This is a genomic window from Isoptericola sp. NPDC056134 (assembly GCF_042264825.1).
GTDB lineage: Bacteria > Actinomycetota > Actinomycetes > Actinomycetales > Cellulomonadaceae > Isoptericola > Isoptericola nanjingensis.
In genome coordinates this window covers 74,671-124,862 of the sequence record NZ_JBHJVM010000014.1, presented here as the reverse complement: position 1 = coordinate 124,862, position 50,192 = coordinate 74,671, and the positions used below count along the sequence as shown (strand labels likewise).

General features: G+C 74.5%; 47 protein-coding genes. 14 read left to right on the top strand and 33 right to left on the bottom strand.

The window, feature by feature from the left end; all coding sequences use genetic code 11:
- Positions 1-448: 448 nt before the first annotated feature.
- The 12 genes from tyrS to ACFCZN_RS14640 form a co-directional block, all read right to left on the bottom strand.
- Positions 449-1,708 carry a tyrosine--tRNA ligase gene (gene tyrS / locus ACFCZN_RS14695; protein WP_430557221.1) on the bottom strand — a complete coding sequence of 420 codons (1,260 nt, stop codon included), beginning with the start codon at positions 1,706-1,708 and terminating at the stop codon, positions 449-451.
- Positions 1,709-1,771: 63 nt separating this feature from the next.
- The gene (locus tag ACFCZN_RS14690) at positions 1,772-2,506 is read right to left on the bottom strand and encodes a DNA-3-methyladenine glycosylase (protein ID WP_430557220.1); all 735 of its coding nucleotides are present in this window, start codon (positions 2,504-2,506) and stop codon (positions 1,772-1,774) included.
- The gene (locus tag ACFCZN_RS14685; protein WP_429762128.1) at positions 2,503-3,108 is read right to left on the bottom strand and encodes a uridine kinase family protein; all 606 of its coding nucleotides are present in this window, start codon (positions 3,106-3,108) and stop codon (positions 2,503-2,505) included. The genes ACFCZN_RS14690 and ACFCZN_RS14685 overlap by 4 nt, the downstream gene beginning before the upstream one ends.
- A gap of 139 nt (positions 3,109-3,247) precedes the next feature.
- Positions 3,248-4,705 (bottom strand): argininosuccinate lyase, encoded by a 1,458-nt coding sequence (gene argH / locus ACFCZN_RS14680; protein WP_429762129.1) that lies wholly within the window; start codon positions 4,703-4,705, stop codon positions 3,248-3,250.
- Between the two features lies 1 nt (position 4,706).
- Positions 4,707-5,936: an argininosuccinate synthase gene (locus ACFCZN_RS14675; protein WP_429762130.1), complete on the bottom strand. Its 1,230-nt coding sequence runs from the start codon at positions 5,934-5,936 to the stop codon at positions 4,707-4,709.
- Between the two features lie 82 nt (positions 5,937-6,018).
- Positions 6,019-6,561 carry an arginine repressor gene (locus ACFCZN_RS14670; protein WP_429762131.1) on the bottom strand — a complete coding sequence of 181 codons (543 nt, stop codon included), beginning with the start codon at positions 6,559-6,561 and terminating at the stop codon, positions 6,019-6,021.
- Complete coding sequence (gene argF, locus ACFCZN_RS14665) at positions 6,558-7,490, bottom strand: ornithine carbamoyltransferase (RefSeq protein WP_429762132.1); 933 nt, start codon at positions 7,488-7,490, stop codon at positions 6,558-6,560. Before argF ends, ACFCZN_RS14670 begins: the two co-directional genes overlap by 4 nt.
- Positions 7,490-8,779, bottom strand: coding sequence for an acetylornithine transaminase (locus ACFCZN_RS14660; protein WP_430557219.1), 1,290 nt, complete (start codon positions 8,777-8,779; stop codon positions 7,490-7,492). Before ACFCZN_RS14660 ends, argF begins: the two co-directional genes overlap by 1 nt.
- Positions 8,776-9,717, bottom strand: a complete 942-nt coding sequence (gene argB, locus ACFCZN_RS14655; RefSeq protein ID WP_430557218.1) for an acetylglutamate kinase — start codon at positions 9,715-9,717, stop codon at positions 8,776-8,778. Before argB ends, ACFCZN_RS14660 begins: the two co-directional genes overlap by 4 nt.
- Positions 9,714-10,895 carry a bifunctional glutamate N-acetyltransferase/amino-acid acetyltransferase ArgJ gene (gene argJ / locus ACFCZN_RS14650; protein WP_430557217.1) on the bottom strand — a complete coding sequence of 394 codons (1,182 nt, stop codon included), beginning with the start codon at positions 10,893-10,895 and terminating at the stop codon, positions 9,714-9,716. The genes argB and argJ overlap by 4 nt, the downstream gene beginning before the upstream one ends.
- Positions 10,892-11,980 carry an N-acetyl-gamma-glutamyl-phosphate reductase gene (gene argC / locus ACFCZN_RS14645; RefSeq protein ID WP_430557216.1) on the bottom strand — a complete coding sequence of 363 codons (1,089 nt, stop codon included), beginning with the start codon at positions 11,978-11,980 and terminating at the stop codon, positions 10,892-10,894. Before argC ends, argJ begins: the two co-directional genes overlap by 4 nt.
- 65 nt (positions 11,981-12,045) lie before the next feature.
- Positions 12,046-12,564 (bottom strand): GNAT family N-acetyltransferase, encoded by a 519-nt coding sequence (locus tag ACFCZN_RS14640; RefSeq protein ID WP_430557215.1) that lies wholly within the window; start codon positions 12,562-12,564, stop codon positions 12,046-12,048.
- 103 nt (positions 12,565-12,667) lie between these two features.
- Between ACFCZN_RS14640 and ACFCZN_RS14635 the strand changes: the two genes are divergently transcribed.
- Both ACFCZN_RS14635 and ACFCZN_RS14630 read left to right on the top strand, forming a co-directional pair.
- On the top strand, positions 12,668-13,285 hold the full coding sequence (locus tag ACFCZN_RS14635) for a DUF1684 domain-containing protein (protein ID WP_430557214.1): 618 nt from the start codon (positions 12,668-12,670) through the stop codon (positions 13,283-13,285).
- Between the two features lie 10 nt (positions 13,286-13,295).
- Positions 13,296-14,279, top strand: coding sequence for a quinone oxidoreductase family protein (locus tag ACFCZN_RS14630; protein ID WP_429762139.1), 984 nt, complete (start codon positions 13,296-13,298; stop codon positions 14,277-14,279).
- A 39-nt stretch (positions 14,280-14,318) separates the two neighbouring features.
- On the opposite strand, the gene ACFCZN_RS14625 is transcribed toward ACFCZN_RS14630, so the two are convergent.
- Positions 14,319-14,765, bottom strand: coding sequence for a VOC family protein (locus ACFCZN_RS14625; RefSeq protein WP_430557213.1), 447 nt, complete (start codon positions 14,763-14,765; stop codon positions 14,319-14,321).
- A 76-nt stretch (positions 14,766-14,841) separates the two neighbouring features.
- On the opposite strand from ACFCZN_RS14625, the gene ACFCZN_RS14620 reads away from it, so the two are divergent.
- Positions 14,842-15,633 (top strand): methyltransferase domain-containing protein, encoded by a 792-nt coding sequence (locus tag ACFCZN_RS14620; protein ID WP_430557212.1) that lies wholly within the window; start codon positions 14,842-14,844, stop codon positions 15,631-15,633.
- Positions 15,634-15,667: 34 nt separating this feature from the next.
- The gene (locus ACFCZN_RS14615) at positions 15,668-16,453 is read left to right on the top strand and encodes an LLM class F420-dependent oxidoreductase (RefSeq protein ID WP_429762141.1); all 786 of its coding nucleotides are present in this window, start codon (positions 15,668-15,670) and stop codon (positions 16,451-16,453) included.
- Positions 16,454-16,486: 33 nt separating this feature from the next.
- On the opposite strand, the gene ACFCZN_RS14610 is transcribed toward ACFCZN_RS14615, so the two are convergent.
- The 8 genes from ACFCZN_RS14610 to infC all read right to left on the bottom strand — a co-directional run bounded on the left by ACFCZN_RS14610 (position 16,487) and on the right by infC (position 24,722).
- Positions 16,487-17,359, bottom strand: coding sequence for an SDR family NAD(P)-dependent oxidoreductase (locus tag ACFCZN_RS14610; protein ID WP_430557211.1), 873 nt, complete (start codon positions 17,357-17,359; stop codon positions 16,487-16,489).
- A complete protein-coding gene (gene pheT, locus ACFCZN_RS14605) occupies positions 17,352-19,964 on the bottom strand; it encodes a phenylalanine--tRNA ligase subunit beta (protein WP_430557210.1) in 2,613 nt (870 codons plus the stop codon). Before pheT ends, ACFCZN_RS14610 begins: the two co-directional genes overlap by 8 nt.
- Positions 19,964-21,052, bottom strand: coding sequence for a phenylalanine--tRNA ligase subunit alpha (pheS, locus tag ACFCZN_RS14600; protein ID WP_429762144.1), 1,089 nt, complete (start codon positions 21,050-21,052; stop codon positions 19,964-19,966). Before pheS ends, pheT begins: the two co-directional genes overlap by 1 nt.
- Before the next feature lie 174 nt (positions 21,053-21,226).
- Positions 21,227-21,898 (bottom strand): 2'-5' RNA ligase family protein, encoded by a 672-nt coding sequence (locus ACFCZN_RS14595; RefSeq protein WP_430557209.1) that lies wholly within the window; start codon positions 21,896-21,898, stop codon positions 21,227-21,229.
- A 51-nt stretch (positions 21,899-21,949) separates the two neighbouring features.
- Entirely contained in the window at positions 21,950-22,807 is an 858-nt protein-coding gene (locus tag ACFCZN_RS14590; RefSeq protein WP_430557208.1) for a TrmH family RNA methyltransferase, read from the bottom strand.
- Between the two features lie 56 nt (positions 22,808-22,863).
- A complete protein-coding gene (rplT, locus tag ACFCZN_RS14585) occupies positions 22,864-23,247 on the bottom strand; it encodes a 50S ribosomal protein L20 (RefSeq protein WP_079576292.1) in 384 nt (127 codons plus the stop codon).
- A 90-nt stretch (positions 23,248-23,337) separates the two neighbouring features.
- On the bottom strand, positions 23,338-23,532 hold the full coding sequence (rpmI, locus tag ACFCZN_RS14580; RefSeq protein WP_079576291.1) for a 50S ribosomal protein L35: 195 nt from the start codon (positions 23,530-23,532) through the stop codon (positions 23,338-23,340).
- A gap of 104 nt (positions 23,533-23,636) precedes the next feature.
- On the bottom strand, positions 23,637-24,722 hold the full coding sequence (gene infC / locus ACFCZN_RS14575; RefSeq protein WP_430557207.1) for a translation initiation factor IF-3: 1,086 nt from the start codon (positions 24,720-24,722) through the stop codon (positions 23,637-23,639).
- A 305-nt stretch (positions 24,723-25,027) separates the two neighbouring features.
- Between infC and ACFCZN_RS14570 the strand changes: the two genes are divergently transcribed.
- From ACFCZN_RS14570 to ACFCZN_RS14550, 5 genes are all read left to right on the top strand, one after another.
- Entirely contained in the window at positions 25,028-25,495 is a 468-nt protein-coding gene (locus tag ACFCZN_RS14570; RefSeq protein ID WP_430557206.1) for a Fur family transcriptional regulator, read from the top strand.
- Positions 25,496-25,527: 32 nt separating this feature from the next.
- The gene (locus tag ACFCZN_RS14565; RefSeq protein ID WP_430557205.1) at positions 25,528-27,045 is read left to right on the top strand and encodes a catalase; all 1,518 of its coding nucleotides are present in this window, start codon (positions 25,528-25,530) and stop codon (positions 27,043-27,045) included.
- A gap of 123 nt (positions 27,046-27,168) precedes the next feature.
- On the top strand, positions 27,169-27,555 hold the full coding sequence (locus tag ACFCZN_RS14560; protein WP_429762149.1) for a DUF1844 domain-containing protein: 387 nt from the start codon (positions 27,169-27,171) through the stop codon (positions 27,553-27,555).
- A gap of 1 nt (position 27,556) precedes the next feature.
- Positions 27,557-28,138, top strand: a complete 582-nt coding sequence (locus tag ACFCZN_RS14555; RefSeq protein WP_429762150.1) for a hypothetical protein — start codon at positions 27,557-27,559, stop codon at positions 28,136-28,138.
- On the top strand, positions 28,135-28,944 hold the full coding sequence (locus ACFCZN_RS14550) for a S1C family serine protease (protein ID WP_430557204.1): 810 nt from the start codon (positions 28,135-28,137) through the stop codon (positions 28,942-28,944). The genes ACFCZN_RS14555 and ACFCZN_RS14550 overlap by 4 nt, the downstream gene beginning before the upstream one ends.
- Positions 28,945-28,954: 10 nt before the next feature.
- Here the strand turns inward: ACFCZN_RS14550 and ACFCZN_RS14545 are convergent, their stop codons facing one another.
- The 6 genes from ACFCZN_RS14545 to ACFCZN_RS14520 all read right to left on the bottom strand — a co-directional run bounded on the left by ACFCZN_RS14545 (position 28,955) and on the right by ACFCZN_RS14520 (position 33,742).
- A complete protein-coding gene (locus ACFCZN_RS14545; protein WP_430557203.1) occupies positions 28,955-29,746 on the bottom strand; it encodes an SseB family protein in 792 nt (263 codons plus the stop codon).
- A complete protein-coding gene (priA, locus tag ACFCZN_RS14540) occupies positions 29,743-30,474 on the bottom strand; it encodes a bifunctional 1-(5-phosphoribosyl)-5-((5-phosphoribosylamino)methylideneamino)imidazole-4-carboxamide isomerase/phosphoribosylanthranilate isomerase PriA (RefSeq protein ID WP_429762153.1) in 732 nt (243 codons plus the stop codon). The genes ACFCZN_RS14545 and priA overlap by 4 nt, the downstream gene beginning before the upstream one ends.
- Positions 30,475-30,550: 76 nt before the next feature.
- Entirely contained in the window at positions 30,551-31,354 is an 804-nt protein-coding gene (hisH, locus tag ACFCZN_RS14535; RefSeq protein ID WP_429762154.1) for an imidazole glycerol phosphate synthase subunit HisH, read from the bottom strand.
- Between the two features lie 9 nt (positions 31,355-31,363).
- Positions 31,364-31,909, bottom strand: a complete 546-nt coding sequence (locus tag ACFCZN_RS14530; protein ID WP_429762155.1) for a hypothetical protein — start codon at positions 31,907-31,909, stop codon at positions 31,364-31,366.
- A gap of 4 nt (positions 31,910-31,913) precedes the next feature.
- Positions 31,914-32,516 carry an imidazoleglycerol-phosphate dehydratase HisB gene (gene hisB, locus ACFCZN_RS14525; protein WP_430547395.1) on the bottom strand — a complete coding sequence of 201 codons (603 nt, stop codon included), beginning with the start codon at positions 32,514-32,516 and terminating at the stop codon, positions 31,914-31,916.
- Positions 32,516-33,742, bottom strand: coding sequence for a histidinol-phosphate transaminase (locus ACFCZN_RS14520; protein ID WP_430557202.1), 1,227 nt, complete (start codon positions 33,740-33,742; stop codon positions 32,516-32,518). The genes hisB and ACFCZN_RS14520 overlap by 1 nt, the downstream gene beginning before the upstream one ends.
- 281 nt (positions 33,743-34,023) lie before the next feature.
- Here ACFCZN_RS14520 and adhP point away from each other — a divergent pair, with 281 nt between their 5' ends.
- Complete coding sequence (gene adhP / locus ACFCZN_RS14515; RefSeq protein WP_429762158.1) at positions 34,024-35,055, top strand: alcohol dehydrogenase AdhP; 1,032 nt, start codon at positions 34,024-34,026, stop codon at positions 35,053-35,055.
- A 75-nt stretch (positions 35,056-35,130) separates the two neighbouring features.
- Here the strand turns inward: adhP and ACFCZN_RS14510 are convergent, their stop codons facing one another.
- Entirely contained in the window at positions 35,131-35,652 is a 522-nt protein-coding gene (locus tag ACFCZN_RS14510; RefSeq protein ID WP_430557201.1) for a Rieske (2Fe-2S) protein, read from the bottom strand.
- A gap of 79 nt (positions 35,653-35,731) precedes the next feature.
- Between ACFCZN_RS14510 and ACFCZN_RS14505 the strand changes: the two genes are divergently transcribed.
- Both ACFCZN_RS14505 and ACFCZN_RS14500 read left to right on the top strand, forming a co-directional pair.
- The gene (locus ACFCZN_RS14505; RefSeq protein WP_429762160.1) at positions 35,732-36,154 is read left to right on the top strand and encodes a hypothetical protein; all 423 of its coding nucleotides are present in this window, start codon (positions 35,732-35,734) and stop codon (positions 36,152-36,154) included.
- Between the two features lie 244 nt (positions 36,155-36,398).
- The gene (locus ACFCZN_RS14500; protein WP_430557222.1) at positions 36,399-38,633 is read left to right on the top strand and encodes a RecQ family ATP-dependent DNA helicase; all 2,235 of its coding nucleotides are present in this window, start codon (positions 36,399-36,401) and stop codon (positions 38,631-38,633) included.
- Positions 38,634-38,666: 33 nt separating this feature from the next.
- On the opposite strand, the gene ACFCZN_RS14495 is transcribed toward ACFCZN_RS14500, so the two are convergent.
- Together ACFCZN_RS14495 and hisD are read right to left on the bottom strand one after the other, a co-directional pair.
- On the bottom strand, positions 38,667-41,996 hold the full coding sequence (locus tag ACFCZN_RS14495; protein WP_430557200.1) for an SNF2-related protein: 3,330 nt from the start codon (positions 41,994-41,996) through the stop codon (positions 38,667-38,669).
- Between the two features lie 194 nt (positions 41,997-42,190).
- Positions 42,191-43,516 carry a histidinol dehydrogenase gene (hisD, locus tag ACFCZN_RS14490; RefSeq protein ID WP_429762162.1) on the bottom strand — a complete coding sequence of 442 codons (1,326 nt, stop codon included), beginning with the start codon at positions 43,514-43,516 and terminating at the stop codon, positions 42,191-42,193.
- A gap of 58 nt (positions 43,517-43,574) precedes the next feature.
- Here hisD and ACFCZN_RS14485 point away from each other — a divergent pair, with 58 nt between their 5' ends.
- Complete coding sequence (locus ACFCZN_RS14485; RefSeq protein WP_429762163.1) at positions 43,575-43,811, top strand: RNA-binding S4 domain-containing protein; 237 nt, start codon at positions 43,575-43,577, stop codon at positions 43,809-43,811.
- Between the two features lie 71 nt (positions 43,812-43,882).
- Here the strand turns inward: ACFCZN_RS14485 and ACFCZN_RS14480 are convergent, their stop codons facing one another.
- From ACFCZN_RS14480 to dnaE, 3 genes are all read right to left on the bottom strand, one after another.
- The gene (locus tag ACFCZN_RS14480) at positions 43,883-44,287 is read right to left on the bottom strand and encodes a pyridoxamine 5'-phosphate oxidase family protein (protein WP_429762164.1); all 405 of its coding nucleotides are present in this window, start codon (positions 44,285-44,287) and stop codon (positions 43,883-43,885) included.
- A 520-nt stretch (positions 44,288-44,807) separates the two neighbouring features.
- Positions 44,808-45,329, bottom strand: a complete 522-nt coding sequence (locus ACFCZN_RS14475; protein ID WP_430557199.1) for an NUDIX domain-containing protein — start codon at positions 45,327-45,329, stop codon at positions 44,808-44,810.
- Positions 45,326-48,913 carry a DNA polymerase III subunit alpha gene (gene dnaE, locus ACFCZN_RS14470; protein WP_429762166.1) on the bottom strand — a complete coding sequence of 1,196 codons (3,588 nt, stop codon included), beginning with the start codon at positions 48,911-48,913 and terminating at the stop codon, positions 45,326-45,328. The genes ACFCZN_RS14475 and dnaE overlap by 4 nt, the downstream gene beginning before the upstream one ends.
- A gap of 92 nt (positions 48,914-49,005) precedes the next feature.
- Between dnaE and ACFCZN_RS14465 the strand changes: the two genes are divergently transcribed.
- Positions 49,006-49,983, top strand: a complete 978-nt coding sequence (locus tag ACFCZN_RS14465; RefSeq protein WP_429762167.1) for a LacI family DNA-binding transcriptional regulator — start codon at positions 49,006-49,008, stop codon at positions 49,981-49,983.
- The last annotated feature ends 209 nt before the right edge of the window (positions 49,984-50,192 follow it).

The window sequence follows — 50,192 nt, the reverse complement described above, 5'->3', positions numbered from 1 at the left end:
CAAACACACTGTTGAGTTCTCAAACAACCGACGCACACCGCAGAACCAGAACCACTCTCAGTTCCGACCCCGCCGGGGCAACCCCTCAAACTTACTCGGTTCGCTCTTCCCCGTCAACTCCCGGCCGTTGGCCTGAGGTGCTGGGTTCGAACGTCCCGGTCCCGAACGAGGGCGCACTGGTCGACCTCGTGAAGAAGGATTCGGGTGTCCGCCCCGGGCCGGCCACCGGTACCCAGCCGCTCGGCTGTCTCCTCGGTGTCCGTTCTCCCTGTCGGGCGAACGACCAGAACATTACACACAGTCTGGCGCAGGTGCCAAATCGCCCCCTGACCTGCGGTGATACCCCGCGGCCCCCGCTCCGGCGCCGCCCGACGAACGTCGAGGGCCCCGGAGGAGCTCGCGCTCCCCCGGGGCCCTCGACGTCACGCGTCCGACGGCACGGCCGCCGTCACTCCGCGACGGCCACCGCGAGGGTCCGCTTGCCCCGACGCAGGACGGCGTACCGTCCGTGCAGCAGGTCCTCGGTCCGCAGCGCGGCGTCCTCCGACTCGACCTTCGCGTTGTTCACGTACGCGCCGCCCTCAGAGATCGCGCGTCGGGCGGCGGCCTTCGATGCGACCAGGCCCGAGCCCACGAACGCGTCGACGACCAGGTCGCCCGCCCTCGCCGTCGTGCGCGGGAGCTCCGCGACGGCGGCACCGAGGGTCCCCTCGTCCAGGCCCCGCAACTCGCCCCGGCCGAACAGGGCCTGGCTCGCCGAGATGACGGCGTCCGTCGCCGCCTGGCCGTGCACGAGGGTGGTGAGTTCGCCGGCCAGCGCCCGCTGCGCCTCGCGGGCGAACGGCCGCTCGGCCACCTCCTGCTCGAGCGCCTCGATCTCCTCCCTGGTGCGGAAGGTGAAGACCTTGAGGTACTTCACGACGTCCGCGTCCGCCGTGTTCACCCAGAACTGGTAGAAGGCGTACGGGCTCGTGAGCTCCGGGTCGAGCCAGACGGCGCCGCCCTCGGACTTGCCCATCTTGGTGCCGTCGGCCTTCGTGATGAGGGGCGACGTCAGGGCGTGCACGGCCGCGCCGTCCGACTTGCGGATGAGCTCGACGCCGGACAGCAGGTTGCCCCACTGGTCGTTGCCGCCGAGCTGCAGCGTGCACCCGTGGCGCTCGTACAGCTCCCGGAAGTCCATGCCCTGCAGCACCTGGTAGCTGAACTCCGTGTAGCTGATGCCCTCGTCCGAGCGCAGGCGCCGGGCGACGATGTCCTTGCCGAGCATCGTGCCCACACGGAAGTGCTTGCCGACGTCACGCAGGAAGTCGATCGCGGACATCGCCCCGGTCCAGTCGAGGTTGTTGACCATGCGCGCTGCCGCCGGTCCCTCGAAGTCCAGGAACGGCTCGATCTGACCCCGGATGCGCTCGACCCAGCCCGCGACGACATCGCGCGACTGCATCGACCGCTCCGTGGTCGGGCGCGGGTCGCCGATGAGCCCCGTCGCGCCACCGACCAGCGCGAGGGGACGGTGCCCCGCAAGCTGGAGCCGGCGCATGTTCAGCAGCTGGACCATGTGCCCGACGTGCAGGCTCTGCGCCGTCGGGTCGAAGCCCGCGTAATAGGTGACGGGTCCCTCGGCCAGCGCAGAACGCAGCGCGGCCTCGTCGGTGGACTGCGCCACCAGGCCTCGCCAGTGCAGCTCGTCGAGAACGTCGGTCACCGTGTGCTCCTCGGGGAAAGGGATCACGGCCCGGGCGGGCCGCCCTCCTAGTGTGCCCGACGCCTACCGCCGTCGGCGCCGTGATTCCGCCGCCCGGTACGCCGACACGGTGGGCTCGCCCGCCAGCCATGCCCGCCAGGGGAACAGGTCGGCGCGTCCGCCCTCGCCGCTCACGCCGACGCGAGGACCCGTGGCGACCTCGCGACCGGCACCGTCCGCGCGATCCCGGAGCTGCGGCACCCGCAGCACCAGATCGCCGCCCGGATCCGTGACGTCCGCGCCGTCGTCGTCCCGGTCGATCGCGAGCGCGACGGTCAGGCGGGCCGGGCCGCGCGCCAGGTCGACGTCGCCCCGCGTGACGCCCGCGGCCGCGCGCCGCTCGCGCGCGAGGTCCGCCCCCTCGACCACCTCGCCCGCCCGGAGCAGGACGGCCGACGCCTCGCCCGGCGGGCTGCACACGACGTTCATGCAGTGGTGCAGCCCCAGGTGCCGGTAGACGTAGACACGGCCGGGCTCGCCGAACATCGTCCGGTTCCGTGCCGTCTCGCCTCGGTACGCGTGCGACCCCGGGTCGGCCGTGCCCGCGTACGCCTCGACCTCCGTGAGCCGCACCGTCACCGCACCGTCCGGCGTGCGGCGGGTGAGCAGCGCCCCGAGCAGGTCGTGCGCGACGACGTGCACCTCCCGCGCGAACCAGGCGCGGCCCGGGACGACCAGGCCCGCGCCCGCCGCCGCGTCCGCCAGCGGCTCCCGGTCCGCTGAGGGGACACCGGCCTGCGCCCGCCTCGCCGACGTCATCGCACCGCCTCGAGGAGCCGGCCGACGCCGTCGAGCCGGACGTCGGCACGCTCGCGCGTGCGCTCGACCGCGTAGTGCGTGCGCTCGTCGGCCATCCAGCGCAGCCAGTGCTCGCGGGCGTCCGACCCGTCGCGCGCGAGGCCGCGGGAGAGGCGCACCGCGTCGTCGGCCTCCACCCACACCCGCAGCGCGGCCCGGCCGTCGACCTGACGGGCGCCGGCGCCGCAGCCCTCGACGACGAGGACCGGGGCGGGCTCGACGTCGTGCGCCTCGGCGTACTCGCCCCGCCCCCAGTCGTAGCGGAGATACCTGCCCGGACGGCCCGCCTCGAGAGCCTCGAGGACCCACTCCGCCAGGCGCCGCGCGCCGCCGTCGGGGCCGGCCTCCCAGCCCTCGTAGAGGTCGTCCAGGTGCACGACCTGGCACGCGAACCGCAGGGCGAGCTGCGTCGCGAGCGTCGTCTTGCCCGAGCCCGCCGGCCCGTCGACGCACACGAGCCGCGTGCGCCGCCACGGCTCCGGCGCCCCCGGGCCGGGGAGCCGCGGCTCCGCCGCGTGCACGCGCGCCACCAGCGCGTCGAGCACCTCCTCGCTCGTCGTCACGCCCGCTCCTTCCTCCGGCCCGCCGACCGTACCCGCTGACGCGTCTCGTCCGTCCGCCGTCGTGCCCGCCCGGACGACGACGGCCGCACGTCCCGAGGGAGCGTGCGGCCGACGAGCCCGGGCCGGGGAACGGATCGGCTCAGCTGTCCGCCCAGATGCGGAACTCGGCCGACCGCTCCTTGGCGGCCTCGACCTGCTCGACGACGCGCGCGGGCGCGGTGCCGCCGACGCCGTCGCGCGAGGCCACGGAGCCCTCGACGCTCAGCACCTCGCGCACGCCCGGCGTCAGGTGCTCGGAGATCGCGGCGAGGTCCGCGTCGGACAGGTCCCACAGCTCGATCCCGCGCTCCTCGCAGACCCGGACGCACGCGCCCGCGACCTCGTGCGCGACGCGGAACGGCACGCCCTGGCGCACCAGCCACTCGGCGATGTCCGTGGCGAGCGAGAAGCCCTGCGGGGCGAGCTCGGCCATCCGTGCCGTGTCGAACGTGAGGGTGCGGACCATCCCCGCGAACGCGGGCAGCAGCACCGTGAGGGTGGAGACCTGGTCGAAGACCGGCTCCTTGTCCTCCTGCAGGTCGCGGTTGTACGCCAGCGGCAGGCCCTTGAGGGTGGTGAGCAGTCCGGTGAGGTCGCCCACGAGCCGGCCCGCCTTGCCGCGGGCGAGCTCCGCGATGTCCGGGTTCTTCTTCTGCGGCATGATGCTCGACCCGGTCGACCACGAGTCGTCCAGCCGCACGAAGCCGAACTCCTTCGTGTTCCAGAGGATGATCTCCTCGCTCAGCCGGGACAGGTCGATGCCCACCATCGCCGACACGAACGCGAACTCCGCGACGACGTCGCGCGCGGCGGTGCCGTCGATCGAGTTCTCCACCGGCCCGTCGAAGCCCAGCTCCGTCGCGACCGCCGCCGGGTCGAGGCCCAGCGACGAGCCCGCGAGCGCCCCCGAACCGTAGGGCGAGCGCGCCGCGCGCACGTCCCAGTCGACCAGCCGGTCGACGTCGCGCAGCAGCGGCCACGCGTGCGCCAGGAGCTGGTGCGCCAGCAGCACCGGCTGCGCGTGCTGGAGGTGCGTGCGGCCCGGCATGACGGCCTCGCCGGCCGCCTCCGCCTGCACGATGAGCGCGTCCACGACGTCGAGCACCTGGCGCACGACGACGCGCGACTGGTCGCGCAGGTACAGCCGCACCAGGGTGGCGATCTGGTCGTTGCGCGACCGGCCCGCGCGAAGCTTGCCGCCGAGCTCCGTGCCCGCGCGCTCGATGAGGCCGCGCTCGAGGGCCGTGTGCACGTCCTCGTCGCCGAGCACGGGGAGGAAGGCCCCCGACTCGACGTCGGCGAGCAGCACGTCGAGCGCCTCGAGCATGCCGGCCAGTTCGTCGTCCGTGAGCAGGCCCGCGGCGTGCAGCACCCGCGCGTGCGCCCGGGACCCCCGGATGTCGTACGGGGCGAGCACCCAGTCGAAGTGCGTCGACTGGGACAGCGCCTGCAGCTCCGGAGACGGGCCGCCGGAGAACCGGCCGCCCCACAGGGAGACGTTGTCACCCTGCGTCGTCAGCGCGCCGTCCCGGGCGCCCGGCGTGACCTCGGAGCCCACGTCAGAACTCCCCGACGCCGAAGTCCACGCCGTTGCCGAACTTCTCGTCGCGGGCCGCGGCCTGCTTGGCGGCGAGGCCGTAGATCTCGATGAAGCCCTTGGCGTGCGACTGGTCGAACGCGTCGCCCTCGTCGTAGGTGGCGAGGTTGAAGTCGTACAGGCTGGACTCCGACCTGCGCCCCGTCACGGTGGCGCGGCCGCCGTGCAGGACCATGCGGATGTCGCCGGACACGTACTTCTGCGTCTCGTCGACGAACGTGTCGAGGTTCTTCTTCAGCGGGGAGAACCACATGCCGTCGTAGACCAGCTCGGTCCAGCGCTGCTCGACCTGGCGCTTGAAGCGGGCCTGCTCGCGCTCGAGCGTGACGTTCTCGAGCTCCTGGTGCGCGGCGATGAGCGCGATCGCGCCGGGCGCCTCGTAGATCTCGCGGGACTTGATGCCCACGAGGCGGTCCTCGACGATATCGATGCGGCCCACGCCCTGGGCGCCGGCGCGGCGGTTCATCTCCTGGATGGCCTGCAGCGGGGTGACCGCCACGCCGTCCAGCGCCACCGGCACGCCCTGGTCGAAGGTGACGACGACCTCGTCGGCGACCGGCGGGAACGTCGGGTCGTCGGTGTAGGAGTAGACGTCCTTGGTGGGCTCGTTCCAGATGTCCTCGAGGAAGCCCGTCTCCACCGCGCGACCCCACACGTTCTGGTCGATCGAGAACGGGTTCTTCTTGGTGGTCGCGATCGGCAGGTCGTGGCGCTCCGCGTAGTCGATGGCCTTCTCGCGCGTGAGCGCGAGGTCGCGCACCGGGGCGATGGACTTCAGGTCCGGGGCCAGAGACGTCGTCGCGACCTCGAAGCGGACCTGGTCGTTGCCCTTGCCGGTGCAGCCGTGCGCGACCGTCGTCGCGCCGAACTGGCGCGCGGCGCGCACGAGGTGCTTGACGATCACCGGGCGGGAGATCGCCGAGACCAGCGGGTAGCGGTCGAGGTACATGCCGTTGGCCTTGAGCGCGGGCATGCAGTACTCCGCCGCGAACTCGTCGCGCGCGTCGGCGACGTACGCCTCGACGGCGCCGCAGTCGAGCGCGCGCTTGCGGATGACGTTCATGTCCTCGCCGCCCTGGCCGACGTCGACGGCCACGGCGACGACCTCGGCCCCGGTGGCCTCGGCGATCCAGCCGATGGCCACGGAGGTGTCCAGGCCGCCCGAGTAGGCGAGCACGACGCGATCAGTCATCACAGTTCTCTTTCTTGCGAGGGGTTCGGGTCAAGTCTGGCAGTGCGGGTCCGCGGAGGCCACGGCCCGCCGGGAGGACGGGTCAGGGACCGGTCAGCTCGAGGAAGCGGCGGGCCAGCTCGTCGCCGCCGAGCGGGTCGCGCGCGATCACGAGGATCGTGTCGTCGCCCGCGATGGAGCCGAGGACGCCCGGGAAGACCGAGTGGTCGATCGCGGACGCGAGGTAGTTGGCCGCGCCGGGGGGCGTGCGCAGCACCACGAGGTTGGCGGACGCCTCCGCCGACACGAGCAGGTCGTTGCAGAGCCGGGCGAGGCGCGCGGCGACGTACTCGACGTCGTGATCCCCCACGCCCGCGGCCTGCACGCTGCGGTCGCCACCCTCGCCGGGCACGGCGTAGACGAGCGCCCCCGCCGCGTTGCGCACCTTCTCCGCGCGCAGCTCGATGAGGTCGCGCGACAGGGTGCCCTGCGTGACGCTGACGCCCGCGTCGGCGAGCTCGCGGGCCAGCTCGGCCTGCGAGTGGATCGCCGTGCGCCGCACGATCTCGACGATCCGCGCGTGGCGCGCGGCCTTCGTCGTCGGCCCTGCGGCCTGGCCCGCCGACGCGCCCTCGACGGCGCTCACCGGTGCTCCAGGAGCCAGGTGAGCAGGGCCTTCTGGGCGTGCAGGCGGTTCTCCGCCTCGTCCCAGACGACGGACGCGGGGCCGTCGATCACGGACGCCGTGACCTCCTTGCCGCGGTAGGCGGGCAGGCAGTGCAGGAAGATCGCGTCGTCGGCCGCGCCGGACAGGAGCGCGTCGTCCACGCGGTAGGCGTCCAGGGCGGCGAGCCGCTCGGCGGCCTCGTCCTCGTCGCCCATCGAGACCCAGGTGTCCGCGGCGACGACGTCGGCCCCGGCGACGGCGGCCCGGGCGTCGGTCGTGACGGACACCGAGCCCCCGGTCGTGGCGGCGATCTCCTGGGCGCGGGCGACGACGTCCTCGGGCGGCAGGTAGCCCTCCGGCCCGGCGACCGCGACGTGCAGGCCGGCGGTGACCCCGCCGAGCAGGTACGACGCGGCCATGTTGTTACCGGCGTCGCCCACGTAGGCCAGCCGCTGACCGGCCAGGGCGGAGATGCCGCCGCGGTGCTGGGCGACCGTGAGCAGGTCGGCGAGGATCTGGCACGGGTGGAAGCCGTCCGTGAGGGCGTTGACCACGGGGACGCGCGAGACCGCGGCCATCTCGTCGATCCGGTCCTGGCCGAACGTGCGCCACACGATGGCGGACACCTGGCGGTCGAGCACGCGGGTGACGTCGGCGACGGACTCGCGCACGCCCACCTGGGCGAGCCGGCCGTCCACGATCACGGGGAAGCCGCCGAGCTCGGCGACGCCCGTCGAGAACGAGACCTGGGTGCGCAGCGTCGGCTTGTCGAACAGCACGGCGACGCCCTGCGGGCCCGCGAGCGGCGCGCGCACGAACCGGTCCTCCCGGAACGCCATGCCGAGCTCGAGGACCTCCCGCTGCTCGTCCGGCGTGAGGTCGTCGTCGCGGAGGAAGTGGCGGGGCATCAGGACTCCCTGTCGGCAGAGGCGGGGACGGTGACGGTGGCGAAGAACCGGGCGACGTCGCGCGCCTGGTCGGCCGTGAGGATCAGCGGCGGCGCGAGGCGGATCGCGTCCGGGGCGACGGCGTTGACGACGAGGCCGGCCTCCAGCGCGGCCGCCGCGACGTCGGCCGCGACGGGCCGCGCGAGCTGGACGGCGAGCAGGAGCCCCCGCCCGCGCACTCCGGCGACGAGCGGGTTGCCCGCGGCCTCGATCTCGGAGGTGAGGACGGCGCCGACGCGGCGCACGTTCTCGAGCAGGCCGTCGCGCTCGATGACGCCGAGCGTCGCGAGGCCGGCGGCCGCAGCGACGGGGTTGCCGCCGAACGTGGTGCCGTGCTGGCCGCGGCCGAGCAGGGTCGCGGCGCGCTCGCCGAACGCGATCGCGGCGCCCACGGGGAAGCCGCCGCCCAGGCCCTTGGCCACGGTGACGACGTCGGGCACGACGCCGCCGCCGATCTCCGGCTGCTGGAAGGCGAACCAGGAGCCCGTGCGCCCGACGCCCGTCTGGACCTCGTCGAGCACGAGCAACGCGCCCGCCTCGGCGGTGAGCCGGCGGGCGTGCGCCAGGTAGCCCGCGGGCAGCGGCCGCACACCGGCCTCGCCCTGCAGCGGCTCCACGACGAGCGCCGCGACGCCGCCGCGCTCCGCGACCGCCTCCGGCGACAACGCCTCGTCGAGGGCGGCGGTGTCGCCGAACGGCACGTGCTCGACGCCGCCGGGCAGCGGCTCGAACGGCTGGCGGTACGCGGCCTTCGCCGTGAGGGCGAGCGCGCCCATCGAGCGGCCGTGGAAGCCGCCCTCCAGGGCCAGGACGCGGGTGCGGGCGCCGTCGTCGCCGGCGTTGCGGCGCGCCATCTTGAACGCCGCCTCCACCGCCTCGGTGCCCGAGTTGGTGAAGAACACCCGCGAGCCCTCGGGGGCGCCCGCGAGGTGCAGCAGCCGCTCGGCCAGGCCGATCTGGGTGGGCGTCGCGAAGAAGTTCGACACGTGCCCGAGGGTGCCGAGCTGCGCGCTGATCGCCGCCGTCAGCGTGGGGTGGGCGTGGCCGAGCGCGTTCACCGCGATCCCGGCGAGCAGGTCGAGGTAGCGCCGCCCGTCGGCGTCCCACACGTAGGCACCCTCGCCGCGCACCAGCACACGCTGGGGCGGGCCGAAGGTGTCCATCACCGCGTGGGTGTAGCGATCGGTCCAGGCGGCGTTCGAGGCGTCGGCGAGGGCGCCGCCGCTCACCGACTGCAGGGTGTCGCTCACGCGCCTGCCTCCTTGCTTCCGGTGGTACCGGTCATGGTCGCCGGGGCGGGCACGACCATGGTGCCGTTGCCGCGGGTGGTGAAGACCTCCAGGAGCACCGAGTGCGGCTGGCGGCCGTCGATCACGGTCGCGCGCGGCACGCCGCCCTGGACGGCGCGCAGGCACGCCTCCATCTTGGGCACCATGCCGGACGTCAGGCTCGGCAGGAGGGCGGCGAGGTCCGGCGCGGAGATCTCCTCGACGAGGGAGTCCTTGTCGGGCCACGACGTGTACAGGCCCTCGACGTCGGTGAGCATGATGAGCTTGCTCGCGCCGAGCGCCACCGCGAGCGCCGACGCCGCCGTGTCGGCGTTGATGTTGAGCACCTGGGTCGGGTCGTCGACGTCGGGCGCGACGGTCGACACGACCGGGATGCGGCCGGCGTCGAGCAGGTCCTGCACGGCCCCGGCGTCCACCTGGACGACGTCGCCCACGAGGCCGACGTCGACCGGCTCGCCGTCGACGACGGCGTGCCGGCGGGCGGCGCGGAACAGCCCGGCGTCCTCCCCCGACATGCCGACGGCGTGCGGGCCGTGCGCGTTGATGAGGCCGACGAGCTCGCGCGAGACCTGGCCGGTGAGCACCATGCGCACCACGTCCATCGCCTCGGGCGTGGTGACCCGCAGGCCGCCGCGGAACTCGCTGTGGATGTCCAGGCGCTCCAGCATGGCGTTGATCTGCGGGCCTCCGCCGTGCACCACGACGGGGCGCAGCCCCACCTGGCGCAGGAACACCATGTCCTGGGCGAACGCGGCCTTGAGCCGGTCGTCGATCATCGCGTTGCCGCCGTACTTGACGACCACGAGCGCGCCCGCGAACTCCTGGAGCCACGGGAGCGCCTCGAGGAGCACCTCGGCCTTCTGCTCGGGCGCGAGCCCGTTCACGACGTCGCTGCTCATGAGCTGTACGCGCTGTTCTCGTGGACGTACGCGTGGGTGAGGTCGTTGGTCCACAGCGTGATCTCGGCGTCGCCGGCGTGCAGGTCGATCGTGATCGACACGTCACGCGACGCGGCGAGGTCGACGTTCTCCGGCGACTCGTGCGCCCCGCCCGCCTTGCACACCATGACGCCGTTGACGCTGACGTCGAGCTCCAGCGGGTCGAACGGCGCGACCTCCTCGGGGACCGTGCCGACCTGCGAGAGGATGCGGCCCCAGTTGGGGTCGTTGCCGAAGATCGCGGCCTTGACCAGGTTGGACCGGCTCACGGCCCGGGCCACGGCCAGCCCGGCGTCCTCGGTCGTCGCGTGCGTGACCGTGATGGCGATGTCGTGGGACGCGCCCTCCGCGTCGGCCACGAGCTGGCGCGCGAGGTCGGCGCAGACGGCGGCCACGGCCTCGGCGAACGCGGCGTCGTCCGGCGTCGCGCCGGACGCGCCCGACGCCATGAGCACCACGGTGTCGGAGGTCGACATGCAGCCGTCGGAGTCGACGCGGTCGAACGTCGTGCGGGTCGCGGCGCGCAGCGCCGCGTCCGTGGCCCCGGCGTCCACGAGGGCGTCGGTCGTGATGACGCAGAGCATCGTGGCGAGCGCGGGAGCGAGCATGCCCGCGCCCTTGGCCATCCCGCCCACCGTCACGGTGCCGGACGGCGTCTCGATCGTGCGCACCGCGGTCTTCGGGACGGAGTCCGTCGTCATGATGGCCGTGGCCGCGCTCGTGCCCGACGCCTCGTCCGGTCCCAGCGCCTCCGCCGCGACCGGGATCCCGGCGAGCAGCTTCTCGGCCGCGAGCCGCACGCCGATGAGGCCGGTCGAGGCCACGAGGACGTCGATCGCGCCGATCCCGAGCACCTCGGCGACCTTCTCCGCCGTGGCGTGCGAGTCCTGGAACCCGCCCGGGCCGGTGCACACGTTCGCGGCACCCGAGTTCAGCACGACGGCGCGGGCGACCCCGTCCTTGATCGCCTGGCGCGACCACATCACCGGCGCGCCGACCACACGGTTGGTGGTGAAGACGGCGGCGGCCGCGTGCTGCGGGCCGTCGTTGACGACCAGGGCGAGGTCGGGGGTGCCGGAGGCCTTGAGGCCGGCCGTGATCCCGGCGGCCCGGAACCCCTTCGCTGCGGTCACGCTCACGGTGCGACTCCTTCGGTGACGAGGCCGGCCGTCTCCGGCAGGCCGAGGGCGAGGTTCATGGCCTGGACCGCCTGGCCGGCGGTGCCCTTGACCAGGTTGTCGATGGCGGTGACGGTCACCACGCGCCCGGCGGCGGCGTCGAGCGCGACCTGCACGAGGGCCGTGTTGGCGCCGAGGGTGGCGGCCGTCGTCGGCCACTGGCCCTCCGGGAGGAGCTCGACGAACGGCTCGTCCGCGTAGGCCGCGGCCCAGGCGGCGCGGACGCCGGCGGCCGTGGCGTCCTCGTGGCCCGGCGCGAGGCGGGCCGTGACGGTGGCGAGGATGCCGCGCGACATCGGCACGAGCGTCGGGGTGAAGCTGATCGACACCTCCGGCGCCCCGGCGGTGCGCAGGTTCTGGACGATCTCGGGGATGTGCCGGTGCGTGCCGCCCACCGCGTACGGCACGGCGGAGCCCAGGCCCTCGGCGGCGAGCAGGTGCGGCTTGAGCGACTTGCCGGCGCCCGAGTACCCGTTGGCGAGGACCGCGACGACGTCGGCCGGGCTCACGAGGCCGGCGGCGACGCCGGGCTGCAGGCCGAGCGTGACGGCCGTGACGTTGCAGCCGGGCACCGCGATCCGGCGGGCGCCCGCCAGGTGGTCGCGCTGCGCGCCGGTGACCGCCCCCGCGCCGTCGGCGTGGAGCAGCTCGGGCAGACCGTAGGGCCAGGTGCCCGCGTGGGCCGAGCCGTAGAACTTCTCCCAGTCGGCGGCGGACGCGAGGCGGTGGTCGGCGCCGAGGTCGAGCACGAGCACGTCGTCGGGCAGCTGCGCGGCGATCTCGCCGGACGCGCCGTGCGGCAGGCCGAGCACGACGACGTCGTGGCCCGCGAGCGCCTCGGGCGTGGTCGGCTCGAGCACCCTGTCCGCGAGGGAACGCAGGTGCGGCTGCGTTGCGCCGAGCCGCGCGCCGGCGTTCGTGTGCGCCGTGAGCGTCCCGACCTCCAGCGCGGGGTGACGCGCCGCGAGGCGCAGGAACTCGCCCCCGGCGTACCCGGAGGCACCGGCGACGGCGACACGGAACGTGCGCGACTCAGTGCTGACCATATGCAGAACTATACATACCTATGCAGTGCGCCGGAACCTGCTTCTCGCGCCCCGGGCGCCGCGGGTCAGGCGACGAGCGGCAGGTACATGACGTGCAGACCCACGTAGCCGTGCGCCGGGCTGCGGAAGGCGCCCGGCACGGTGCCGACCACCTCGAAACCGAGCGCCCGCCACAGGCGCACCGCGACCTCGTTCGACTCCACCACCGCGTTGAACTGGATGCCGCGGAAGCCTTGCTCGCGGTGCCAGGCGACGACGTGCTCGCCGAGCGCCCGGCCCACCCCGAGCCCGCGCGCGGCGGGCGACACCATGAACGACGCCGTGCCCACGTGGTCGCCGTGGCCCGGCCGGTTCGGCCCCATCTTGGCCGTGCCCAGCAGCGTGCCGTCCGCAGCCTCCGCGACGACCGTCGCGCCCGGGGCGCGCTCCATCCAGATCTCCCGCGCCTGCTCGCTCGTGAGGTCCACCGGGTAGACGTACGTCTCGCCCTCACGCACCACCGCCTCGACGGTCGGCCACAGGGCGGGCCAGTCGTCCTCGGTCGCAGGACGGATCGTGAACGGTGCGCGGGTGTCTCGGGTCACAGGCGAAGCATAGGGTCGAGGCTGTGACCTCCCTCCCCACCGCTGTGCCCACCGCCATGCCCACCGCCATGCCCACCGTTGCGCTCGACGCGGGAGCCCTCCGGTGACGCCGGGCACCGCCGTCGAGCTCGCAAACTGGCGGCGGCGCGTCGCCGAGCTGTACGCCGCGGTCCGTGCCGCGCCCGACCCCGCGAGCGGGCACGCGACGTGGCGGGCGGGTCGCGACGCGCTCTTCCGCGACCACCCGCAGAGCCCGCTGCCGGCGGACGACCCGCTGCGGGCGACCGGGCTCCCGTCCTGGCCGTACGACGCCGCCCTGCGCTTCGAGGTGCCGCTGCGCCCGGCGCCGGCGGCGCGGCTGGAGCTCGACACGGGCGCGGACGGCACGACGACGATGGAGCGCGTCGGGGTGCTCGAGCTGCCCGGCGTGGGGACGCTCGACGCCTGGTGGCTCGCGCAGTACGGCGGCGGCCTGTTCGTCCCTCTGCGCGACGGCACCGCCGGGGACGAGACCTACGGCGGCGGGCGGTACCTGCTCGACACGGCGAAGGGCGCCGACCTCGGCGGGCACGACGGCCTCGTCGTGGTGGACCTCAATCTCGCCTACCACCCGTCGTGCCGCTACGACCCGGCGTGGACCTGCCCGCTCGCCCCGGCGGGCAACCGCGTCGACGTGCCGGTCCGCGCGGGCGAGAGGCTGGACGCGCCCCCGGCTGCGTAGGCTCGGACGCATGCACGCAGTCGTGGCCCGCGCGGCGGGTGGTCCCGAGGTCCTGGAGTACGTCGAGCAGCCCGACCCCGCGCCCGGCGCGGGCGAGCTGCTCGTCCGCGTCGCGGCGGCGGGGGTCAACTTCATCGACACCTACCGCCGGGCGGGCGTCTACCCGATGAGCTACCCGCACGTCGTGGGCGTCGAGGGGGCCGGGACGGTCGAGGCCCTCGGCGAGGGCGTGGAGGGCTTCGCCGTCGGCGACGAGGTGGCCTGGAACGAGGCGCCGGGGTCGTACGCCGAGCTCGCCGTCGTCCCCGCCGCGAACGCCGTGCGCGTCCCCGCGGGCCTCGATCTCGTCACGGCCGCCGCCCTGCCGCTGCAGGGGATGACGGCGCACTACCTCGTCGCGTCGACCTTCGAGGTCGGGCCGGGCCACGACGTCCTCCTCACCGCCGGGGCCGGCGGCGTCGGCCTGCTCGCCACCCAGCTCGCGGTCGCGCGCGGCGGGCGCGTCGTCACCACGGTGTCCTCGCCCGAGAAGGCGGCCCTGTCGTCGGCGGCCGGCGCGGCGCACACCGTCGACTACGCGGCGATGGACGACCTCGCGACCGAGCTGCCCGCCGTCGTGCGCGACCTCACCGACGGCCGCGGCGTGCACGTCGTGTACGACGGCGTGGGACGCGCCACGTTCGACGCGTCGCTCGCGTCGCTGCGGCCGCGCGGCACGCTCGTGCTGTTCGGCGGGGCGTCCGGCCAGGTGCCGCCGTTCGACCCGCAGCGGCTGAACTCCGGCGGGTCGCTCTACCTCACCCGGCCGACCCTGGCGCACTACGTCCTCACCCGGGCCGAGCTCGAGTGGCGGGCGTCGGAGGTGCTCGGGGCGGCCGCCGAGGGAGACCTGGACGTCCGGATCGGCGAGCGGCTCCCGCTCGCCGACGCGGCGCAGGCGCACCGTGCCCTGGAGGGACGGGCCACGACGGGCAAGGTCCTCCTGGTCCCCTGAGCGAGGTCCCCTGAGCGGCGCCTCCCGGACGGTGCGCGGTCACCCCGCCGTCGGGCTCGAGACGTGCCAGCGGTGCCCGTAGGGATCCACGACCCAGGCGCTGCGCCAGCCCTCCTCGGGCCCGTCGTCGACGCCCCGCTCCAGCCGGGCCCCGCCGCCGACGAGGTGCGCGACGAAGGCGTCGACGTCCTCGACCTCGATCGCCAGCGACACCGACCACCCGCCGAGCGTCGTGGGGCTGTGCACGCGCAGCTGCTCCCACTCGTCGGACAGGTAGATCGTCGCGCCGCCGATCGCGAGCTCCGCGTGCCCGACGACGCCGTCGTCCTCGATCCGGAACCGCTCTTGCGCGCCGAAGGCCCGGCGGTAGTAGTCGATGGCGCCCGCCGCGCCGCGCACCGCGAGGTACGGCACGACCGTCGCGGGGGTCCGGTCGCCACGACCGGGCGGCGCGGGGGTGGTCTCGGCGTCCTCACCGGTGTCCATGACCCCAGCGTGGCGCGGCGAGAGAGCGCGCGCTAATCTCTTGATGTCAAGAGACTTGATATCGAGAGGATTTGTCATGGCCGACTGGTCCCCCTCCGCCTACCTGCGCTACACCGACGAGCGGTCGCGCCCCTTCGGCGAGCTCGTCGCACGCGTCGTGCGCGACCCGGCGAGCATCGTCGACCTCGGCTGCGGTCCCGGCCACCTCACCCCCGTGCTGCGCGAGCGGTGGCCGGGCGCCTCGTTCGTCGGCCTCGACGCCTCTCCCGCCATGATCGAGCGCGCCCGGGCCGCCGACCCCTCGGGGCGGTACGAGCTCGCCGACGTGCGCGACCACGCCGCCGGCCGCGGCCCCGACCCCGAGGCCGACCTGGTGATCAGCAACGCCACCCTGCAGTGGGTGCCCGGCCACCGCGAGCTGCTCCCCGCGCTCGCCGCGACGGCCCTGCAGACGTTCGCGTTCTCCGTGCCCGGCAACCACGACGCCCCCAGCCACCGGCTGCTGCGCGAGGTGGCGGGCCGCGAGCCCTACTCCGCCGCCGTCGGGACCGTGGAGCGCCGCGCTGTCGCCGACCCCGCGGAGTACCTCGAGATCCTCGCCGCGCCCGGCTGGTCGGTCGACACCTGGGAGACCACCTACACGCACGTGCTCGACGGCGCGGACCCCGTGCTGCGCTGGATCTCGGCCACGGGCGCCCAGCCGGTGCTGCACGCCCTCGACGCCCACGACGCCGCGCACGGCACGGCCCTGCGCGCGCGGTTCGACGCCGAGTTCGGGGCGGAGCTCCGCGCGGCCTATCCGCGGCGCCCGTTCGGCACCCCCCTGGCGTTCCGCCGCGTGTTCGCGGTCGCCACGCGAACGACCTGACGGCGGCGGGCACGGACGGTCGTAGGCTCGCGCCGTGACCGACACCATCCACCCGATCCGCATCGGGGTCCAGCTCCAGCCGCAGCACGCCGACTACGCCCAGGTGCGCGACGCCGTCCGGCGCGCCGAGGACGCCGGCGTCGACGTGATCTTCAACTGGGACCACTTCTTCCCGCTCTCGGGCGACCCCGACGGCAAGCACTTCGAGTGCTGGACGATGCTCGGCGCCTGGGCCGAGCAGACCGAGCGCGTGCAGATCGGCGCGCTCGTCTCGTGCAACTCCTACCGCAACCCCGAGCTCCTCGCCGACATGGCCCGCACGGTCGACCACATCAGCGGAGGCCGGCTGATCCTCGGTGTCGGAGCGGGCTGGTTCGCCAAGGACTACGAGCAGTTCGGGTACGAGTTCGGCACGGCAGGCTCGCGCATCGCCGACCTGGGCGAGGCGCTCCCCCGCATCAAGGCGCGGCTCGCGGCCGGCAACCCCGCACCGACGCGCGAGATCCCGATCCTGATCGGCGGCGGGGGCGAGAAGAAGACGCTGCGCCTCGTGGCGGAGCACGCCGACGTCTGGCACTCCTTCGGCGATGTCGACACCCTGACGCGCAAGTCCGCGATCCTCGACGAGCACGGAGAGGCCGTCGGGCGCGACACCGCCGCGCTCGTGGAGCGCTCGGTCGGCGTGGGCGCCCCGCCGGAGGAGGTCGGGCAGAAGCTGCTCGACGCGGGCGCCACCCTGTTCACGATCGGCACGAGCGGGCCCGACTACGACCTGTCCCTCGTCGAGCAGTGGGTCCGCTGGCGCGACGAGCGCCGCTGACCTGCCCATCCGCTCCCGGCCGGGGTGCCAGGGTCAGCGCCCGGTGAGCACCTCGGCCAGCGGGTCGTCGTCCGCGGCCGGCTGCACGCGCAGCCGCCGTGCGGCGGGCGCCGTGGCCGCACGGGCCAGCCGGACCAGCGACTCTGGGGTGTCGTGCGAGGCGCGGACGAACCAGCCGGAGCAGGCGTCGAGGTCGCCGCGCGCGAACGCCGTCACCAGGTCGACGGTCCGCTCGACGGGCGTCCACTCCGTCCGCCCCTCGTGGGCGCGCATCGACCCCGTCATGTCCGTGCGCACGACGCCGGGGGCGACCTCCAGCACGCGCAGGCCACGGTCGTGGCCGGCGGCGTGCAGCCCGGCGCCGAGACGCATCAGCGCGGTCTTGCTCGCGTTGTAGGCGGTCGCGTCGGCGTTGTCGTGCGAGCCGGCACCGCTGTTGAGGTCGACGACCCGCCCGCCGCCGCGCGCCAGCATCCCCGGCACCACGTGCCGGGCGAGCAGGAACGGCCCGCGCACGTTCGTCTCGAGCACCGACCACCACTCGTCGGGGTCTGCCTCCCACAGCGGCACCTCGGCGTCGATGCGGCCGGCGCTGTTGACCAGCAGGTCCACGGAGCCCAGCCCGCCGTCGGCCGGGGACCCCTCCGCGACCCGCACGGCCGCTGCCACCGCCGCGGCGTCGGCGACGTCCGCGGGCAGCTCGAGGGCCGTCCGGCCGAGGTCGCGCACCTCGCGCGCGACCTCGGCCATGCGGGCGGCGTCCCGAGCGACGAGAGCGACGTCCAACCCGGCCCGCGCCAGCCCGAGCGCCACCGCGCGGCCGATGCCGCGGCTCGCGCCCGTGATCAGCGCGGTCCGGGCGGGCGGGGGCACGACGGGCCCGGCCGGCGGTGCCGACTCAGCCACGCAGCACAGCCCCCACGCGCTCGGTCGCCGCGGCGACGACCCCCTCGCGGACGGCGCGCACGTCGTCGGCGGTCAGCGTGCGGTCGGCGGCGCGCAGCCGCACCGAGTAGGCGAGCGACTTCTTGCCCTCGCCCACCTGCTCGCCGGTGAACACGTCGAAGAGTCGCGCGTCCTCCAGCAGCGGGCCCGCGCCCGCGACGACGGCGGCGTGCACGGCGTCGGCGGTCACGTCCGCGTCGACGACGAACGCGAAGTCCTCCTTCGCCGCGGGGAACGCCGACACCGGCTCGGCCACGACCGGCACGCCCCCGCCGGCGGCGATCAGCGCGCCGAGGTCGAGCTCGAACGCCACCGCCCGGGCAGGCAGGCCCAGGGCCTCGACCACCTTCGGGTGCAGCTCGCCCGCGTGCCCGACGACGGCGCCGTCGGCCAGCGCCAGCGCCGCGCAGCGCCCGGGGTGCCACGGCATCGTGCCGGAGTCGGCCCGGACCGCGACCTCCGCTCCCGCCCGCTCCGCGACGAGGCGGGCGGCGTCGAGGGCGTCCGTCCAGTCGGCCGCGCGGCCGTCGCCCCACCAGCCGGCAGGCACCGCCCGGCCGGTGAGCACGCCCGCGACGTGCCTCGGCTGGTCCGGGACGGCGGAGACGAGCGCCGCCAGGTCGTCGTCGGACGGCCGCACGCCGACCGGCAGCTGCGGCGGCGCCGAGGTGCCCGGCGTCGGCCGCGTGACCAGGCCGATCTCGAAGACCGCCACGTCGGGCAGCCCGCGCGAGACGTTCCGCCGCGCGGTCTCGAGCAGTGTCGAGAGCAGGTCGGCGCGCAGGAACGGCCGGTCGTCGGCCAGCGGGTTGGCCAGGCGCAGCGTGGTACGGCGCACGTCCTCGTCGGGCAGGCCGAGCGCGTCGAGGTCCGCCTCGCCGACGAACGGGTAGGAGAGCACCTCGACGAGGCCCGCCTCCGCGAGCGCGCGCGCCACCGACCGGCGAGCCCGCTGCTCGGGCGTGAGGCCGCGACCGCCCGGGGCGGCCGGGAGCACGGACGGGATCTGGTCGTAGCCCGCGATCCGCACGACCTCCTCGACCAGCGCGGCCGGCTCGGTGAGGTCGGGGCGCCACGACGGCGGCGTCACGCGGACCGCGTCCACGCTCGCCCCGGCGACGGCGTCCGTCACGGTGCAGCCGATCTGCTCGAGGATGCCGACCACGGTGGCGCGGTCGTACTCCACGCCCGACAGGCGCGTCGGCAGGGTGACGTCCAGGCGCACCGGCTTGGCGGCGGTCGTGGTGTCGAGGTCGCTCACCGCGGCGTCCGCGGTGCCGCCGCCGAGCTCCACGAGCAGGTCGACCACGCGCTGCGCCGCGACGGCCGGCAGGCGCGGGTCCACGCCGCGCTCGAACCGCTTGGCGGCCTCGGACGGCAGCCGGTGCCGCCGCGCCGTGCGGGCCACGGTGATCGGGTCGAAGTGGGCCGCCTCGACGAGGACGTCCGTCGTCGTGGGGCTCACCTCCGACGACGCACCGCCCATGACGCCGGCCAGACCGAGCACGCGAGCGCCGCGCTCGCCCGCGGGCGAGTCGGTGATGAGCAGGTCCTCGGCGTCGAGCGCGCGGTCGGCGTCGTCGAGCGTCGTGAGGCGCTCGCCGGGAGCCGCACGGCGGACGACGATCGGCGCCGCGACCTTGTCGAGGTCGTAGGCGTGCAGCGGCTGGCCCAGGTCGAGCATCACGTAGTTGGTGACGTCGACGGCCAGGGAGATGGACCGCATGCCCGAGCCCTCGAGGCGGCGCTTCATCCACGGCGGGGTGGGCGCGGCGGGGTCGATGCCGCGCACGACGCGCGTGACGAACCGGTCGCAGCCGACCTGCCCGTGGATCGGCGCCGAATCGTCGACCTCGACGACGAACCCGTCGGCCGTCGGGGCGGGCGGGGGCGTGACGAGGTTCTGCGGCAGCCCGCGGTCGGTGAACCGCGCGCCCGTGGAGTGGGCGTACTCGCGCGCCACGCCGCGGTAGCTGAACGCGTACCCGCGGTCCGGGGTCACGTTGATCTCGAGCACCTCGTCGCCGAGGCCGAGCAGGGCGATCGCGTCCTGGCCGGGCGTGAGGTCGGCGGCGTCGAAGCCCGCGCGCGTGAGCACGAGGATGCCGTCGTGGTCGTCCCCGATGCCGAGCTCGCGCACCGAGCAGATCATGCCGTCGGAGACGTGGCCGTAGGTCTTGCGCGCCGCGATGGCGAAGCCGCCGGGCAGCACGGTGCCCGGCAGCGACACGACGACGTAGTCCCCCACGCCGAAGTTGTGCGCGCCGCAGATGACGCCGCGAGCGCCGCCCGCGGGGACGTCGGCGTCGTCGACGCCCTTGATCTGTGTCGCGTTGTGCTCGGGGCCGACGTCGACCAGGACCCAGTTGACGGTCTTGCCGTTCTTCTGCGGCTCGGGGGTCTGCGCGAGCACGCGCCCGACGACGAGCGGGCCGGTGACCGCGGCGGGGTGGATCTCCTCCTCCTCCAGGCCGACCCTCACCAGCGCCGCCGCGAGCTGCTCCGTGGTGAGGTCCGCCGGCAGCTCGACGTGCTCGCCGAGCCAGTCAGTGACGATGCGGGGCATCAGATCTCCGTCCCGAACTGGGTGGAGAAGCGCACGTCGCCCTCCACGATGTCGTGCATGTCCGCGATCGAGTGGCGCAGCATCGCCGTCCGCTCGATGCCCATCCCGAACGCGAAGCCCTGGTACTCCTCGGGGTCGATCCCGGCCGCGCGCAGCACGTTCGGGTTGACCATGCCGCAGCCGCCCCACTCGATCCAGCCGGCGCCGCCCTTCTTCTGCGGGAACCACAGGTCCATCTCGGCGCTGGGCTCCGTGAACGGGAAGAAGCTCGGGCGCAGCCGCGTGCGCGCCTCAGGGCCGAACATGGCGCGCGCGAACGCGTCGAGGGTGCCCACGAGGTTCGCCATCGTCAGGCCCTTGTCGACCGCCAGGCCCTCGACCTGGTGGAAGACGGGCGTGTGCGTGGCGTCCAGCGCGTCGGTGCGGAACACCTTGCCCGGGCACGCGATGTACAGCGGCACGCCCCGCTCCAGCATCGAGCGCGACTGCACCGGCGACGTGTGCGTGCGCAGCACGAGGTTGGACGGCTTGTCCCCCTCGCCGGACACGTAGAACGTGTCCTGCATCTGCCGCGCGGGGTGGTCCGGGTCGAAGTTCAGCGCGTCGAAGTTGAACCACTCCGCCTCGACCTCGGGGCCGTCGGCGATCTCCCAGCCGAGGCCCACGAAGAAGTCGGCGATGCGCTCCTGCACCAGCTCGATCGGGTGCCGCGCCCCGACGGGACGGCGGTCGGTCGGCAGCGTGACGTCGACCGTCTCCTCGACGAGGACGCGTTCGTCGCGCTCGGCCTCGAGCTCGGCCTGGCGCGCGGCGATCGCCTGGTTCACGCGTCCGCGGCGCGGGCCGACGTTCTTGCCGGCGGCGGCCTTGTCCGGCCCCGGCAGTGCCCCGATGGCACGGTTGGCGAGCGCGAGCGGGCTCTTGTCCCCGGTCTGCGCGGTGCGGACCGTCTTCAGCTCGTCGAGGTCGCGCGCGGCGGCGACCGCGGCGAGGGCCTCGTCGACGGCGGAGTCGAGCGCCGCGACGTCCAGCGGGTCGGGGCTCTGCCGTTCGATGCCGGGTTCTGGGGTGGGTGCGGGCGTGGACATGCGTGCCTTCCTGAGAGGGGCCCCGCGAGGGGTGTGGGCGGCGGGGTCAGTTTATGTGCCCGCCCGGGCCGGTCAGGTCGGCGTCCGCGGTACCGCGCTCAGCGCGCGGGCGTCACCGGGGCCGGGTCCGTGGCGGGCCCGGTAAATCGGCGGTCGCGGCGTGTCACGCACCCATCATGGCACGGGCCGTCCCGTCCCGTCCCGGTCCGCCAGGGGGATCACGGCGACGTCCTCGTGCAGCGGGCCTCCCGACCGTCCCTCGCCGAGCCGGGACGCGACGACGTGCACGGCGCCGACCTCCCACGACGGGCCGCGGTACACGGCCAGCGCCCGCGCCCAGGGCACCAGGGGCGACGCCTCCGGCTCGCGTCCGCGCGGGCCGCGCGTCCCGCCGCGGGCGCCGTCGACCCTCCGCCGACCGTCCACGGCCCGCAGGGTCGCGCGCGCGACCGTGAGGTGCGGCCGTCCCGACGTGCGGTCGGAGGCGGGCAGGCCCGCCACGCCGACGGCGGCGTCCTGCGCGAGCTCGCCGGCGCGCCGCAGGTCGTCGACCGACCCGGTCACACCGACCCAGAGCGTCCGCCCGCCGAAGGTGCCGCCGCCGCTCAGGGCCAGCGCGAACGGCGGCACGTCGGCCAGGGCGATCCCCAGCGCCTCGACGTAGTCCGGCACGGCACCGTCCGGCACCTCGCCGTGGAAGGCGAGGGTGACGTGGCGCTGCTCCGGCGCCACCCAGCGCAGGCCGCGGCCCGGGTCTGCGAGGGCCGCGCCGCTCACCCCGGCGAGGGCGAGCTCCAGGTGGTCGCCGGCGTCGGCGGAGGGGTACACGGCCGTGAACAGGCGCATCCGCGCATCGTGCCACGCCCCGCTGCGGCCCGCCCCGGGCGGCGTGAGGCGTCAGCGCTGCGCGCGCCCGCTCGCGTAAAGACACACCGTGGCGGCGGTGGCCAGGTTGAGCGACTCCGCGCGGCCGCGGATCGGCACGCGCACGACGGCGTCCGCCAGCGCGCGGTCGGCCTCGGGCAGGCCCCACGCCTCGTTGCCGAAGACCCATGCGGTCGAGCCCGCCAGGTCCGGCTGCCCGGCGTCGACGGCCGGGTCGCCTGCCACGTCGAGCAGGTCGTCGAGGTCGTGCTCGCCCGTGCCGTCGGCGGCGAGGACGACGCAGCCCGCGGCGCGGACGACGGCGACGGCGTCGGCCAGGGGCAGGCCCGTGACCACGGGCAGGTGGAAGAGAGAGCCGGCGGTGGAGCGCACCACCTTGGGGTTGTGGACGTCCACGCTCTCGCCGGCGAGGACCACGAGGTCCGCGCCCGCTGCATCGGCCGCGCGGATCACCGTGCCGGCGTTGCCGGGGTCGCGGACGTTCGCGAGCACCGCGACGAGCAGCGGCCGCGAGGTGACGCCGGCCAGGGCGTCGTCGAGGCGTAGGGCGGTGGTGCGCACCACCGCGAGCACGCCCTGCGCGTCCGGGCTCATCGCCTCGAGCACCTCGGCCGTGCCGACGTGCAGGTGCAGCCCGGCGCCGCGCGCCGCGTCGACGATCTCGGCGTAGCGCTCCGCGGCGGCGGGCGTGAGGTAGACGTCCCGGACGCCGGCGGCCGCGTGGCGCACGGCCTCACGCACGCCCTGGGGCCCCTCGACGAGGAACTGTCCGTGCCGGGAACGCGCAGGACGCCCGGACAGCGCCCTGACCTGCTTGACCCGGTCCGCCCGCGGGTTCGCGAGCGTCACGTCGGGGATGCCTGGGATCATGCGCGGCATCGACAGGTCGGGGGTGTCCGGGCGTCCGGGGTGCTGAGCGGGGTGGCTCAGGCGGCCTTCGGCGCGTTGACGTCGGCCGGCAGCGCGTCCTTGGCGACCTGGACGAGCGCGTTGAACGCCGCCACGTCGTTGACCGCGAGCTCGGCGAGCATGCGGCGGTCGACCTCGACACCAGCAGCCTTGAGGCCCTGGATGAGGCGGTTGTAGGTCAGACCCTGCGCGCGGGACGCAGCGTTGATGCGCTGGATCCACAGCTTGCGGAAGTCGCCCTTCTTCGCCTTGCGGTCGCGGTACGAGTAGACGAGGGAGTGGGTGACCTGCTCCTTCGCCTTCCGGTACAGGCGCGAACGCTGGCCGCGGTAGCCGCTGGCGCGCTCGAGGGTCGTACGGCGCTTCTTGTGGGCGTTGACCGCCCGCTTCACGCGTGCCACGTGATGCTCCTTGCAGTGTCGGGGCCGGAAGTGGACCCGGCGGTCGTGGGTCCCGGTGGTGTCACCGGAATCAGCGGACCGCCGAGGGCGTCACTTGCCGAGCAGCTTCTTGATGGTCTTGACGTCGGCGGCCGAGACCACCTGGTCCTGGGCCAGACGACGCGTGCGGCGGCTGGACTTGTGCTCGAGGTAGTGGCGAGCGTTCGTCTGCTCCCGCATGATCTTGCCGCTGCCGGTGACCCGGAAGCGCTTCTTGGCGCCGGAGTGCGTCTTGTTCTTCGGCATGACTGCCGTCTCTCCTCGTGTCGGTCACCCGCCGGGTGGCGGGGACGTGGTGCGGACCGGGGCCGGCGAGCGGCCCGGTGCCAGATGGACGTTGCGGTGCGGCCTCAGCGACCTGCGCGGGGGCTCGGCTTCGGACGCGGCGCCGGCGGCCGCGGGGTGGCGGGCTTCGGCGTCGCGGGCTTCGGCGTCGCCGCGGCGGGCTTCGCCGGGGTCGCAGGCTTCGGGGCCGCAGCCGGCTTGGCCGGCGCGGAGGCAGGCTTCGACGCGGCCGCAGGCTTCGACGTCGCGGGCTTCGACGTCGCGGGCTTCGACGTCGCGGGCTTCGACGCGGCGGCCGGCGCTGCGGCAGGCTTCGTCTCGGCAGGCTTGGTCTCGGCAGGCTTGGTCTCGGCAGGCTTCGTCTCGGCGCGCGGGGCGGGCGCCGGCTGCGCGGCCTCGGGGGCCGGAGCCTCCTGCGCCTCGACCTCGGGCTCGGTCGGCTCGGGCTCCGGCGTCGGCTGCGCCGGCGCGGCCTGGGCGCGGGCCTCGGCCTTGACCTCGGACTTGGTCTTGCGCTGCGCGTTGATCTCGCTGGACCGCTTGCGCTGCTCGACCTTGGCGTCGGCCTTCTTCTTCACCGGGCCGAGCACCATGGTCATGTTGCGGCCGTCCTGCTTCGGCATCGACTCGACGAAGCCGAGGTCCGAGACGTCCTCCGCGAGCCGCTGCAGCAGACGCACGCCCATCTCGGGGCGCGACTGCTCACGACCGCGGAACATGATCATGACCTTGACCTTGTCGCCGGCCTCCAGGAAGCGGACGACGTGGCCCTTCTTGGTGCCGTAGTCGTGCGGGTCGATCTTCAGGCGGAACCGGATCTCCTTGAGGACCGTGTTCGCCTGGTTGCGCCGCGCCTCGCGCGCCTTCATGTCCGACTCGTACTTGAACTTGCCGTAGTCCATGAGCTTGGCGACGGGCGGACGGGCGTCCGGGGCCACCTCGACGAGGTCGAGGTCGGCGTCCTGGGCAAGCTTCAGGGCGACTCCCGTGGCGACCACGCCGACCTGCTCCCCGCCCGGGCCGATGAGTCGGACCTCGGGGACGCGGATCCGATCGTTGATGCGAGGCTCGCTGATGGTGATGCTCCTAAACTCGTCGGTAGACCGCCAGGGACGGGAAAGGCCCCCGACCTGAGCACAGGTGGAGGCCATCTACCGACGCCGGGGCGCGAGCGCTCCGACGACCGAGGCGGACGCCCACGAGAGGCGTCCGACCGGGACCCGGCCCCTGTCGGCGCCCGGGGGCGCTCGGTCGGTGCTCGGGTGGGATGAGATCCACTTGATGCACCTGGGCCCCGCGGCCGCTCCGTGGAGCGACGTGCTGACGGACCCAGGTCGGTCAGCTGTCAAGGCTAGCACGGGATCGCCGCCGGGCCGGCCGGTGTGGCGAGCGTCTCGACCGCCCACGTCGCGACCTTTACTGGAATCGTTCCAGAAAGTGTGGCAGGGTCGCGGCCATGACCACGGCGAGCACGGACGAGACGTTGCTGAGGGAGCGGGGCCTGCGCGTCACCGGTACCCGGCTCGCCGTCCTGCGCGCGCTCTCCGAGCACCAGCACGCCACCGCGGACGACGTCGTGCGCGCGGTGCGGGCCGACCTCGGCTCGGTGTCCGTGCAGGCCGTCTACGACTGCCTGCACGCGCTCACCTCGTCCGGCCTCCTGCGTCGCATGGAGCCGGCCGGGCACCCCGCGCGCTACGAGCGGCGCACGGGCGACAACCACCACCACGTGGTGTGCCGCTCGTGCGGTGCCGTCGCCGACGTCGACTGCACCGTGGGGCACGCGCCCTGCCTGACGCCGAGCGCGTCCCACGGGTTCGCCGTCGACCTCGCCGAGGTCACGTTCTGGGGCCTGTGCCCCGACTGTGCCGAGGGTTCCGCCGCCGACCCCGTCCCGGTGGCCGGCCCCGGCACGACCTTCTGAACCGGAACCCCCCTGAGAAAGGACGTCATCACATGACGACGCCGTTCACGACGACGCAGACCGGCACCCCGGTCGCGAGCGACGCGCAGTCCCTCACGCTGGGTGCGGACGGGCCCACCGTCCTCCACGACCGCTACCTGGTCGAGAAGCTCGCCTCCTTCAACCGCGAGCGCGTGCCGGAGCGCAACCCGCACGCCAAGGGCGGCGGCGCGTTCGGCGAGCTCGTCGTCACGGAGGACGTCTCGCAGTACACCCGCGCGGCCGTCTTCCAGAAGGGCGCGAAGAGCGAGACGCTGCTGCGCTTCTCGTCCGTCGCGGGCGAGCAGGGCTCCCCCGACACCTGGCGCGACGTGCGCGGCTTCTCGCTGCGCTTCTACACGACCGAGGGCAACCTCGACATCGTCGGCAACAACACCCCGGTCTTCTTCCTGCGCGACGCGATGAAGTTCCCGGACTTCATCCACTCCCAGAAGCGCCTCGGCGCCTCCGGCCTGCGCGACGCCGACATGCAGTGGGACTTCTGGACCCTCTCCCCCGAGTCGGCCCACCAGGTCACCTACGTCATGGGCGACCGCGGCCTGTCGAAGTCGTGGCGCCACCTCAACGGCTACGGCTCGCACACGTACCAGTGGGTCAACGCCGAGGGCGAGCGCTTCTGGGTGCAGTACCACTTCATCTCCCGGCAGGGCGTGGAGCACATGTCGTCCGAGGACGCCGAGCGGATCGCCGGTGAGGACGCGGACTACTACCGCCGCGACCTGTACGAGGCCATCGAGCGCGGCGAGCACCCCTCGTGGGACGTCAAGGTGCAGGTCATGCCCTACGAGGACGCCAAGACCTACCGCTTCAACCCGTTCGACATGACCAAGGTCTGGCCGCACGCGGACTACCCGCTGATCAAGGTCGGCACGTTCACGCTGAACCGGAACCCGAAGAACTTCTTCGCGGAGATCGAGCAGGCAGCGTTCTCGCCGGGCAACCAGGTGCCGGGTACCGGCATCTCGCCCGACAAGATGCTCATGGCCCGCGTCTTCTCCTACCCGGACGCGCAGCGCTACCGCATCGGCACCAACTACAACCAGCTGCCGGTGAACCAGCCGCACGCCGCCCCGGTCGCGAACTACATGCACCAGGGCAACATGCAGTACCAGTTCAACGGCCCCGAGCACCGCGTCTACACGCCGAACTCGTTCGGCACCCAGGGCGGCCCCGTGGCCGACCCGGCGCGCGGCGTCGAGTCCTCGTGGGAGTCGGACGGCGAGCTCGTGCGCGCCGCGCAGACCCTGCACGCCGAGGACGACGACTTCGGCCAGGCGGGCACGCTGTACCGCGAGGTCTTCGACGACGGCGCCAAGGCGCGCTTCCTCGAGACCCTCACGGGCCAGGGCCTCGCCATCACGATCGACGAGATCCGCGAGCGGTTCTTCCAGTACTGGACGAACGTGGACGCCGAGCTCGGCGCCAAGCTCCGTGCCGAGGTGTCCGCGGGTCACGTGCCCTCGCCGGCCGCCGCCGGCTCGGGCCCGGACGTCGAGCCCGTCGGGATCTGACAGGGCGGGCGACGGCGGGCCCTCCGCCGTCGCCCGCACACCGAGGCCGGGCCCTCCGCGGGGCCCGGCCTCGGCCGTCCCCGCGGGGCCGTCGCGGTCCCGCCCGATGCGAAGATGGACCCCATGAGCACCTCGCCCGACGCCTCGTCCCCCGCTACCACGACCACGAGCCCCTCCGCGGCCGACGACGCCACCCGTGACATCGCCGACGTCGCCGCGGTCGAGGTCATCACCGCCGCGGCCGTGCACCTCATGAGCGCCGCCGCCGTGAAGTGCGGCCTGGCGGAGGACGCCGACGCCCAGGGGCACCTGGACCTCGACGAGGCCCGCAAGCTGATCACCGCGCTGGCCGCGCTCGTCACCGCGAGCGCCCCCGACATCGGCAACCAGCACGCGCGCTCGCTGCGCGACGGGCTGAAGTCCCTGCAGCTCGCGTTCCGCGAGGCGTCGGTCGTGCCGGACGCGCCCGGCGAGGGCCCGGGCGAGAAGTTCACGGGCTCCGTCGTCTGAGATGTCCGCCCCGTCCGCCTGGCCGCCGCCCCCGGACCGCCCGCCGCCCCCGCCGGAGGCCGGCGCACCCGCCCGTCGCCGCGGCCGCCGCACGGCCGTGGTCGTCCTGGCCGTGCTGCTCGCCGGGGCGCTCGGCATCGGCGCGTACCTGTGGGTGACCACCGCGCGCTGGCAGGCGCACAGCGCGGCCTGGGAGGACGAGGCGCGGGGGTACGCCGACCGGGTGGCGTCCCTCGACGCCGAGCTCGACGCCACCGACGCCGAGCTCGTCGCGGCCCGCGAGCAGCTCGCCACCGCGACGGCTCGCATCACCGACCTCGCCAACGAGAAGGCCCAGCTCGGCGACGAGAACGTCGCCTCGCAGCAGTACCTCGACTACCAGCGGCGCGTGAGCGAGGCGGCCGGCGTCGTGACCACGGCGCTCGGCGACTGCGTCGACGCCCAGTCGCAGCTCATCACGTACCTCGAGGACCGCGGCTCCTACGACGCGAAGGACCTCGACCGGTTCGCCTCGGACGTCGAGACCCTGTGCCGGCAGGCCTCGAAGGCGAACGACCAGCTCGAGCAGGAGCTCGAGCCGTGACCCGACCGGGCCGCTCGCGGGGCCTGCGCCCGGCGCCGGCCCTCCTCCTCGCCGCGACGCTCGCCGGCTGCGGGGCGCTTCCCTCGCTGCCGCCCGCGGTGCCGGACGACGTCGTCCCCACGCGCGTCGCGCCGTCGGCTCCCGCGTCGCTCGCGCCCGACGGCGCGGAGGGCCTGTCCCCCGACGGCTTCGACGCCGTGCAGCGCATGGCCGTGCGCATCCGGAACGTGGGCTGCGACGGGCTGTCGACCGGGTCGGGGTTCGCCGTCGACGAGCACACGCTCGTCACCAACCGGCACGTCGTGGCCGACTCGGAGTCGCTGGAGGTCAGCACCTACGACGGGCGCGACCTCGAGGTCTCCGCCGCGGGCAGCGCGGCGCTGGCCGATCTCGCCCTGGTGCGCACCACGGATCCGCTGCCCAGCCATCCCACGCTCGCGGACGCCGACCCGCGGCCCGGTGACGCCGTCTCGGTGGTCGGCTACCCCGAGGGAGGCGAGCTGACGATCACCGCCGGCGAGGTCATCGGACCGACCACCGACCCGCTCCACGAGAACCTCGGCGAGGTGCTGCTCACCGACGCCCCGGTCGAGCCGGGCTCGTCGGGGTCGGCGGCGCTCGACGAGCAGGGCCGGGTGATCGGCGTCGTGTACGCGAAGACCTCCGACGGCCGCTCGCTGCTCGTGCCGCTGTCGACCCTGGAGCGGCTGCTGGACGACGCCGACGGGTTCCGAGCGCTGCCGCCATGCGCCCAGCCGTCCGGGCATCCTTCCGACGGCGGCCCCGCCGCGACGCCGACGCGCTAGGAGGCGCGGGTCAGCGCGCCGCGCCCACCCGCAGCTCGAGCGAGTCCACGCGGGCCGAGATCACCGTCGAGGCGCCGAGGCGGGCGTTCACCTGCGCGAGCACGCGGTCCAGCCCCGCCCGGTCCAGGCCCGGGTCGAGGGCGAGCACGACGGCGACCTCGGCGCGGCGCCCGCGCTCGGCGTGCGCGCGCACCACATGCTGCACCGGCGCGGCGGCGTCCGCGACCGCCGCGGCGATGTCCGGTTCCACCTCGAGCGCGCCGTCCGGGCCCGCGGGGACGAGCGCCGGGCGCCACTCCTCGCCCTGGGCGAGCGCCCAGACCGCCGGCCGGGGCACGAGGGCGGTCGCCGGCCCGGCCGGGTCCACGACCAGCAGCGACCAGTCCTCGCTCACCGCCGAGAGGGCGGCACGGGCGGCCTCGACCGGGACCGGGCGGGCGTCGGCGCGCCACGCCGTCATCGCGTCGACCGACGTGAAGACGGGGAGCGCCCGGCGACCGTCGGGCGCCTCGATGGCCACCACGCCGGCCGCGGCCTCCTTGTCGACGTGCAGCTCCTGCGTGCCGCCGGCCGTCTCGTGCTCGACCACGTCGGCGACGGCGAGCTCCGCGAGGACGGGCACGAGCACCCGGGTGACGGCGAGGCGCCGCACGACGTCCTCCAGCGACCCGGTGCCTGCGGCGTGCGCGCTCAGCAGCGCGGCGAGCTCGGCGTCGGCCGAGCCGTCGTCGCCCGCGAACTGCGACGTCGGCTGGATCGACTTCAGGTGCCCCGGCAGGGCACGGCCACCCTCGGCCGTCACGGCCGACCCGCCACGTCGAGGGCCTCGGGCAGCGTGAACGCCCCGGCGTACAGGGCCTTGCCCACCACGGCCCCCTCGACGCCGTCCGGCACCAGGGCGCGCAGGGCCTCCAGGTCGGCGAGGGACGAGATCCCGCCCGACGCGACCACCTTCGCCGGGGTGCGCGAGGCGACCTCCCGCAGCAGGTCGACGTTCGGGCCGCGCAGCGTGCCGTCCTTGGTGACGTCCGTGACGACGTACCGGGAGCAGCCGGCGTCGTCCAGGCGGGCGAGCACCTCCCACAGGTCGCCGCCCTCCTGGGTCCAGCCGCGGGCGGCGAGCGTCGTGCCGCGCACGTCGAGGCCGACGGCGACGGCGTCGCCGTGCTCGGCGATGACCCGCGCCGTCCACTCCGGGTCCTCGAGGGCGGCGGTGCCGATGTTGACGCGGCGCGCGCCCGTGGCGAGGGCGCGCTCGAGCGAGGCGTCGTCACGGATGCCGCCCGACAGCTCCACCTGGACGTCGAGCTCGGCCACGACCTGCGCGAGCAGGTCGGCGTTCGAGCCACGACCGAACGCCGCGTCGAGGTCCACGAGGTGGATCCACTCGGCGCCGCCCGCCTGCCAGTCGCGGGCGGCGGCCAGCGGGTCGCCGTAGGACGTCTCGGAGCCTGCCTCCCCCTGCACGAGGCGGACGGCCTGGCCGTCGGCGACGTCGACGGCGGGCAGCAGCACGAGGCGGTCGGTCATCAGGGTGTCTCCAGGTTCTACGACTGCGGGTTCTGGACGGCGGGTTCGGGTGCGGCGGTGATCGGGCCGACGACGCTCAGAGCGAGCGGACCCAGTTCTCGAGCAGGGTCGCGCCGGCGTCGCCGGACTTCTCGGGGTGGAACTGCGTGGCGGCGAGCGGTCCGCTCTCGACGGCGGCGACGAACCGGGCCTCGGAGCCAGGCGCGCCGTGCCGCGCCCAGGTGACCAGCGGCGGCGTGTAGCGCGGGTCCGCGTCGCCGTCGTGCCCCTGCGTGAACTGCTGCGCCGCGTACGAGTGCACGAAGTAGAACCGCTCGTGCTCCACCCCCGCGAAGAGGCGGGAGCCCTCGGGGGTCTCCACGGGCGACCAGCCCATGTGGGGCACCACCGGGGCGTCGAGGCGCTCGACGACGCCGGGCCACTCGCCCAGGCCCTCCGCCCGCTCCCCGTGCTCCACACCGGCGTCGAACATGACCTGCATGCCGACGCAGATGCCCAGCACGGGGCGCCCACCGGCGAGGCGCCGGTCGATCACCTGGTCGCCCCGGACGGCGCGGAGCCCGGCCATGCAGGCGGCGAACGCGCCGACGCCCGGCACCACCAGCCCGTCGGCCTCCGCGGCCCGCGTCAGGTCCGCGGTGAGCTCGACGTGGGCCCCCACCCGCTCGAGGGCTCGCACGGCCGAGCGGACGTTGCCGAAGCCGTAGTCGAGCACCACGACGTGGGAACGCCCGTCCGCGCGGGCGGGCGTCGGCGCGGGGTTGAGGTCGGCCGCCGCGCCGCCGTGCGGCAGCAGCGGCGTGATCCCCGCGGCCTCCTGGGCCGCGGCGATCCGCTCCCGGTCGGGCGTGCTGGGCGTGTCGGTGGGCGTGTCCGGCATGCGTCTCCCCTACTGCTTCTTGCGTGCCTTGCGCGCGGCGCCGGTGAGCATCCGCATCGCCTTGAAGCGGCCGATGCTCGACGACGGCACGACGCCCGGCAGGTCGGCGACCGTGAGCTGACCGGTGACGAGGTCCTCGAGGGCCTCCGGAGCGCCACCCAGCACGAGGCCCGGCGGAAGCTCGCCCTCGGCCTCGCCGTCGGCGTAGCGCACGCAGGTGAGCTGCTCGCCCTGGCGGGTCACGAGGACGAGGGGCACCCCCGCCACGAGCTTCGAGATCGCGGCGGCGGCCCGGGCGGGCGCGCCGTCGCTCGTGTCGCGCAGGATCGCGAGCGCGCCGACCGGGGTCGGCGCGGCGTCGACGTCGAGCTCGGCGAGCGAGCACGCGGCCGCCAGGGGCTCGGCGCCCGCGATCTGGGTGATGAGGACCGCCAGCTCGGGGTCCGCGGAGGCGCCGTCGAGGCCCGACAGGTCGTCGGGGATCTCGAAGCCCTCGGGCAGGTCGTCCGGCAGGTCCGGCTGCGGGTCGGGGTGCCGGTCGGGATCGGTGGTCATGCGGCTACAGCGCACCCTTCGTGGACGGGACGCCCTCGACGCGCGGGTCGGGGGCGACGGCGGCGCGCAGCGCACGGGCGAGCGCCTTGAACTGGGCCTCGACGATGTGGTGCGGGTCGCGGCCCGCGAGGACCCGCACGTGCAGGCAGATGCCGGCGTGATGGGCGATCGACTCGAGCACGTGCCGGGTGAGCGACCCGGTGAAGTGTCCGCCGATGAGGTGGTACTCCTGCCCCTCCGGCTCCCCCGAGTGCACGAGGTACGGGCGTCCCGAGACGTCGACGACCGCGAGCGCGAGCGCCTCGTCGAGGGGCACGGTCGCGTCGCCGTAGCGGGAGATGCCGCGCTTGTCGCCGAGCGCCTCGCGCAGCGCCTCGCCGAGCACGATGGCGACGTCCTCGACGGTGTGGTGCGCGTCGATGTGGGTGTCGCCGGTCGCCCGCACGGTGAGGTCGATCAGCGAGTGCTTGCCGAGCGCGGTGAGCATGTGGTCGTAGAACGGCACGGTGGTCGAGATCTCCGTGCGCCCCGTGCCGTCCAGGTCCAGCTCGACGACGACGCTCGACTCGCTCGTCGTGCGCTCCACGCGGGCCGTGCGGTGCTGCATCAGTCCTCCTTCTCGGGCGCCGCGGCGCCGGTGACCGTCTCGCTGACGACCTCGATGAACGCCGACCGGAACGCGGCGTTCTCGTCGGGCGTGCCGACCGAGACGCGCAGCCAGCCCTCGGGCCCGGTCTCGCGGATGAGCACCCCGCGGTCCAGCAGGCCCTGCCAGACGGCGTGCCGGTCGCCGAACGTGCCGAACAGCACGAAGTTCGCGTCGGAGTCCGCCACCTGCAGCGGGCGACCGTCGACCTCCTGCGCACGCAGCCAGTCCACCAGTGCGTCGCGCTCGTCGCGCAGGTCGCGCACCTGCGCCCGCAGCTCGTCGTGGTGCGCCAGCGCGCCCCGCGCGGCCGCCTGCGTGACGGCCGACAGGTGGTAGGGCAGCCGGACGACGCGCAGGGCGTCCACGAGCCCGGTGGACGCGGCCAGGTAGCCGAGCCGCAGCCCCGCCGCGGCGAAGGCCTTCGACATCGTGCGCGAGACCGCGAGGTGCGGGTGCGCACCGAGCAGCTCGAGGGCCGACGGCGTGCCGGGGCGACGGAACTCCGCGTAGGCCTCGTCGACCACGACGACGGCGCCGGCGCGGCGGCCGTCGCGCTCGGGGGCGTCGGGCACCTCGACCTTCGCCGCGGCGTCCAGGACCGCCTCCACCGTCGCGAGCGGCAGCGCCGTACCGGTCGGGTTGTTCGGGCTGGCGAGGAGGATCACGGAGGGCCGGACCTCCGCGATCGTCGCGACCGCGTGGTCGACGTCGAGCGTGAAGTCGCTCTCGCGGCGGCCGGTGACCCACCGCGTGTGCGTGTCCCGCGCGTACTCCGGGTACATCGAGTAGGTCGGCGCGAAGGACAGCGCGGTGCGGCCCGGGCCGCCGAACGCCTGCAGCAGGTGCAGCATGACCTCGTTGGAGCCGTTGGCGGCCCAGACCTGGTCGGGCGCGACCCGTACCCCGGACTCGAGCGCCAGGTAGTCCGCCAGGTCGCCGCGCAGGGCCGTGAAGTCACGGTCGGGGTAGCGGTTGAGCCCGCGCGCCGCGTCGGCGACATGGCGGGCGATCGTCCCGACGACCGCCTCCGACGGGGCGTACGGGTTCTCGTTGACGTTCAGCCGCACGGGCACGTCGAGCTGCGGGGCGCCGTAGGGCACCTCGGCCGCGAGCTCGGGACGCAGCGGCAGCCGCGCGCCGTCGACGCCGCCCGCGGGTGCGGCGGCGGACAGGGGGGTGGTCACCGCGCCAGTCTACGGAACCGCGGGAGCCCCCGGTGGCGGCGTCCGTCCCTCGACCTCGTGCCCGCGCCGCCGGCGGACCGGCCGCGTGGGTCACCTGCCGACCTGGCCCGGAGGACCACTTTGTGAAGGATTGCACATGTCGCGAACGGCCTGGTTCCGCGCCTTGTGACAGCCTTCACAAGGCTTCGGGGCTGCGACGCGGGCGCATGGTACCTACCGTCGAGGTATCAGCAGTTCGTTCGTGTGGGCCGCGCCGAGCGGCCCGTGAGAGGGAGAAGCAGATGAGCACCATGCAGGCCGCGGTCGTCCACTCGTTCACCGAGCCCCTGTCCGTCGAGGACCGCGAGATCCCGACGCCCGGGCCGCACGAGGCCCTGGTCAAGGTCGACTACACCGGCGTGTGCCACACCGACCTGCACGCCGCGCACGGCGACTGGCCGGTCAAGCCGGCCCCGCCGTTCGTCCCGGGCCACGAGGGCGTCGGGCACGTCGTCGCCGTCGGGGACCAGGTGACCCGCGTCAAGGTCGGCGACACGGTCGGCAACGCCTGGCTGTGGAGCGCCTGCGGCGAGTGCGAGTACTGCGAGACCGGGTGGGAGACCCTCTGCCCGGACCAGAAGAACGGCGGCTACTCCGTCGACGGCTCGTTCGGCCAGTACATGCTCGTCGACGCGCGGTACGCGCCGATCGTCCCCGAGGGCGTGGACCTGTCCGCCGTCGGGCCGATCCTGTGCGCCGGCGTCACCGTCTACAAGGGCCTCAAGGTCACCGACACGAAGCCCGGCGAGTGGGTGCTGATCTCCGGCATCGGCGGCCTCGGCCACATCGCCGTGCAGTACGCGGTCGCCATGGGCCGCCGCGTCGCCGCGGTCGACGTCGACGACGCCAAGCTCGAGCTGGCGCGCCGGCACGGCGCCGAGGTGACCGTGAACGCTGCCACCTCCCCCGACGCCGCGTCCGAGCTGCAGGAGAAGACCGGCGGCGGCGTGCACGGCGCGCTCGTGACGGCCGTCAACGCCCACGCGTTCCCGCAGGCCGTCGGCGCGCTGCGCCGCGGCGGCACCGTCTCGCTCGTCGGCCTGCCGCCGGAGAAGTTCCCGCTGGACATCTTCACCACGGTCCTGTTCGGGCTCACCGTGCGGGGCTCGATCGTCGGCACGCGCAAGGACATGGCGGAGGCGCTCGACTTCTTCGCCCGCGGCAAGGTCGACCCGACCTACACCGTGCGCCCCCTCGGCGACATCAACGCGATCTTCGACGAGATGATCGCGGGGCGCATCGACGGCCGCGTCGTCATGGACATGCGGAGCTGACGTCACCGCGGCGGACGGCAAGCCCGGCGGCACGTGCCGCCGGGCCCCGCCGGTGAGCAACCGTGCGTGCGCCCGTCACGCGAGCACGACGTCCTCCCCCGAGACCTCGACCTGGATCGCCGGGAGCGGCTCGGGCGCCGGCCCGCCGAGGACGGCGGCGTCCGTCAGCGCGTAGCGCGACTGATGGCACGGGCACAGCAGCTCGCCCTCGCCGGGCGCGACCGTGCAGCCCGCGTGCGTGCAGATCGCGCTGAACGCATGCACCTCGCCCTGGGTCGGCTGGGTCACGAGCACGTCCTGGCCCCCGACCTTCGCGGCGACGGCGCCGCCCACCGGGACGTCGGCGAGCGCGACCACGACGGTGCCCGCCCCCGCCGCGCTCGCAGAGGCCGCCGCCTCCTGCGGCGTCGGCTTCTGCTCGGCGCAGGCGGCGAGCACCCCGGCGCCGGCGATCGCGCCTGCGGCCGCGCCCGTGCCGCGCAGCAGCTGTCGCCGGGTCGGGCCGCAGTCGCAGGCCGCCCTGTCGAGCGCACCCTTCGCCTGGGGCACGTCGGGCACGTCCGGCACGGTCGGGTGGGTCGACGGGCTGATCGTCATGGCGCCTCCGGTGGGTCGGGCCCCGGCCCGCCGGACGCTTCCGCTGACGGCACCACCGAGGAGTGGGAGCATCATCATCATGGACACGTCCCACGGCGCGGTGCCACCTCGGCCGCGGTCCCAGAGCCCGGCCCGACCGCCCGCGGCGCGCGGCTGGCGGCTGGCCGCCGCGCTCGCGGTCCTGGTCTCGGCCGTCGTCCACGTCGTGCTGTACGTCGACGGCTACGACACCATCGCCGTCGTCGGCCCACTCTTCCTCCTCAACGCCGTGGCCGGGGTCGTGCTGGCCGCGCTGCTGGTCGTCTGGCGGCACTGGCTGCCGCTGGTCGGCGGGATCGGCTTCGGCGGCCTGACCCTGCTGGCGTTCGTGCTGTCGACGACGGTCGGCTTCTACGGCGTCAACGAGACGTTCGCGGGCACCACCGAGATCGTCGCCGCGGCGGCCGAGGTGGTCGCGGTGGTGGCGTCGGCCGTGGCGCTCCTGCGGGAGTACGTGCGCTGACGGGCCTGTGGAGGGCGGGCCGACGTCGTCGGCGGCGCCCCCTACGATCGAGGACGTGAGCCACCCCGACGACCCGTACGCCGACCTCGTGTTCGACCCGACGGACGAGGACGTCCCGCCGCCTGACGACCAGGCGCCCGAGCGCGAGCCCGAGAGCGAGCACGGCGCCCCGCCCTCGGCCCCGTCTCCCGCGATCCCGACGGACGCCCCGGGGCCCGACGCAGCCAAGCGGGCGAAGCTCGCGATGCTCCGCGGCCTGCTCGACAGCGCGGGCGAGGGCGGCGGCACGCTGCGCGAGCAGGCCGAGGAGGCGCTGCGCGCGCTCGTCGGCCGGGAGGACGCCGCGTTGCGCGAGGACCAGTGGCGCGCGATCGAGGCCCTGGTCGCGTTCCGCCGTCGTGCGCTCGTCGTGCAGCGCACCGGGTGGGGCAAGTCCGCCGTGTACTTCGTCGCCACGTCGCTGCTGCGGTCCCGGGGAGCGGGGCCCACCGTCATCGTCTCGCCGCTCCTGGCACTCATGCGCGACCAGATCGCGGCGGCGGCGCGTGCCGGGATCCGCGCCGTGACGATCAACTCGTCGAACGTCACCGAGTGGGACCAGGTGCACGCGGCCATCGCGGCCGGCGAGGTGGACGTGCTGCTGTGCTCGCCCGAGCGCCTCAACAACCCGGCGTTCCGCGACGAGGTGCTCCCCCGCCTCGCGGCCGACGCCGGCCTCGTGGTGATCGACGAGGCGCACTGCATCTCCGACTGGGGCCACGACTTCCGGCCCGACTACCGCCGCATCCGCACGCTGCTCGCCGACCTGCCGCCCGGCATCCCCGTCCTCGCGACCACGGCCACGGCGAACGCCCGCGTCACCGCCGACGTCGCCGAGCAGCTCGGCGTGCACGGCGCGGCGCCCGGCGGCGGCTCTGCCCCGGACGAGGACGTGCTCGTGCTGCGGGGCGGCCTGGACCGCGAGTCGCTGCACCTCGCCGTGCTCGAGCTCCCCGACCAGCCCACGCGCGTGGCGTGGCTCGTCGAGGCGCTGCAGGACGTCGAGGGGTCGGGCATCGTCTACTGCCTCACCGTGTCCGCCGCCGAGCAGGTGGCCGAGCAGCTCCGGGGCGCGGGCCTGGCCGTCGCCGCCTACACCGGGCGGACCGACCCCACCCAGCGGGAGCAGCTCGAGGAGGACCTCAAGGAGAACCGGGTCAAGGCCCTGGTGGCGACGTCCGCGCTCGGCATGGGCTTCGACAAGCCCGACCTCGCGTTCGTCGTGCACCTCGGTGCCCCGTCCTCCCCCATCGCCTACTACCAGCAGGTGGGCCGCGCCGGCCGTGGCGTGGACGACGCCGTCGTCGTGCTGCTCCCCGGGCACGAGGACCGCGCGATCTGGGACTGGTTCGGGTCGCAGGCGTTCCCCGCCGAGCCGCAGGTCCGCGCCACGCTCGGGGCCCTCGGGGACTCCGAGGGCGCGCAGTCCACCGCCGCGCTGGAGACGCAGGTCGACCTCAAGCGGTCCCGGCTGGAGACGATGCTCAAGGTGCTCGACGTCGACGGCGCCGTGCGCCGCGTGCAGGGCGGCTGGGTCGCCACGGGCACCCCGTGGGCGTACGACGCCGAGCGCTACGCGCGGGTGGAGGCCACCCGCCAGGCCGAGCAGCAGGCGATGGTCGACTACGTGGCCACCTCCGGGTGCCGGATGGCGTACCTGCGCGCCCAGCTCGACGACCCGGAGCTGCCGGACGGCTGGGCCTGCGGTCGCTGCGACCGGTGCGACGGCGTCACCCTGCCCGCCGTCCCCGACGCGGAGGCCGTCGCCGCCGCGCGGGCCGACATGGACCGACCCGGCGTGGAGGTCGGGCCGCGCGCGATGTGGCCGTCCGGGCTCACGGCCCTCGGCCTCGACCTCAAGGGCAAGATCGCGCCCGAGGAGCGCGCCGAGCCCGGTCGTGCGGTGGCCCGGCTCGACGGCCTGGGGTGGTCCGGTCCGTTGCGGGACCTGTTCGCGGCCGGCGCCCCGGACGGCGAGGTGCCCGTGCCGCTGCGGCACGCCGCCGCTCGCGTCCTCGACGACTGGGACGCGATCCGCCCGGACGGCACCGAGACCTCCGATCCCGCCGCGGAGGGCGGCCGCCGCACGACGATCGAGGGGGTCGTAGCGGTGCGGTCCACGACGCGCCCGCAGCTGACGTACCACCTGGCGTCCGGGCTGGCCGCTTACCTGGGCGTGCCGCTCATCGGCGCCGTCGGCCCGGTCGCCGGCGCCGAGCAGCCCGACCGGCACGACGTGAACTCGGCGATGCGGCTGGCGGGGGTGGCGCGGCGCCTGCAGCTGGAGCTGGGCGAGGCCGCCCTGCGCGGCCTTCCCGGGCGCACCGTCCTGCTGGTGGACGACTGGACCGAGTCAGGCTGGACGCTCACGGTGGCCGCCCGGCTGCTGCGCCAAGCCGGTGCCGCGGCGGTGCACCCGTTCGTGCTCGGGGTGCGCTGACACGCCGACGACGCCCGGGAGCGTGGGTGCGCTTCAGCCGTCGAGCAGGCCCCGGACGTCGTCGGCCGCGAGCGCCCGGGCGAAGGTGCCCGCGGCGTCGTCGAGCACGGCGTCGAACAGCGCGGCCTTGCGCTGCGCGAGCGCCATGACCTTCTCCTCGATCGTGTCCTGCGCGACGAGGCGCGTCACGACGACGTTGCGGGTCTGGCCGATGCGGTGCGTCCGGTCCACGGCCTGCGCCTCCGTGGCGGGGTTCCACCAGGGGTCGAGCAGGTAGACGTAGTCGGCCTCGGTGAGGTTGAGCCCGACCCCACCCGCCTTGAGCGAGATGAGGAACACCGGCGCGTCGCCCTCCTTGAAGGCGCGGACGACGTCGGCCCGCCGGCGGGTGGCGCCGTCGAGGTAGACGACGGGCAGGCCGGCCGCGGTGACGCGCTGCGCGACGCGCCGCAGGAACGACGTGAACTGCGAGAAGACGAGGGCCCGGTGCCCCTCGGCCGCGATCTCGGTCAGCTCGTCGGTCACCACGTCGAGCTTGGCGGAGCCCACGCCCGCGTAGGCGTCATCGAGCAACGAGGCGTCGAGCGCGAGGCGCCGCAGCGTGGTCAGCGACCGGAAGATCGCCACCCGGTTCGCGTCGAAGTCCTCCAGCAGCCCGAGCAGCCGCTGCCGCTCGCGCTGCAGGTGCGTGTCGTAGACCTTGCGGTGGTCGGGCGTGAGGGGGACGCGCAGCACGCGCTCGGTGCGCTCGGGCAGCTCGGGGGCGACCTGATCCTTGGTGCGGCGCAGCACGAGCGGGCGGATCCGGCGCTTGAGCCGCGCGAGCGCGCGGTTCCCGGCTGCCACCACCTGGGGGTCGTCGTCGGCGGCCGCGGCGTCGACCAGCCGCGCCGTCTCGGCCTTGAAGCGGTGCATCGACGGGTAGAGGCCCGGCGCGACGATCGCGAGAGCGGCCCACAGCTCCATGAGGTTGTTCTCGAGCGGCGTGCCCGTGATCGCGAGCTTGAACGGGGCCCGCAGCATCCGGGCGGTCTCGTGCGCCCGTGTGCGGGGGTTCTTCGCCACCTGCGCCTCGTCGAGGATCAGCCCACCCCACTCGTGGGCGTCGAACGCGTCGAACTCGAGGCGGAAGACGGCGTACGACGTGACGACCACGTCGGCCCCGCGGGCGAGCTCGGCCAGGTCGGTGCCGAGCGTGCGCGACGTGGCGGGCATCGCCACCACCCGCAGCCCGGGCGTGAAGCGCGCCGCCTCGTCCACCCAGTTCCCCACCACCGACGCGGGCGCCACGACGACGAACGGCGGGGCGTCCGGTGCCGTCGTCCGCGCGTGCGCCAGGAACGTGAGGGCCTCGACCGTCTTGCCGAGTCCCATGTCGTCGGCCAGGATCCCCCCGAGCCCGTGCCGCCAGAGGAAGGCCAGCCACTCGAACGCCTGCCGCTGGTACGGCCTCAGCTCGGCCCGCACGCCCTCGGGGACGTCCAGCACCTCAGCGACGCGCTCCCCCGCCGCGAGCGCGCGCAGGCCGGCCAGCGAACGCCGCCATGCCTCCGCGGCCTCGACGACGTCGGCGACGTCCTCGAGCCCGCCCCACAGGTCGGCGTCGTAGCGGCTGACCCGCGCCTTGCCCGGCCGGTCGCTCAGCGCGGTGGCCTCCGTGATGAGGCCGCGCAGGCGGCCCAGCACCGGGTTGTCGAGGCGCAGCCACGACCCGTCGACCAGCAGCAACCGCTTGTCGCCGCGCGCGAGGGCCGTGAACAGCCGGGCGAACGGGATCTCCTTGCCCGCGACGGTCACCGAGACCCCGAGGTCGAGCCAGTCGGCGTCCCCCGAGGGCGCCCCGGAGACGACCACGCGGGGGGCGGCGTCCAGGTGCAGGTAGTGCGGCACGTCGCTCGCGTCGACGCGCACGTCCGTCGCGGCCGCCAGCGCGGGGAGCACGCCGTGGGCGAGGTCGAGGGCGTCCAGGCCCTTCACCTCCGTCCGGCCGGCGAGGTCGAAGCGCTCGAAGCCCGGCACGCCTCGGACGGTCGCCTGGGCCTTGGCGCGGATCTCGGCCTCGGCGTCCGGGTCCCGCACCGGGTCCGACGCCGCCCCGTCCAGCGGGACGCGACGCGCCGAGCCCGCGCCCGGCGCCGGGTGCCCGGGCGCCGGGTACTCGAACCACCACGACAGGAGCGCGTGCTCCGGCGACGCGAAGGCCACCTCGGCGACCAGCACGGGACGCGGCGGGTCGGGCAGCGCGACGGACCCGTCGGACACGACGCGCACGGCGCGGCGGAGCACGGGGAGGTGCTCGGCGTAGAGCTCCCCCACGTCGTCGCCCGGCACCTCCACCCGGCCGACGACGACGAGCTCGCGCGCGGCGTCGGACAACCGGCGGGGCGCGGGACCGAGCCGAAGCACGGTCCGCCGGTCGGAGGCCTCGACCGCGTACAGGCCCGTGTCGCCCACCGCGCCGAGCGGGGACCCGGGCTCCGCGTCGACGCCGTCGAACGCCACGACCGGGTCGAGGCGCACCCCACCGTCCGCCGCCCCGACCGTCAGCCGAAGCTCCGCCGCGTCCGCCAGGAGCACCTCGTCGCGCGACCCGTGCGCGACGAGCGGGATCTCCAGGTCGGCCGCCTCGGCCAGCAACGCCCACAGACCGCGCCCGCCGGCGGCCAGGGGGCGCCAGGCACGACGGCCGCGACCGAACCCGCCTCCGTCGCCGAGCGCGGACCCCAGGTCGGCGAACCAGCGTCGCACCTCGGGGGCGGGCGTCGCACGCACGTCGGCGAACGCGTACAGGCCGGTGGCCAGCGCCTCCCAGCTCGCCTCGGGGGCGACCTTCCAGCCGGTGCGGCCGGGCACGACCGGCCGCACCGAGAGCTCCGGGGGCAGGCCGCCGAACGCCTCGTCGAGCCGGAACCGCAGCGCGACCGGGAGGACACCGCCGTCGCGGGCGGCGGGCTCGCGCGATCCGGGGTCCCGGGCCCCGGTCACCCCGGCCAGGCGCCCGCGCCAGCCGACGGGCACGTCGTCGTCACCGGCGTCGGCCCCCGCGGCGTCGGTCGCCTCGGGGTCAGCGCCGACGTGCAGCAGCACGGCAGCGACGTGCTTGCAGTCCTCGCGGACCGGGCAGCTGCAGGTCGATCCCTCGTAGCCGTACCGCCCGTCGGGCCCGACGGTGAACGACACGCGGCAGCTGTAGGGCTGGCTCCCGCTGCCCGCGACGCGGGCCGTGAGCTCCCGCGCGTCAGGGTCCCAGTGCCACGCGCGCACCATGCCCGCGCGCTGGTAGCCCTGGGCCCTCCGGAACGCCGCGCTCCCGACGAGGTCGCCCACCACGACCGGGTCGAGGCGGGGTGGCGGCGCGGGCATGCGTCCATGCTCGCACGGCCCTCCGACGCGGCCGCCGGTGTGAGCCCCGTGGTGCTTGGCACACTATTCGTCCGAGCCGTGGGAGCAGGGCGTCGACGCGACGGCCTCGCTCCGGCGCCGACGGTCAGGCGCCGATGTTCAGTTGCCGCAGCTCAGGTGCCGCAGCTCAGGTGCCGCAGCTCAGGTGCCGCAGCTCAGAGGAAACGCCCGCGGACGGCCTCGCCGTGCGCGGGCAGGTCCTCGTCGTTCGCGACGGCGACGATGCGGTCGGCCAGCTCCTCGAGCGCGTCGCGGGTGTACTCCACGACCTGCACGGACTTGAGGTAGGCGTGCACGCCGAGGCCGCTGGAGAAGTGCGCGGAGCCGCCGGTGGGGAGCACGTGGTTGCTGCCCGCCATGTAGTCGCCGAGGGAGACCGGCGACCACGGACCGACGAAGATCGCCCCCGCCGAACGCACGCGCTCGGCGAGCGCCGCGGCCCCCTCGGTCTGGATCTCCAGGTGCTCCGCGCCGTAGGCGTCCACCACCGCGAGGCCCTGCTCCAGGTCGTCGACGAGCACGACGGCGGACTGCGGCCCGCCGAGCGCCTGCAGGACGCGCGCGGAGTGCTTGGTGGACCCCACCAGGTCGCTCAGCCGGGCCTCCACGGCACCGGCGAGCTCCACGGACGGGGTGACCAGCACGGAGGCGGCCATCGGGTCGTGCTCGGCCTGGCTGATGAGGTCGAGGGCGACGTGCCCCGGGTCGGCGGTGGCGTCGGCCAGCACGGCGATCTCCGTGGGCCCTGCCTCGGCGTCGATGCCGACGACGCCGCGCACCAGGCGCTTGGCCGCCGTCACGTACACGTTGCCCGGGCCCGTCACGACGTCCACCGGCTCGCACAGCACGTCGCCGTCCTGCGGCTCGGTGCCGGCGGCCCCGTACGCGAACATCGCCACCGCCTGCGCCCCGCCGACCGCGTAGACCTCGTCGACGCCGAGCAGCGCGCAGGCCGCGAGGATCGTCGGGTGCGGCAGCCCGCCGGCGTCCTTCTGCGGGGGCGACGCGACGGCGAGCCCGGGCACCCCGGCCTCCTGCGCGGCGACCACGTTCATGATCACGGACGACGGGTAGACGGCGCGGCCGCCGGGCACGTACAGGCCCACGCGCTGCACCGGGACCCACCGCTGGCGCACGACGGCGCCGGGCGCGAGCTGCGTGGCGTGCTCGGTCGGCACCTGAGCGGCGTGCACCGCGCGCACGCGGCGGATCGCCTCCTCCAGGCCTGCCCGCACCTGCGGGTCGAGCCCTTGGAGTGCGTCGGCCAGCGCGGCCGCCGGGACCCGCAGATGCTCCGGTCGCACACCGTCGAGGCGCTCCGACTGGTCCCGGAGCGCGGCGGCGCCGCGGGCCCGGACGTCGGCGATGATCGGGGTGACGGCCTGGATCGCCTGGTCCACCCCGACCTCGGGGCGCGGCAGCACCCCGAGCAGCTCGGTGCGGGTCAGGTCCTGCCCGCGGAGGTCGATGCGTCGGATCACCCGGCCAGTCTAGGCAGCGCGCACCGCCGCCCGGGCGCCGGTGCCGGAGAATGGACGCATGAGCGCCGAGCACGCAACCACGGACGTCCCGATCCGCGACGACATGATCCGCCTGGGCCAGTTCCTCAAGCTCGCGGGGCTGGCCGAGTCCGGCACGCACGCCCGCGACCTGGTCGCCGACGGCGAGGTCAGCGTCAACGGCGAGGCGGAGACCCGGCGCGGTCGCCAGCTCGTCCGCGGCGACCGCGTCACCGTGGCGCTCCCCGAGGGGGACGAGACCGCCGTCGTCGCCTGATGCGGACCGTGGTGGGCGTTCGTGCGGCGCCGTGGCGTGCGCCGACAGCACCGAACGAGCGCCCACGACGATCAGGCCATGTAGGTGGAGGCCATCGCGCGGTCGGGGGTGAGGCGCAGGACGACGCGCTCGGGATCGTGCTCGAGCGGCCGGTAGCGCTTCCTGTACCGCACGACGGCGTCCGCGACCTCGTCCGGGTCCTCGCTCACCTCGATCGTCCCCTCGAGCGTCAGCCACCGCCCGCCGTCGACCTGGCAGAGCGCGGCCCGCGGCCGGCCCCCGTCGGCCGTCGCCCGGCGCGCGTTGGCGACCTTCGTCGACGTGCGCCGTGCCGTGGTGCGCGCGATCCCGGCGTCGGCGTCCCAGGTGAAGGCGACAGGCACGACGTGCGGGCTGCCGTCCGCGCGCAGGGTGGTGAGGGTGGCGAGGTGGCGCTCGGTGACGAACACGAGCTGCTCGGGGTTGAGGCGGAACACGCCCCGAGCCTACGGCCGCCCGTGGCCGCCCACCGATGAGTCCGGAGGCGTGCTGCGGTCCCACGACCGACCGGACGGCCCTGCTCGTCGGTCCCGACGACCTGGTCCGGCTGCTCGACGTCGTCGACGGGCGCGACCATCCGTCGCGGACGAGCACGTGCGGCACTCCGGGCAGCCGGTCGAGGGGCGGCGCGAGGGCTGCACGGCCGGCATCTGGAGCGTCAGGACGCCGCGCACCTGCACCATCGCGGCGTGACGTTCGCCGTCCTCTGCGAGGGCCCCGGGGCGAGGTCGCGCCCGTCGTGGGACTCATGGGCTACCGCGTGCCCTGGTACTCGATGGGGTCTTCCCTCACGAACGAGACCACGCACCGCGGCGTCGAGGTGATCATGACGCTGGCGCAGCTGCTCGACCTGACCGTGTTCGGGCGGCAGGAGCGCTGGGAGGACTCCCCCGCCGGGTGGCCGCAGCACCCGACCGCCACCGAACGGCCGCCGAAGACCGCCCGGCGGTCGTGCCGTCAGAAGCCGTCGGTGAGGATCGGCGGCACGCGGGTGCCGTGCCGGCCTTCGTCGTGCAGGGCGCGCAGCACCACCAGCTCGTGCGGCACGACCGGTTCGGGCAGCGCGACGAACGGGAACCACCGCAGGTCCGCGACCTTGGCCGGCTCGCGGATCTGCGGGCTGCCCGCCCAGCGGGTCGCCGTGAAGAAGAAGTCGACCCGCTGCTCGAGCGCCGGGCCGCCGGGCTCCCCGCGGTGCATCGTCGTCACGGGCACCAGGTCGGCGGGGTCGACGACGACGCCGAGCTCCTCGCGGGCCTCCCTGACGGCCGCCTCCCGCACGGACTCGTCAGCCTCGACGTGGCCGGCCGCCGCCGCTGACCAGTGCCCGTCCCTGAACCCCGTGCCCTGCCGCAGCTGCAGCAGCACCTGGCCCTCGCGGCGCAGGAAGACGTACGCCGCCGGCACCACGCGGAAGCTGTGGCCGGCGGAGCCGTCGTCCCAGGTGGCGATGCCGGTGGTGCCGTGTGTCGCGCTCACGACAGGCAGCTCGGGCCGAGGAGGGCCTTGAGGTCGCCGAACAGCGCGGGCGACTTCTCGACCCGCAGCGTGTCCGCCGCGCGCACCACCGTCCGCTTGCCGGGCTCCGCGACGCTCACGTGCACCTCCGCCGAGCCCGGGTGCGTGGCGAGCACCTCGCGCAGCCGCACCATGACGGGCTCGACGCAGCGGGTGTGCGGCACGGTGACCAGCACGGGCGCGTCGGCGACGGCGGACGTGTCCGGCAGCGACACCTCCATCGCCTGCAGCTGCATCTGGTCGTCGCGGCGCCGCACGCGGCCGCGCAGCGTGACGACCTGGTCCTCCGCGAGGATCGTCGAGTACGCGAGGTACGTCTCGCCGAAGAACATCACCTCGACGGCACCCTCGAGGTCCTCGACCGTGACGGCCGCCCAGGGGTTGCCGTTCTTGCTCATCTTGCGCTGCACGCTGGTGAGCAGACCCGCCACCGTGACCTGGGAGCCGTCCTGCCGCCCCTCGTCGGCCATCAGCGACGCGATCGACGTGTCCGCCGCCCGCGCCAGCACGTGCTCCAGGCCTGACAGCGGATGGTCCGACACGTACAGCCCGAGCATCTCGCGCTCGAACGCGAGCCGCTGCTTCTTGTCCCAGTCGGGCAGGTCGGGCACGTCGACGGCGAACGTCATCGCCGCGTCCTCCTCCGCACCGCCGAAGCCGGCGAAGAGGTCGAACTGGCCCTCGGCCTCCTTGCGCTTCACGGAGATGACCGAGTCCACGGCCTGCTCGTGCACCACGAGGAGAGCCCGGCGCGGGTGGCCGAGCGAGTCGAACGCCCCGGCCTTGATGAGCGACTCGATGGTGCGCTTGTTGCAGACCACGGCCGGCACCTTGTCGAGGAAGTCCGTGAACGAGGTGAACGCGCCCTTCTCCTCGCGCGCGGCGATGATCGCGTCCACGACGTTGGCGCCGACGTTGCGGATCGCCGTCAGGCCGAAGCGGATGTCGTCGCCGACGGCGGTGAACTTGGCGGCGGAGTCGTTGACGTCGGGCGGCAGCACCGTGATGTGCATGCGACGGCACTCGCCCAGGTAGAGCGCCATCTTGTCCTTGTCGTCCCGCACGCTCTGCAGCAGGCCGGCCATGTACTCGGTCGGGTAGTTCGCCTTGAGGTACGCCGTCCAGTACGAGACGACGCCGTACCCGGCGGAGTGCGCCTTGTTGAACGCGTACCCGGCGAACGGCACCAGGGTGTCCCAGACCGCCTGGATCGCGGGCTTGGAGTAGCCGCGCTCCTTCATGCCCGCCTCGAAGGGGACGAACTCCTTGTCGAGGATCTCCTTCTTCTTCTTGCCCATCGCGCGCCGCAGCAGGTCGGCCTGGCCGAGCGAGTACCCGGCGAGGATCTGGGCGGCGCGCTGCACCTGCTCCTGGTAGACGATGAGGCCGTACGTCTCGCCGAGCACCTCGCTGAGCGGCTCCTCGAGCTCCGGGTGGATCGGCTCGATCTTCTGCATGCCGTTCTTGCGCAGGGCGTAGTTGATGTGCGAGTTCATGCCCATCGGACCGGGGCGGTACAGGGCGATGACGGCGGAGACGTCCTCGAAGTTGTCCGGCCGCATCTGGCGCAGCAGCGAGCGCATCGCGCCGCCGTCGAGCTGGAACACGCCGAGCGTGTCGCCGCGGGCGAGCAGGTCGTAGGTGGCCTTGTCGTCGAGCTCGACCGTCTCGATCGCCACCGGCTCCTTGCCGTTCATGACGATGTTCTCGAGCGCGTCGTCGAGGATCGTGAGGTTGCGCAGCCCGAGGAAGTCCATCTTGATGAGGCCGAGACCCTCGGACGTCGGGTAGTCGAACTGCGTGATGACCGCGCCGTCCTGCGGGCGCCGCATGATCGGGATGATGTCGATCAGCGGGTGGCTCGACATGATGACGCCCGCGGCGTGCACGCCCCACTGGCGCTTCAGGCCCTCGATGCCGCGGGCCGTCTCGACCACGCGCTGGGCCTCGGGGTCGGCGTCGTGCACCGCGCGGAACTCCGACGCCTCGGCGTAGCGCTCGTGCTTCGGGTCGAAGATGCCCGACAGCGGGATGTCCTTGCCCATGACGGCGGGCGGCATCGCCTTGGTGAGCTTCTCCCCCATCGCGAAGGGGAACCCGAGCACGCGGGAGCCGTCCTTGAGCGCCTGCTTCGCCTTGATGGAGCCGTAGGTGACGATCATCGCGACGCGGTCGTCGCCGTACTTCTCGGTGACGTACCGGATGACCTCGGCGCGCCGGCGCTCGTCGAAGTCGACGTCGACGTCGGGCATGGAGATGCGCTCCGGGTTGAGGAAGCGCTCGAAGATCAGGCCGTGCTTGAGCGGGTCGAGCTCCGTGATGCCCATGACGTAGGACACCATCGAGCCGGCGGCCGAGCCTCGGCCCGGACCCACGCGGATGCCCTGCTCCTTGGCCCAGTTGATGAAGTCGGCCACCACGAGGAAGTACCCCGGGAAGCCCATCTGGATGATGACCTCGACCTCGTAGTTCGCCTGCTTGCGCACGTCGTCGGCGATGCCGTCGGGGTAGCGGCGGCGCAGACCGGCCTCGACCTCCTTGACGAACCAGCTGACCTCGTCCTCGCCGTCCGGCACCGGGAACCGCGGCATGTAGTTCGCCTTGGTGTCGAACGAGACCTCGCAGCGCTCGGCGATGAGCAGCGTGCTCTCGATCGCCTGCGGCAGCTCGGAGAACAGGCGGCGCATCTCCGCGCCCGATCGCACGTAGAAGCTGTCGCCGCTGAAGGCGAACCGGCTGCCGCCCTGGTCGTAGGTCGGCTCGTCGAGCGTCGAGCCCGAGTTCACCGCGAGCAGCACCTCGTGCGAGTGCGCGTCCTCCTGCTTCGTGTAGTGCAGGTCGTTGGTGGCCACGAGCGGCGCGTCGATGTGCTCCGCGAGGCGCAGCAGGTCCTTGTACGTGCGGGACTCGATCTCGATCCCGTGGTCCATCAGCTCGACGAAGAAGTTCTCCTTGCCGAGGATGTCCTGCAGCTCGCCCGCCGCGCGCACCGCCTCGTCCCACTGGCCCAGGCGCAGCCGCGTCTGCACCTCGCCGGAGGGGCACCCCGAGGTGCCCATGAGGCCCTTGCCGTACGTCTCGAGGAGCTCGCGGTCCATGCGCGGCCACTTGCCCATCTGGCCGTCCAGCGACGCGAGCGACGACGCGCGGAAGAGGTTGTGCATCCCCTCGTTGTCGCGCGCCCAGAGCGTCATGTGCGTGTAGGCGCCGCCCGCGGAGACGTCGTCGCGCCGCTGGTGCTGCTCGCCCCACAGCACCTTGGTGCGGTCGTGGCGGCTGGTGCCCGGCGTCACGTACGCCTCGACGCCGATGATCGGCTTGACCCCGTGCTTCTGCGCCGTGCTCCAGAAGTCGAACGCGCCGAACAGGTACCCGTGGTCGGTGATCGCGATGGCCTTCTGCCCGAGCCGCGACACCTCGCTGAACAGGTCGTTCATCCGCGCCGCGCCGTCGAGCATCGAGTACTCGGTGTGCACGTGCAGGTGGACGAAGTCGTCCTCGGAGGTACCGGTCGGCTGGGCGGTGGAGGAACCTGCGTCGGGCATGCGGCGAGTCTAGGCGGCTCCCCCGACACGTCCGGCACGCCGCTCGGGGCGCCCCCGATACAGTGCTGCCCAGCCGCCGGAGAGGAGACCACGTGCCGCGGGTGACCAGCGCCGACATCGCGCGCGCGGCCGGGGTGTCGCGCACGACGGTGAGCTACGTGCTCAACGACACTCCCGGCGCGTCGGTCTCCGACGCCACCCGCGAGCGCATCCACGCCGCTGCCGAGCGCCTGGGCTATGCACCCTCCGCCGCCGCGCGGGCGCTGCGGCGCGGGCGCAGCGACCTCGTCGTCGCCGTCCTGCCGGACTGGCCCGTCGGTCCGGTGGTCGAGAGCCTGCTCGACCACCTCACGGACGCGCTCGCCGCCAGGGGCCTCTTCGTCCTCGTGCACCACCATCGCGACACTCGTGCCCTGACCGACCTGTGGCGGGCCGTGACGCCGCTCGCGGTCGTGGGTCTCGCCCCGTTCCTGCCCGACGACGCGCGTGCCATGACACGGGCCGGGATCCGCGTCGTGGGTGCCGTCGAGCCGGCCGACGGCGCCGCGGCGGGCGGTTTCGACGCCTCCCAGCGCGGGATCGGCGCCCTCCAGGCCGGCCGCCTGGCCGACACGGGCCACTCGCGGCTCGGGTACGTCACGACGGACGACCCGCGCCTCGACAGGTTCGCCCGGGCCCGGCTCGCGGGCCTCCGCGCGGCCTGCGCCGCGCGCGGTCTGGCCGTGCCCGCGACCGTCGCCGTCCGCACGGGCGAGCCGGCGACGACCACGGTGCGCGGCCTGTGCGGCGCCGGCGTCACCGCCGTCGCCGCCTACAACGACGAGGTCGCGCTCGCCGTCCTCGCCGGAGCACGCGAGGCGGGGGTCCCCGTGCCGTCCCGCCTCGCCGTCATCGGGGTCGACGACTCCCCCGGGGCCCGGGTCGCCGCACCTCCCCTGACGACCGTGGCCCAGCCCGTGGAACGCCAGGCGGAGCACCTGGCCGCGGAGGTCCTCGCGGCGCTCGACGGCCGCGACGCGCCACCGTGGCCCGACGACGGTGCCCACGTCGTCGTGCGCCGCTCCGCCTGACGGGTGCGGGGGGGGAGGGGGGGGGGCGCGGGAGGAAGGGGATGGAGAGGGACCGGGGGAGAGGGGGGGGGGGGGAGGAGGGGAGGGGAAGGGCAGAGGAGAAGGTGAAGGGGAGAAAGGGGGGGGGGAAAGAAAAGCGAGTTGGTGCTGGGCTAACGTGTGAGTGGGAAGGCTTAGATGGTGTATTTGGGCCCCGCTACGGTATCGGC

Coding starts and splice junctions, on each gene's coding strand:
- ACFCZN_RS14690 (WP_430557220.1), bottom strand. CDS start 2,506: ATGACGTCGGCGAGGCGGGCGCAGGCCGGTGTCCCCTCAGCGGACCGG.
- ACFCZN_RS14675 (WP_429762130.1), bottom strand. CDS start 5,936: ATGACTGATCGCGTCGTGCTCGCCTACTCGGGCGGCCTGGACACCTCC.
- argF (WP_429762132.1), bottom strand. CDS start 7,490: ATGCCCCGCCACTTCCTCCGCGACGACGACCTCACGCCGGACGAGCAG.
- argB (WP_430557218.1), bottom strand. CDS start 9,717: ATGAGCAGCGACGTCGTGAACGGGCTCGCGCCCGAGCAGAAGGCCGAG.
- argC (WP_430557216.1), bottom strand. CDS start 11,980: ATGGTCAGCACTGAGTCGCGCACGTTCCGTGTCGCCGTCGCCGGTGCC.
- ACFCZN_RS14630 (WP_429762139.1), top strand. CDS start 13,296: ATGCACGCAGTCGTGGCCCGCGCGGCGGGTGGTCCCGAGGTCCTGGAG.
- ACFCZN_RS14625 (WP_430557213.1), bottom strand. CDS start 14,765: ATGGACACCGGTGAGGACGCCGAGACCACCCCCGCGCCGCCCGGTCGT.
- ACFCZN_RS14620 (WP_430557212.1), top strand. CDS start 14,842: ATGGCCGACTGGTCCCCCTCCGCCTACCTGCGCTACACCGACGAGCGG.
- pheT (WP_430557210.1), bottom strand. CDS start 19,964: ATGCCCCGCATCGTCACTGACTGGCTCGGCGAGCACGTCGAGCTGCCG.
- pheS (WP_429762144.1), bottom strand. CDS start 21,052: ATGTCCACGCCCGCACCCACCCCAGAACCCGGCATCGAACGGCAGAGC.
- ACFCZN_RS14595 (WP_430557209.1), bottom strand. CDS start 21,898: ATGCGCCTGTTCACGGCCGTGTACCCCTCCGCCGACGCCGGCGACCAC.
- ACFCZN_RS14590 (WP_430557208.1), bottom strand. CDS start 22,807: ATGATCCCAGGCATCCCCGACGTGACGCTCGCGAACCCGCGGGCGGAC.
- rpmI (WP_079576291.1), bottom strand. CDS start 23,532: ATGCCGAAGAACAAGACGCACTCCGGCGCCAAGAAGCGCTTCCGGGTC.
- infC (WP_430557207.1), bottom strand. CDS start 24,722: ATGGCCTCCACCTGTGCTCAGGTCGGGGGCCTTTCCCGTCCCTGGCGG.
- ACFCZN_RS14570 (WP_430557206.1), top strand. CDS start 25,028: ATGACCACGGCGAGCACGGACGAGACGTTGCTGAGGGAGCGGGGCCTG.
- ACFCZN_RS14565 (WP_430557205.1), top strand. CDS start 25,528: ATGACGACGCCGTTCACGACGACGCAGACCGGCACCCCGGTCGCGAGC.
- ACFCZN_RS14560 (WP_429762149.1), top strand. CDS start 27,169: ATGAGCACCTCGCCCGACGCCTCGTCCCCCGCTACCACGACCACGAGC.
- ACFCZN_RS14555 (WP_429762150.1), top strand. CDS start 27,557: ATGTCCGCCCCGTCCGCCTGGCCGCCGCCCCCGGACCGCCCGCCGCCC.
- priA (WP_429762153.1), bottom strand. CDS start 30,474: ATGACCGACCGCCTCGTGCTGCTGCCCGCCGTCGACGTCGCCGACGGC.
- hisH (WP_429762154.1), bottom strand. CDS start 31,354: ATGCCGGACACGCCCACCGACACGCCCAGCACGCCCGACCGGGAGCGG.
- ACFCZN_RS14530 (WP_429762155.1), bottom strand. CDS start 31,909: ATGACCACCGATCCCGACCGGCACCCCGACCCGCAGCCGGACCTGCCG.
- hisB (WP_430547395.1), bottom strand. CDS start 32,516: ATGCAGCACCGCACGGCCCGCGTGGAGCGCACGACGAGCGAGTCGAGC.
- adhP (WP_429762158.1), top strand. CDS start 34,024: ATGAGCACCATGCAGGCCGCGGTCGTCCACTCGTTCACCGAGCCCCTG.
- ACFCZN_RS14510 (WP_430557201.1), bottom strand. CDS start 35,652: ATGACGATCAGCCCGTCGACCCACCCGACCGTGCCGGACGTGCCCGAC.
- ACFCZN_RS14505 (WP_429762160.1), top strand. CDS start 35,732: ATGGACACGTCCCACGGCGCGGTGCCACCTCGGCCGCGGTCCCAGAGC.
- ACFCZN_RS14500 (WP_430557222.1), top strand. CDS start 36,399: ATGCTCCGCGGCCTGCTCGACAGCGCGGGCGAGGGCGGCGGCACGCTG.
- ACFCZN_RS14495 (WP_430557200.1), bottom strand. CDS start 41,996: ATGCCCGCGCCGCCACCCCGCCTCGACCCGGTCGTGGTGGGCGACCTC.
- ACFCZN_RS14485 (WP_429762163.1), top strand. CDS start 43,575: ATGAGCGCCGAGCACGCAACCACGGACGTCCCGATCCGCGACGACATG.
- dnaE (WP_429762166.1), bottom strand. CDS start 48,913: ATGCCCGACGCAGGTTCCTCCACCGCCCAGCCGACCGGTACCTCCGAG.